Raw genomic sequence first — 57,671 nt, 5'->3', positions numbered from 1 at the left:
TTATCCGGCAGATATTCTACATATTTATTTCGCGTCTGCTTAGTCCTGCTTTCTTAAACTGGAAAGCAACAAATGGGAAGCATAAAATCAACATTCATTTAACCTTATGTACCCACTCTTTTTGGACGAGGAAACCATCATGTCCGCAACTCTGCTGACCCCGGAAGCGGCTCTGCAACTGGTCGGCGAAATCTTTGTTTATCACATGCCGTTTAACCGTGCCCTGGGGCTGGAACTGGAACGTTACGAAAAAGAATATGCTCAGCTCGCCTTTAATAATCAGCCGATTCTGGTGGGCAACTGGGCGCAAAGCATTCTGCACGGCGGGGCGATTGCGTCGGCGCTCGACGTGGCGGCGGGCCTGGTGTGTGTCGGCAGCACGCTGACGCGTCATGACAGTATCAGCGAAGAAGAATTGCGCCAGCGGCTCTCCCGGATGGGCACGATTGATATGCGCGTCGACTATCTGCGGCCCGGCCGCGGCCAGCGCTTTACCGCCTCCAGCACGCTGCTGCGCGCGGGCAATAAAGTGGCGGTGGCGCGCGTCGAATTACATAACGAAGAGCAGGTCTATATCGCCAGCGCCACGGCCACCTACATGGTAGGGTAAGTCGCGCAATACTGATAAACTGCTCACACTTTTCTCATACCACGAGTTTCACATGGATGCTAAGCAGACGCGTCAGGGCGTATTCTTTGCGCTTGCCGCTTATTTTATCTGGGGCATTGCCCCCGCGTATTTCAAACTGATTCAGGCGGTTCCGGCCGATGAAATTCTGACGCACCGCGTTATCTGGTCCTTCTTTTTTATGCTGGCGCTCATCAGCCTGAGCCGCCAGTGGGGATCGGTGAAGCGGCTGTTCGCCACGCCGAAAAAAGTCTTTAGTCTGGCGCTCAGCGCCGTGCTGGTGGGCGGCAACTGGCTGCTGTTTATCTGGGCGGTGAATAATCATCACCTGCTGGAAGCGAGCCTCGGTTATTTCATTAATCCGCTGGTCAACGTGCTTTTGGGAATGATTTTCCTCGGCGAGCGTTTTCGCCGGATGCAGTGGCTGGCGGTGCTGCTGGCAGCCTGCGGCGTACTGGTACAACTCTGGACGTTCGGCTCGCTGCCGGTTATCGCGCTGGGCCTCGCGTTTAGCTTCGCATTCTATGGGCTGGTGCGTAAAAAGATCATGGTCGACGCCCAGACCGGCATGCTGATGGAAACCCTCTGGCTGCTGCCGGTTGCGGCGATTTATCTGTTCGGCATCGCCGACAGCCCGACCAGCCATATGGGCAGCAATCCGTGGTCGCTGAATCTGCTGCTGATGGCAGCGGGTGTGGTGACGACCATTCCGCTGCTCTGCTTTACCGCGGCGGCGACGCGCCTGCGCCTCTCCACGCTCGGCTTTTTCCAGTATATCGGCCCGACGCTGATGTTCCTGCTGGCGGTCGTTTTTTACGGCGAAGTGCCGGGGCCGGATAAAATGGTCACCTTCGGGTTTATCTGGCTGGCGCTGGCGATATTTATTATGGACGCGCTTTATACCCAACGGCGTTTACGCCAGCATTAAGAAAGACTTTTATAACAGGGCGTTACTGACGCCCTCTTTTCTTTCCTTACACCAAATAATCCTGTTTCTCACCTACTGATATTAGCCGGGACGCGCGCCTTGCAACCCGATGCCCCTTACCTATAATCCGGCCTTTATGCATTACGCCATCTGCTGTTTCGTGATAACAGAGGCGCAAAAGGTATTTTCATGTCAGCCCTGTTTGCTTTCTTTTTCCCGCCGCGCACGGCCACACTGCGCCGTCTGCCTTATCTGGGATGGCTGTTCGGTTTGCTGTTCGGTCTGGGCCTGCTACTTGCGATTACGCCTGACGATGTGGCGCTGGCTCTCTTTTTAATGGCTCTCTTGCTCTATTACCGCGCCGGTGCGCTGCGTGCTCGTGACGCCGGTCTGAAAGCGCGGCGTTACCTTCTGCTTTCGCTGGCCATGTTTCTCATTGGGTTTGGGCTGGCCTGGCTGCGTGATTTCGGCGCGGACAGCATGCCGTTCATGAAATTCGGCTGGGGTTTTCAGGTAATAATGACGCTGCTCTTACTGGCCGCCCCGTCGCATCAAACAGTGACAAAGACCGCATAATATCGGGCGGCATCGTCGCCCGAATCAACGACTATTTCAGGCGTAAAGGAGCCTTACTGATGTCCAATATGGAAAACGACAAAAAGAATTACGACTACATGGCCGATCCGAAATTAAGCGACAAGTGGAAATTTCGCTTTAAGTTCATTGAAGATCACGGTTATCCGGCCGTGCTGGTTCCAACGCCCGCGTGGCGTGACGCGCTGAAAAAAATGAGCATTAAGGAACGTCTGACAGTATCCCTTAATTTCATCACCTATTTTTTCAGCTTCATCTATCTGGCCATTCTGGGGCTGTGGAAGAAAAGTATTATTTGCGTGCTGGCCATCTTTGTCGTTGCAATTATCAGCGACCTGCTGAATATGAGGTCGCTGATATATATCGTCCCGTTCTATTTCGCCTGTCGCACCAACGTCTGGTATTACGATCTTAAAGTCAAAGGCAAGCATGACTGGAGCCTGTAAGGTTCCGCGCCTTGCCCTGTAAAAAAAAGCCTCTTTATGGAAGAGGCTTTTTTGTTTTTATAACCAGTTCTTACGCTTGAAGTAGAGATAAGGCGCCAGCCCCGCCAGCAGCATCGCGACAATCGCGCCGGGGTAGCCATAGCTCCAGTGCAGTTCGGGCATAAACTCGAAGTTCATCCCGTAGCTGGAGGCCACCAGCGTCGGCGGCAGGAAGACCACGGACACCACCGAGAAGATTTTGATAATGCGGTTCTGCTCGATGTTGATAAAGCCCATCGCCGCCTGCATCAGGAAGTTCACCTTCTGGAACAGCGATTCGTTATGCGGCAGCAGGGATTCGATATCGCGCAGGATCTCACGCGCCTGCTCCAGCTGACCGCCCGGCAGACGCGCCTTGCGCACCAGGAAATTTAGCGCGCGCTGGGTATCCATCAGGCACAGACGCACTTTCCAGCCGGTATCCTCCAGCTCAGCCAGCGTCGAGAGCGCCTCGTCATATTCATCGCCCTGATGCCCTTCCATAATGACGCGGCTCAGGTTTTCGAGATCGCTGTAGATGTTTTCTATCTCGTCCGCCAGCTGTTCGATTTTCGTTTCAAAGAGATCGAGCAGCAGTTCGTAGGCGTTGCCGTCCATCATCGACTGGCTGCGCGCGCGCATGCGGTACAACCGAAACGCCGGCAGCTCGCGTTCGCGCAGCGTAAACAGCCGCCCGTTACGAATGGTGAACGCCACGGTGGAGTTGCCGCCGTGATCTTCCGCGTCTTCATAAAAGAAAAACGAGTGAATATGCAGCCCGTCTTCATCTTCGAAGAAGCGGGCGGAGGCTTCGATATCCTCCAGTTCCGGGCGTGTCGCCAGGCTTTGGCCAAGTTCCGTTTGCACGCGCTGTCGTTCGCTCTCTTCCGGCTCCACCAGGTCAACCCAGATGGAATCTTTCAGCGAAACGGCCTCGTCAACTTCGAGGCGGGATAGTTTGTTATTTTCCAGTTGAAATGCGCTCAGCATGACCGGGACTCCCAAAAAAACAAATTCTGGACAGTTCGGTTGGGCACACAGAAACAGATTGGGTTTCAGACCATTAAACAGCCTGACTCAGCGCGACGGGAGAGAAAACGGTCGCTGACAACCACTAAGGCCATCAGCGTAAGAGGATAGCCTTAGGAGTTGTTCCTGTTTGACAGGTTTTTGAGCCAGCATCTACTGGGTGTGTCCAAGGCGAATGTCCTCTTAGCGTAATCGTGGGCGCATGTTACGCCACCAAAAATTAGGCGTCAACACGTACACTTAAGATAAAACACCTCAATGATTGAAAAGAATTATAGTGCCTGAGAGCGCCTTTTGCCGGACCGTTTTCGCGCTCCGCTTCCTGCCATTCCCGGGCGATTATCGCCGCGCCAGATGACAGAAAATCCAGCGCGCGGTGAAGAAATAAAAAAGCCGCCGACGCGACGCGCCAGCGGCCTGAGTGCCCTGCACAGAAAGACGTCAGACGGTTTCGAGGCGCGCGTAAGCGGCCACCAGCCATTTGATGCCCTGACCGTTGAACGCCACCTGCAACCGGCTGTGTTCGCCGCTGCCTTCGAGATTTACGATGGTGCCTTCACCGAATTTCGGGTGGCGCACGCGCTGGCCAAGCTTATAACCGGAGTCGTTCTGCGCTATCGGCGCGCCCAGCTGCTTATGGCTGACCGGACGGCTCACGCTCGCGCGCAGGCGCACTTCTTCCACACAGCCTTCCGGCAACTCAGCGATAAACCGCGACGGACGGTGATACGCCTCTTTGCCGTACAGTCGACGGGTTTCCGCATAGGTGAGCGTCAGCTTCTGCATGGCGCGGGTAACGCCCACATAGGCCAGGCGTCGCTCCTCTTCCAGACGCCCGCCTTCATCGAGCGACATCTGGCTTGGGAACATCCCCTCTTCCATCCCGACGATAAACACCTGCGGGAATTCCAGCCCTTTAGCGGAGTGCAGCGTCATCAGCTGCACCGCATCCTGCCAGGCGTCGGCCTGCCCTTCGCCCGCTTCCAGCGCCGCGTGGGACAAAAACGCCTGCAGCGGCATTAGATCTTCGTCTTCTTCGTTGTAGCTGAACTGGCGCGTCGCCGTCACCAGTTCTTCTAAGTTTTCGATACGCGCCTGGCCCTTCTCGCCTTTTTCCTGCTCGTACATCAGCCACAGGCCGGAATCTTTAATTACCCGGTCAGTCTGCACGTGCAGCGGCATATCGATGGTTTCATGCGCCAGCGCTTCGATAAGCTCAAGGAAACGCTGCAAAGCGCTGGCGGCGCGGCCGGCCAGGGCTTTTTCCTGCAACAGCTGGCGGCACGCCTGCCAGAGCGTCAGCTGGCGGTCGCGCGCGGTCTGGCGCACGACATCCAGCGTGCGGTCACCGATGCCGCGCGTCGGCGTGTTCACCACGCGCTCAAAGGCCGCGTCGTCGTTGCGGTTGGCGATAAGACGCAGGTAGGAGAGCGCATCTTTGATTTCCTGGCGTTCGAAGAATCGCATGCCGCCGTAGATGCGATACGGCATGCTCGCCTGTAACAGCGCCTCTTCCAGCACGCGCGACTGGGCGTTGCTGCGATAGAGAATGGCGCAATCCTGCAACGCGCCGCCGTTCTCCTGCCACACCTTGATGCGGTTGACCACAAAGCGCGCTTCATCCAGCTCGTTGAACGCGCAGTAGAGAGAGATAGGTTCGCCGTCGCTGCCGTCGGTCCACAGCTCTTTACCAAGACGCCCGGCGTTATTGGCGATCAGGGCGTTCGCGGCGTTAAGAATATTGTTGGTGGAGCGGTAGTTTTGTTCGAGACGAATGGTCTGTGCGCCCGGAAAGTCATTCAGGAAGCGCTGAATATTCTCCACCTGCGCGCCGCGCCAGCCGTAAATCGACTGGTCATCGTCACCCACGATCATCACTTTGCCGGTGTCGCCCGCCAGCAGGCGGATCCAGGCGTACTGAATGCCGTTGGTGTCCTGGAACTCATCCACCAGAATATTGGTGAAGCGCTCGCGGTAGTGATTGAGGATATGCGGTTTGTTGAGCCACAGCTCATGGGCGCGCAGCAGCAGCTCGGCGAAATCCACCAGCCCCGCGCGGTCGCAGGCTTCCTGATACGCCTGATACACCTTCTGCCAGGTCTGCTCTACCGGGTTGCCGTAGCTCTGAATATGGTGCGGACGCAGGCCGTCATCTTTTTTGCCGTTGATGTACCACATCGCCTGGCGCGGCGGCCACTGCTTCTCGTCGAGGTTCATCGCCTTGATGAGACGCTTGAGCAGGCGCAGCTGATCTTCGCTGTCGAGGATCTGGAAATCCTGCGGCAGGTTGGCGTCCATATGGTGCGCGCGCAGCAGGCGATGGGCGAGACCGTGGAACGTGCCGACCCACATGCCGCCCTGGCTGGTGCCCATCAGTTGGCCGATGCGGTGGCGCATCTCCGCCGCCGCTTTGTTGGTAAAGGTCACCGCCATGATGGAGTACGGCGAACAGTTTTCTACCATCATCAGCCAGGCGATACGATGCACCAGCACGCGCGTCTTTCCGCTGCCCGCGCCCGCCAGCACCAGCATATTGCTGCGCGGCGCGGCTACGGCTTCACGCTGTTTATCGTTAAGGCTGTCGAGCAGGTAAGAAACGTCCATTGATTGGCACCGCCGCGTTAAAAACAGAAAAAACACAAAACGCCCGCAGGCGTCTCGCTAACCAGGCTTACGGGATATCAGGCAACGATACACATGCCGCCTGCCGAAAAACCTGGAATTATATACAGAGTAGTGATGATTATATCAGCGAGGTCAGGGATGCCAACCGCGAAATCTCCAGATGCGGCAACAAGCGGCTGTCATCTATCTGCATCAGGTCGCCATCGAGCAGGTTTATCCAGCACGCCTGCACGCCGGAGCGGATAGCGCCCGCCACGTCGGTGGTCAGGTCGTCGCCCACGTGCAGAATAGCCTCGGGCGCCACGCCAAGCTTCTGCGCGGCCAGATGATACATATCGCTGTACGGCTTGGCGCGGCCGTGCGGCCCGGCGCGCAGCACAAACTGAAACAGATCGCCTAAGCCGAACTGTTCCGGCTCGGCGTTACCGTTGGTGATGGCCACCAGCGGCCACTTTTTCGCGAGCTGCTGCAACGCCTCAAGATTTTCCTCAGGCACCTCGATGCGGCTGCGCCAGCGGGCGAAGTTCAGCATCGCCTCGTTCGCGCCTTCAGACGCCTCATGGGCAGAAAGCCCGGCCTCCAGCATCACGTGTTCAATGGCGCACCGCCGCCATTCGGTCACATCGTGATAAATCTCCGGCTCCTGCTGGCGCAGCGCCGTTCGGGCGCGGTGCAAATCCGCGGCGGTGAACGCGCTGAGCCGCGGGTGATAGCGCTGCATAAACGCCAGCGTCTCTTGCTCAGTGCGGGCGATAACCGGACGGTTATCGTAGAGCGTATCGTCAAGATCGAACGTCAGGGCGGCAATCGCGCCCAGCGGACGGTAGAAGTACATTACGGTTTTCCTCGTCTGGCGCGTGGGTGCGCCGCGTCGTAGACCGAAGCCAGATGCTGGAAATCGAGATGCGTATAGATCTGGGTGGTCGAGAGATTGGCGTGGCCCAGCAGCTCCTGAACCGCGCGCAGATCGCCGCTGGATTCCAGCATATGTGTCGCAAAAGAGTGGCGCAGCTTATGCGGATGAACATGACTGTTCAGCCCCTGTTTGATGCCCCACTCCGCAAAGCGTTTTTGCACATTACGCGCCGAGATGCGTTTACCTTGCTTTGATAAAAATAGCGCGTCGTCGTCGGGGCCGAACAGCTCACGCAGGTTCAGCCAGCGTTCAATCCAGGCAACCGCGCTGCGCCCTATCGGCAGGCGGCGCTCTTTGCTGCCTTTTCCCATCACCCAGACTTCACCACTGGCGAGATCGAGATGATTGCAGTCGATATTGACCAGCTCGGACAGACGCAGCCCGGCACCGTACATGATTTCGAGCATCGCGCGATCGCGTACCGCCAGCGGATCGTTAAGATCGATATCCAGCAGCCGGTTGACGTCATCCACGTCGATGTTTTTCGGCAGATGGCGCGGGGTTTTCGGTGTGCTGACGCCTTTGGCCGGGTTCGCTTTTAGCTCGCCCTGGCTTACCTGCCAGTCGAAAAAACTACGCAGCGCCGAGAGACGCAGCGCCAGGCTCGACGGCCCCAGCCCGGCGCGACGGCTGCGTACCGCGAGCGATCGAACCATCGCGGCGTCGCACTGCGCCCAGCTTTTAAGCCCCGCCTCGCCCGCCAGCCCGACAATCGCCGTCAGTTGCCGCTCGTAATTAAGCAGCGTCACGGGGCTTAACTGGCGCTCCACTTTCAGATAACGCAGAAAGCGCGCAATGGGCGGGTGCAGCGGCGAGTCGGTCATACGCGTTCAATCCAGCGGGCAAGAAGATCGGGCAGCATCAGCGACAGCTCATGCAGCAGTTGTGTGCCCTGCCCTTGTTGATAGTGCTGCGGGTCGCGGCTGCTGAAAATCAGTACGCCGAGCTCGCCATGTTCGCCAAGCAGCGACATCGCCACCGATCCGATGGCTTTCGCCTCCGGCAATACCACCAGCAGTTCCGGGCCGTTCAGCGTTCCCAGATAGTGCGTCTGCTGGCCGAGACGCTGAATACGCACCGGCTCAAACGCCTGACGCGACAGCGCCAGATGGGTAAAGCCGGAGGGCGCGCCAAGCCGCCAGCGCTCCGGGAACAGGCGAATGCTCGCACCCGCAAGCCCCATATCGCGCGCCCAGCGGTTAAGGCGCTCCAGCATCTCCTGAAGACTGCCGGCGCAGGCGAGCCGCCCCTGCAATTTCAACAGGCGATAAAATAACCCTTCGTTGGCGCTCGCCTGTTCCATCAACAACGTCATGTTTTCTTCCAGTTCGTTGATGTGGTTACGCGCGCGCGCCATGTGCCACTCCACCAGCGAAACCGTTCCGCGCACCGGGTGCGGCACGCGGATCTGCTCCACCATCGCGGCGTTGCGGATAAAAAAATCGGGATGGCGCAGCAGATAGTCGAGCACCGCGTCGTCATCAAGCGTTGCCAGCGTCTCCTGCTGTTCTCCAGCCTTACTCATAAGTGAATAAATCCATCATAAACGTGGGTGGCGGGGCCGGTCATAAAGAGCGGATTACCAGGCCCCTTCCAGGCGATGTCGAGACGACCACCAGGCAAGTCGACACGCACCTGGGCGGACAGCAGCCCCTGCTGAATGCCGACCGCGACCGCGCCGCACGCGCCGCTGCCACAGGCCTGCGTTTCGCCCGCGCCGCGCTCAAACACGCGCAGCCGGATGTGTTCCGTATTCATCACCTGCATAAAACCGATGTTGGCGCGCTCCGGGAAGCGCTCATGGCTTTCCATTAGCGGCCCGAGCGTCTCCACCGGCGCGGTGGCGACGTCATCGACCTGAATCACGCAGTGCGGGTTGCCCATCGACACCACACCGCACAGCACCGTTTGTTCGGCAGCGCGCATAATGTAGGTCTTCTCAGCTTTGTTGGCGCGAAACGGCACCAGCGAGGGTTCGAAAACCGGCTCGCCCATGTTCACGCGCACCAGTTCATCTTCATTGACCGTTAACACCATGCGGCCATTCGCGGTGCTGACGCGGATTTCCCGCTTGTTGGTCAACCCTTTGAGGCGCACGAAACGGGCGAAACAGCGCGCGCCGTTGCCGCACTGCGCCACTTCGCTGCCGTCGGCGTTAAAAATGCGGTAGTGAAAATCGAGATCGGGATCGTAGGGCGGTTCGACCACCAGCAGTTGATCGAACCCCACGCCCTGATGTCTGTCCGCCAGGCGGCGGATCATGTCAGGCGAAAAGAAGACATTTTGCGTCACCGCGTCCACGACCATAAAGTCGTTACCCAGGCCATGCATTTTAGAGAACTGCATTGTTGTACTCCGTTTGCGCGGTTACGAGTCGGTTACTGCCTGCTGACCTGCGTCGGGCCATCGGTATCGCCACGGTTGTTGGTATCCGGGATGGTCGTCTCGGTTTGCTGTTCCGGCGCTTTCTGCGGCTGGGCTTTGCTGTCTGCTGGCGGGAAGTAAAGCGGGCCTTTCAGACCGCAACCGGTGAGGCTAAACAGGGTCAGCATCACTGCCAGAGAGCGAAAAATCGTTTTCATTTATCGGTGCCTGTTGTTCATTCATCTGTTTTCTATCATCGCAGGTGAAGATGCAAAAGCAAGAGTTTGCGTCACGCCGGATGACACAAAAGCCGTTCCGCCCGCCGGTTTCTATTCCCGGCTATTGCTTTTATACTGCCGCCATCGCCTACAACAGGAAACCAACATGAACGACAGTGAATTTCACCGCCTGGCCGACGGCCTGTGGATGACCATTGAAGAGCGTCTCGACGCGTGGGATGGCGACAGCGATATCGACTGCGAAATCAACGGCGGCGTGCTGACGCTCTCGTTTGAAAACGGCAGCAAAATCATTATCAACCGTCAGGAGCCGCTGCATCAGGTGTGGCTGGCGACCAAACAGGGCGGTTATCACTTCGATTATAAAAACGACGAATGGATTTGCGATCGCAGCGGTGAACGCTTCTGGGATCTGCTGGAAACCGCCGCCACGCAGCAGGCGGGCGAGGCGGTCAGCTTTCGTTAATCAGGACTGATATTGCTGTAACAGCGGCGTGGCGCTGTCGTCATCGTTGAGCGGCGTCACGGCTTTGATGGTCTGCGTGCGGAAGGGAATCACCTGCTGGCGGCCATCGACCTTCACAATCTGGTAGAACTGCGGCAGGTTGAAGTTGACGAAGCTTGAACCGTAGGTAAAGCGGTCATGCGATGACGAGTAGAACCGGCTGACGTCGCGCACCAGCTCCTCTTTGCTGCCTTCGCAGTGGTGATACACCTCGGCGCGGTTGCTTTCATCGAGAATATAGATGTTAAAGCCGTCGTCATTAGTCTCTTCAAAGAAGAACTGAATAATCCCTTCGCTTGCAAAGCCATCGACCACCGACGGCAGTTCAACGTGATCGGTTTCCACCTGAACAGACAGGCCGTGCAGTTTGTTATGCGAAATCGCGCCATAAAACTCAATGGCGTTTTCCAGCTTCTGTACCGAGACGTTAAGCCGCTCGAAGAACAGGCCCCAGGTCTGGCCCGCCACGCGCAGCGCTTTGAAACGGCCTGGCTCCAGACGGGTGCTGGAGAGACGAAACTCAATACACTCGGACACCAGCTGCTGCACGCGGGTGCGGATAAGCCCGCGCAGATGCTGGCTGTAGCAGAACACTTCGACGCTGTCCGGCGGCGCAGCGTCCTGATGCATTTTGCCAAGAATCGTTTTCAGCGCCTCGATCATCGCCTGTTCGCCATTGAAATGCAGCGTGCGCACTTCGTTCCACGAGTTGCGATAGAGCAGGTCGATACTGCCGACCAGGCACTGCTGCTGCTCGCCGAAGCTGAACACATCAAGCTTACGGAAATCGAAATGCACCACCTGATTGCGGAACGCCGTCGTCGGGTCATATTCCAGGTTGACGATGATCGCCAGATGGCGGATTTCGCACGGGCTGTAGAGCGCTTTTGGCGTCGGTGCCGGTAACCGCAGCGGGAAATGGTGCGACACATCCGCCACCAGCTCCTGCAATTTCGGCAGATCGCAGATGCCGTTGCCCTTAATAAACAGGCGGGTGCGCGACGTCAGCAGGCCGTTAAACCACGCCCATGCCACCAGCTTATTAAGATAACGGTTATATTCCAGCGGCTGATGGCTGATGATGGAATCCATGCTCGGCGCGCGGTTGTAGAGATACCACCCGGTGCGGTTGGCGCGGCCCGGCGGCACATGGATGAAGGTGAGCGTCGGCTCGGAGAGATCCGGCGAAATCTGCGGGTTCACCAGCGTCACTTTCCCCGGCAGCGCTTCAAACGCGGCATAGAGTTTGCGCGTCAGCACGCCGATATCCTGCGGGCTTGCGGAGACGCTCAGGTTATTGCGGCGCGCGAAGCGGATCAGATTACGATAGCTCTGCATCATCGCGTCGAGCAGCTCGTTATGCGCCTCGCGCACCTGGTCGATTTTCCAGTTGGCGCGGTTATCAAGCATCGTCAGGCGCGCTTCATCCCAGCCCCACTCTTTCACCAGCTGGCTTACCACCTCGCGACGCCAGCCGACACAAGCGCGCTCGCGGGAGAGTTTTTCGCACACTTTCAGGTAGAAGCAGCGGCGCACGAGATCGAGGCGCGCGCTGTCGTCGATAGCCGTCAGATAGTGCGTGACGCGCTCCAGCATCATGCAGTAAGGATCGAGCCCGAACGAGACGATTTCGCCGTCATGCAGGCGCTGTTTGATATCTTTCGCGAGCAGGCGAGTGTTCGGATATTCCCAGGAATAGGCTTCCAGCAGCAGCGTTTTCAGCACGGCTTTATATGGGGAATCGATGCTTTTATAGAGCTGCCAGAGGCTCGCGCCGAAATATTCTTCGGCAGAAAGAGAACTTAAGCCGCCCAGATCCAGCCACTCGTTTGGCGTCAGCACGCCCTGCGCGTAGAGCGTCATCACGTAATCGTCGTAATGCTCTTCTTCGTCACACGGCACCATGTTCCAGAGAATACGTTTGCCGGCCATGCGTACGGCGGTGCGGTAGAACTCGTCCAGCAGCAAAATATGCTGCGTCGAGCCGCAGTCTTCGCCGCCGAGGCTGCCGCTTTCATTATGGCGGAAGCGGTTTTCATCAATCAGGAAGAAACTGACCTCGACGCCCAGCGACGCCGCCCAGCTTTCCAGCAGGCTGCATTTACGCTGCAGCAACTGGCGCTCGTCGTTATCAAGCCAGGCCTGATGGCAGACCCAGATGTCGAGATCGGACGAACAGCTCTGCCCCACAGAGGAGGTGCTGCCCATCGAATAGATGCCGGTAATCGGCAGTTCGCCCTGTACCGTTTGCTGTGCAGGCATGCCGCGCTGGGTTTCCAGCTCGTTCAGGTAGTGGCGTTGGGTTTCATCAGGCGTGTAGAGGCAAATGCCGTAGGGAACGTTACCTTCAAGGTAACCCGGCATCAGCGGATGGTGATAATGCAGTAATGTTGGCAGCAGACTGTAGACCTGTTGGAAAGCAGGCCCCATGGCAGCAAGCGCGCGATCCACACGCAATTGATTGATGGCATCCAGTCTCTGCTTCAGTGTCTCAATATAGAGGTACAAGACGTATCGCCTGATGGTTACAGAATGTAAACAGTGTTCACCGTTGTGTCGCCCTTGTGATTATGGTGTGACGGGCAAACAAATGGCTCAAAACGTGATCAATCTAACACCTTGTAGATTGACCGTAAAGAAAGATGCGCTACAGATAATTATAGCACCGTTCCCCTGCCCTTAGCGCCTTTCTGTGTGGCGTCTGCACGCCGCGCCTCGCCGCCGTTTGACCTGACAGCCTTCCGCTAACAGTGGTAGGATGATCGGCAGACGACATTTACGGTATGAAGCATGTTAGACAATGTATTAAGAATTGCCACCCGCCAAAGTCCGCTGGCGCTCTGGCAGGCACAATATGTGAAGCAGCGGCTGGAGGCCTGTCATCCGGGGCTGACCGTCGAGCTGGTGCCGATGGTGACGCGCGGCGATGTGATCCTCGATACGCCGCTGGCGAAAGTGGGCGGCAAGGGGCTGTTCGTGAAAGAACTGGAGCTCGCCATGCTGGATGGCCGCGCCGATATCGCCGTGCACTCTATGAAAGATGTGCCGGTCGAATTCCCGGAAGGGCTTGGGCTGGTCACCATCTGCGAGCGCGAAGATCCGCGCGACGCCTTTGTGTCCAGGCAGTATAAAAGCCTTGATGAAATGCCTGCGGGCAGCATCGTCGGGACATCGAGCCTGCGTCGTCAGTGCCAGATTGCCGCGCGCCGCCCGGATCTCATCATCCGTTCGCTGCGCGGGAATGTCGGGACGCGCCTGAGCAAACTCGATAACGGCGACTACGACGCCATTATTCTGGCGGTGGCAGGCCTCAAACGTCTGCAACTCGACGCGCGCATCACAAGCCCGCTAGCACCGGAAATTTCGCTGCCCGCCGTAGGCCAGGGCGCGGTCGGCATTGAGTGTCGCCTTGACGATACCCGTACCCGCGAACTGCTCGCGCCGCTCAATCACGAAGAGACCGCCGTGCGCGTGCGCGCCGAGCGCGCCATGAACACGCGTCTGGAAGGTGGCTGTCAGGTGCCTATCGGCAGCTATGCGGAGCTGAAAGACGGTGAGCTGTGGCTGCGCGCGCTGGTCGGCGCGCCGGATGGCTCGCGTATCGTACGCGGCGAACGCCGCGGCGCGCCAGAGGACGCACGCCAGCTTGGCATCTCACTGGCGGAAGAGCTGTTAAACCATGGCGCGCGGGAGATCCTCGCCGACGTTTATCAGGGGGATGGCCCCGCATGACGATTCTGGTCACCCGCCCCTCTCCCGCCGGGGAGGAATTAGTGAGCCGCCTGCGCGCACTGGGGCAGGAGGCCTGGAGTTTTCCGCTGATCGAGTTCTGCCCTGGCCGGGAACTGCCGCAACTGCCCGCGCTGCTCGACGCGCTCGCGCCGCACGATCTCCTCTTTACGCTATCGCAACACGCGGTGAGTTTTGCGAACGCGCACTTACAGCGTCTGGGGCAGCGCTGGCCTCGCGCCGTCGAGGCGTTCGCCATCGGGCGCACCACCGCGCTGGCGCTGCATCAGGTCAGCGGTTTGCACGTCCATTACCCGCGCGATCGGGAAATCAGCGAAGTCTTGCTACAATTACCTGAATTACAAAACGTTGCCGGTAAGCGTGCGCTTATCCTGCGCGGCAACGGCGGTCGCGAGCTGTTAGGGGAAACCTTAGCGGAGCGCGGCGCGACCGTGACGTTTTGCGAATGCTATCAACGTAGCGCGAAAATTTACGACGGCACCGAGGAAGCGCACCGCTGGCATACGCGCGGCATTACCACGCTGGTGGTGACCAGCGGCGAGATGCTGCGCCAGCTGCATGACCTGATGCCGCCGTGGTATCGCGAAAACTGGTTGCTGCGCTGTCGGCTGGTGGTCGTCAGCGAGCGTCTGGCGACGATTGCCAGGGAGCTTGGCTGGCAGAACATTCTGGTCGCTGATAACGCCGATAACGACGCGCTGCTGCGCGCGTTGCAATAACTTTTAAACGGGAAGCCACAATGACGGAACAACAACACACCCCTGCTACGGTTGAAGAAACCCCGCAGGTTGTGGAGACTACGCCACAGCCGGAACCGACCGCGAAAAAAGACCGCTCCGGCAAAACCGCGCTGGTGCTGAGCGCTGTGGCCATCGCCATTGCGCTGGCGACAGGCGCGGGCCTGTGGACCTGGAGTACAAAGCAGGCCGATACGCAAAACGCCAACAGCGATACGCTCGCCACCCAGTTAACCTCGTTGCAAAATCAGCAGCAGGCGCAGAAAGCTGAGTTTGAGAAAACCCTTAAGGCGCAGGCTGACGCGCTCGCGGCCGCCACCCGCCAGCAGGAAGCGATGGCGCGTGAACTGGATGAAGTCCAGAAGAAAGTCGCGACCATCTCCGGCAGCGACGCCAAAACCTGGCAGCTCGCCCAGGCGGATTTCCTGGTCAAACTCGCCGGGCGTAAGCTCTGGAGCGATCAGGACGCCACCACCGCCGCCGCGCTGTTAAAAAGCGCCGATGCGAGCCTCGCCGACATGAACGACCCAAGCCTTATTACCGCCCGCCGCGCGCTGACGGATGACATCGCCGCGCTGGCGAGCGTTACGCAGGTCGATTACGACGGCATCATTCTTAAGCTCAACCAGCTCTCCAACCAGGTCGATAACCTGCGCCTTGCGGACAACGACAGCGACGACGCCCCGATGGACAGCGACGGCAGCGAGCTTTCCAGCTCGCTGAGTGAATGGCGTCAGAATCTGGTGAAAAGCTGGCACAACTTTATGGACAGCTTTATTACCATCCGCCGCCGCGACGAGACCGCCGTGCCGCTGCTGGCCCCGAATCAGGATATCTACCTGCGCGAGAATATCCGCTCGCGCTTGCTGGTTGCCGCCCAGGCCGTGCCGCGCCATCAGGATGAGATCTACAAGCAGTCGCTTGATAACGTCTCGACGTGGGTACGCGCGTATTACGACACCAGTGACGCGGGCACCAAAGCGTTTCTGGAATCTATCGACAACCTGGCCCAGCAGAACATCAGCATGGATCTCCCGGAAACCCTGCAAAGCCAGGCGATTCTGGAAAAACTCATGCAGACGCGCGTGCGTAACCTGATGGCGCAGCCGTCAGTACCGGGCGATGCTGCCGTCCCGCAGGTTGACGACCCGCGCACCCAGGCTCCGGCAGATGCGGCACCGACGCAGGGAGAACAGTAATGCTGAAAGTCTTATTGCTGTTTCTGCTGTTGATCGCCGGGATCGTGGTCGGCCCGATGGTGGCAGGCCACCAGGGTTATGTGCTGATCCAGACCGATACCTGGAATATTGAAACCAGCGTCACCGGCCTTGCGATCATTCTGATCCTCTCGCTGGTGGTGCTGTTTGCGATCGAGTGGCTGCTGCGCCGCCTGTTTCGCACCGGCGCACGTACCCGCGGCTGGTTCGCGGGCCGCAAACGCAGCCGTGCACGTAAGCAAACCAAACTGGCGCTGCTGAAGCTTGCCGAGGGCGACTATCAGCAGGTTGAAAAGCTGATGTCGAAAAACGCCGATCACGCGGAACAGCCGGTGGTTAACTATCTGCTGGCCGCGGAAGCCGCCCAGCAGCGCGGTGACGAAGCCCGCGCCAATCAGCATCTTGAGCGCGCGGCGGAGCTGGCGGATAACGATCAGATCCCGGTTGAGATCACCCGCGTGCGTCTGCAACTGGCGCGCAATGAAAACCACGCGGCGCGTCACGGCGTTGACCGTCTGCTGGAAATCACGCCACGCCACCCGGAAGTGCTGCGTCTGGCAGAACAGGCGTATATCCGCACCGGCGCGTGGAGCTCACTGCTGGATATTATTCCTTCGATGCAGAAGGCGGGCGTGGGCGACGACGAGCACCGCGATGCGCTGACGCGTCAGGCCTGGATCGGGCTGATGGATCAGGCGCGTGCCGATCAGGGCAGCGACGGCCTGAAAGCCTGGTGGCGTAACCAGAGCCGTAAAACGCGCCATCAACCGGCGTTGCAGGTGGCGATGGCGGAACATCTGATCGAGTGTGACGATCATCAGACCGCGCAGGAAATTATTCTCGACGGCCTGAAGCGCCAGTATGACGATCGGCTGGTACTGCTGATGCCGCGCCTGAAAGCCGGTAACCCGGAGCAGCTCGAAAAAGCGCTGCGCCAGCAGATCAAAACCTACGGCGATCGCCCGCTGCTCTGGAGCACTTTAGGCCAGCTGCTGATGTCCCACGGCGAATGGAAAGAGGCGAGCCTCGCGTTTCGTGCCGCCCTCAAACAGCGCCCGGACGCCTTCGATTACGCCTGGCTTGCAGACGTACTTGACCGGCTGCATCAGCCCGAAGAGGCCGCCACGATGCGCCGCGACGGCCTGCTGCTGACGCTACAGCAAAACGGCCCGCAATAATTCCCACCCCTCTTCGGAGGGGTTTTTTATTCCTGCGGTTTGAGAGCCTCGTCAAGGTTAGTGACCGGGGTGAGCGCGCGCAGCCAAGGCCGCCACGGCGCGAAAGATGATCTACAGGCAAAAAAATACCTGCCCGAAGGCAGGTATCAAAACAGGTCTGTTTGACAACAAATGTGGTGCTTCACTCAACGTTATGTCCATGGTGTTTGATGAGGCCGAAGCGACATCTGTCTGTGGACGATAAGCACCGTAAACGGCTCTGCGTCATTCCTGGGTTTATGAAGCCGGAGCAAACATAAGAAGTGGAATGAGCATCTACATTTCTATTGTAGCATTTATCGTGCCAGGTATGCAGCGTTTGTCTGCAACGGCTAACCCCTTGTTTCATCGCTACTGTGACCGGGGCCGTAGGCGCATTTCCCTGGCAGGCGCAGCCATCAGGTGTCATCAAATAGCGACACGGTTTCCAGCCCTGCATCTTTCCTTATAGATATTAAAAACTTATATGTCTCCTGTGGACGACACGTATAACGCAGAGTGTCGCTAAAACCCATCACTTTTCTCTTACATCAGTTTTACGTGGACATTTTCCTGAATCAGCAAATCGCCCAGCGTGTTGGTCGCCCCAGCGCGCTGTTGTGATAAACGTCGAACACGTGATCGCCGATAGTCTCGACGCCGCTCACCGACCAGATGCCTTCCGGCGTATTAAGCAGCGTCACTTCACCGCCGTTGTCCCCCGTAATACGCAACGGCTCGTGAGGATCGTCTTTCAGGTTCAGCGCGTTATCGAGATTCAGGGTCAGGCTGCCCTTGCCGCTGGTACCGAGATCGAGCACATCAATGTGCGCCACTTTGAAACCGAGCTGCGCGAGGTTGAGCGTCTGCAGCTTGTCGCCGAGGGTTAAGGTATCGACACCCGCGCCGCCATCAATCCGGCTGAAATCCAGACTGTTGAGAATAAAATGGTCGTTACCGTCAGTGCCTGTCAGCGCCACGTCGCTGATGAGCAGCGGCTCAGCGAACAGTCCCATCAGCGCGGGTGGCGCCACGCCGTTCTGCAACTGCACTGTATGCTGTGTGGAAACCTGATTACCGGCGTCATCGCGCGACGTAATATCGAGCGTATAGCTCCCTTCGGGCTGGGCCAGGGCATCGGGTGAGATAGCCACGCTCCAGCTACCATCGCCAAGCACCGTCGTTGTCAGTGTGACGCTGCCAAAGAGAACAGTCACCTCCGCGCCGGGTTCGGAATCACCGCTGATAACCAGCCCGCCGCCTGCGATCTCCGTCTGATCGATAATGTCATCGCCGGTCACGGGTAACACATCGACCGTGGGGATAACGGTATCGACGGTAGAGAAGGTCTGCCGGCTGCCCGCGTTACCCGCCACATCGGTTACGTCCACGCGAATCGGTACTGCGCCCTGCGGCAGCGCCTGAAGCTGTGTCGGCGTTAGCGTCACGCTCCAGGTGCCGTTGCTGTTAATGGTGGGCGTATAGGCGATGCCGCCAATAGTGACCGTCGCTGACTCCACCAGCGCACTGGAATTCAGCCCCGTGGTGCCGGTAATCGTCTGATCCGTTTGTGATTCCGCCTGGCTCAGGAAGCCATCACCATACGCAAGCGTAATGGTCGGGGCGGGCAGCGTCCTCAGCACGCTGACTGGCGCGGTGTCGCTGCCGCTGTTGCCTGCGGCATCCGTCTGGGTTGCGCTGAGCGTATAATCGCCATTCGGCACAGAGCCCAGCGCGCTGGCGGGCAACTGCACGCTCCAGGTGCCGTTCGCCAGCACCGTGGTGTTATAGGTAACGCCGTTAAGCGTCAGCGTTAATGGCAGGTCGGCTTCGCCGGTGCCGGTGATCGTCACGCCGCTTTGCGCCTCCGCCTGATTGATGTAGCCGTCAGCAGCCAGCGGCTCGTTAATCGTGATAACCGGCGCGGTGAAATCAATCGTCAGCGGCACCGTCTCCGTGACGGTATTTCCCGCGTCATCTTCAGCGGTGACGACCATGTCATAAACATCATCCGCAAGCGATGCCAGCTGCCCTGCGGGAATATTGATATTCCAGTTGCCGTTACCGGCGGTCGTCACCGGGCCGTAAGTCTCACCGTTTAAGGTAAACGTCACGACGCTGCCCGGATCGGACATGCCGGAGACCGCGATGACGCCAGCCGCCTCGGTCGGGTTAATCAGGTTGTCGCCGGTCACGTCATTGACCGTCAGCGACGGCGGTACGAAATCGGCGCTGAAGCTGTTATTCCCGTTGCCGCTATTGCCTGCGGTGTCGGTCACCGTCACGGTGATGGGTATTTGCGAGCCATCGGCGGGCATCGCCTGTAAATCCGTCGCAGGCACGGTGATCTGCCAGGTGCCGCTGGCATCAAACGTGGCGGTATAAGTGATGCCGTTAATCACGACTTCCACGTTTGCCGCGTGGGCGGTGCCTGTTGTGCCCGTCACGATTTGATCGGACTGTGATTCCACCAGCGACAGAAACGCATTGCCGAAGGGCAGCGCTTCGACCGTTGGCGCAGGCGGCGTCACCAGCATTTCAAACGGGCGACTGGTATCGCCGCTGTTGCCCGCCGCGTCGGTTGCCACCACACTGGCGGTGTAGTCACCATCCGCGAGTGCGGCGAGTGAGACATCCGTCGTCCAGACGCCGCTGGCGTTGGTCGTGGCGTTAAAGGTCAGCGTGCCAATGGTGATCACCACCGTACTGTTGGCCTCTGCCGTACCGCTTAGCGTTACCAGCCCTCCCGCCTCCGCCGCGCTGACAATATCATCGGTCGCGATGGGATTGATGGTCACCACGGGCGCGGTGGTATCAAGCGTCACGAGATGATCGACAGACACCGCGTTGCCTGCGGCGTCGGTGAGCGAGGCGGTGACGGTCAGCTCACCGTCACTCTGTGCCTGAACGTCTGCTGCCGGCACATCCACGCTCCACGTCCCGTCCGGCTGTACCGTCGCGTTGTAAGTATTGCCACCCAGTGTCACCGTGACGGTGCGCCCGGCGTCCGCGGTGGACGCTGTGCCGGAAATCGTCACGTCGCTTTGCGACTCCGCATCGCTGATGATGTCATCCACCGCAATAGTGTCTATCGTCAGCGTGACAGAGCTATCGACTGTCACCGTCTGTCCCGCGGATACCTGATTCCCGGCGATATCCTGCGAGCCCACCACCACACTGAGTGGCCCGTCGTTCAGGCCGCTCAGCGCCGTGGCAGGGACGGTGACGCTCCAGCTACCATCGCTCCCCACCTGCGCGTTATACGTCACGCCATTAAAGAGCACCGTCACTGGTTGGCCGGCTTCAATAGCCGTGCTGTCGCCGGTAATGGTCAGGTCGATGCCTTTTTCCGTTGCGTTAATGATGTTGTCTGTCGCAATCGGATCGACAGAAATCGTCGGGTTCGTCTGGGCGACGACCGTGAGATCGCCGCTGGCGGAGGCCGGGTTACCGCTGGTATCCGTGACGCTGGCGTTGACAGTCCACTGTTGATCGGTGAGCAACAGCACATCCGTCGCGGGCACCTCCACGCTCCAGCTGCCATCGCTCTGCGTGGTGGCGGTATACGTTTTACCATTGAGCGTCAGCGTGACGGTCTGCCCCGCTTCAACGTTTGTGCTGGTGCCGCTCAGCAGAAGCGGTCGGGTATGCTCGAAGGCGTTCAGGTAACCATCGCCGGACAGCGGGTTGATGGTCAGTACCGGCAGCGTGGCGGCACTGGCGTCGATCGTCACCGGATGGTTAATGGTGACGCTGTTACCCACGGCGTCGCTTAATGACACCGTTAGCGGCTGCTGGCCGTCAGCGAGCGCCTGAAGGTCTGCCGCAGGCAGATTCACGGTCCAGCTACCGTCCGGCTGAACGGTGGTGGTGTAATCCTGACCGTTAAGCGTCACGGTCACCGTCCGCCCGGCGTCTTCTACCGATGCCGTACCGCTCACCGGCACATCTCCCGCAATCTCCAGTGAGTTGATGATATCGTCGCCCGCGACAGGGTTTACGGTAAGAGCTACCTCGGTATCAACCGTGACCGTGCTCCCCGCCACGCCGCGGTTACCCGCCGCGTCACTGGCGCTGACGGAAATGGGCACATCGCCCTGAGGCAGCGCCTGCACATTCGCCGCCGGTATCGTCACGCTCCAGCTACCGTCGGCCCCGGCGGCCGTCACATAGGTCACACCGTTGATAAGCACACTGACGCTCTGCCCGCTCTCCAGCCCGCTACTGGTGCCGCTCACTACCACATCCGCGCCGCTCTCCAGCGCCGTGATGATGTCATCGCCGGTGACCGGCGTAACGGCAAGCGTCGGCGGCGTGGTATCCACATCGAATGATTGCTGCGGCGCAGCGCCGAAGTTCCCCGCGCCATCGACAGCAACCACGGTTATCGTTATTTCGCCATCCGCAAACTGCTGGAGCACATCGGGCGGCAACGCCAGCTGCCAGTTGCCGTTCTCATCGACGGTCGCCAGATAGTTATTACCGCCCGCCACGGGATCGACATTCAGCGACCACTTGCCATCGCTGCCCCGCACCGGCGTGGCGTGGCTGAGCACATCCAGACCACCGATGTTGACGATCACCCCCTGAGAGCCGCCGAACGCGCCGGTTTTCCCGGTGAGCAGTTGCGTGACTTTGGTGTCGTTATTGTTCAGCAGATCGTCGCCAAACGGCGTGTTGAGTGTCGGCGCGGGCGGCGTCAGCGCCATGGTTACGGTTTCGCTGGTGGTGCCTGTATTGCCGGCAGCGTCTTTGGCGGTGACGGTGAGCGGATAGTTGCCATTTGCCATGCCATCGAGCGCATTAGCAGGGATTTGCACGCTCCATTTGCCGTCAGCACCCGTCGTGGCGGTGTATTGCTGATTGTTATAGCTCACGGTGATTTGCGCGCCGGGCTCAGAGGTACCGTTGATCGCAATGGGCAGTTTGCTTTCAACGGCGTTCACCAGATTATCGCCCGTGAGCGGTAACACGGTAACCGGCGGCGGAATGGTATCGACCGTGGCGATAATCGTATTACTGCCGGTATTGCCCGCCGCGTCGGTGACGATAACGCTTATCGGCAGTTCACCCTGCGGCAGCGTACTGAGCTGTGCAGGCGTCAGCGTCAGGCTCCAGTTGCCCTGGTTGTCGACCTCGACCGGGTACGAGACGCCGTTTATCACGACTACCGCGCTTTGGCCCGCGCCGGTAATGCCGGTCGTGCCGCTGATGGTCTGGTTGCCCTGGCTTTCGGTCAGTACCAGCATATCGTCGCCAAATACCGGGGCGATTTGCGGGTCGGGCAGGAATTGCGCCGCGACGTCCAATGACGATTCGGCGCTGATGGTATGGCCGGCGGTATCGGTCGTGGTCACGCGCACCGGCAGCGGGCCGTCCGGGAATGCCTGCACGTCGGCTGCCGGTACCGTCAGCGACCAGGTATTATCCGCCGCAACGGTAGTGGTGTAGGTTTTGCCGTTAATCGTCACCGTGACCGTCGTGCCAGGGGCCACATTCACGGTCTGGCCGCTGACCACCAGCGCGCTTTGCGCTTCCTGGGCATTCAGCATGCCGTCGCCGGAAAGCGTGTTGAGTTTGATGGCGCCGTTGCTGCCGCTGTTCCCGCCATTGTCGCCGCCCCGGTTGCTATCGCCACCGCCACCGCCGGAACCTGCCGCGGCAATCACGCCGCCGAGCGCCACCGCGCCAAGAATTGGCCCCAGAATAGCCATCGTATGACTGTCGCTGATAAGCAGCGGCTCAATGCTGTCTACCGTCTGATATTCCGGCGTCAATCCAGGCGCGCTGGCGGCCATCGTTTCATTCGAGGGAAAGACGGCATGAACCGGCGGATGTTTCCCGTCATCAAATAATAATTCGCTGTGATAGCCGTCCTGCTCGGCAAAATAGTTTTTACAGACGACGGTACTGCCGTTTTGCATATGCAGAATTAGGTCATCGCCCTGCCGTTCGTAATGCAGCACCGCATCTGGCGTTGCCTGAATACGCACCACGGAAGGCTCCGACAGTATTAATGTCCGGGTGCCCTGCGCCTGTACGGTGATAATTAATTCGCCGCCATGGCGCGCCAGCGTTTGAATGGTTAATGCCTGCGCGGTTGCACTGCCATCGAGAATTGTTGCCATAACCCCTCACTTATTTTTGTCACGTATGTCAAAACAGAACGTTCCGCAAACAACGGGAAGAGAAAAACGGGCTGTGCTCAGAAAAGGCGCACAGAGCAGGGAAGACGGCAACGCGAGGAAAATTCCAGGCATTCAGTCCCGACGGCTTAATTTCAGATATGTAATAGGTGTAATGGGTGTTGGGAAAATTTCAAATGGTCTAATTAAAAATTAGCAGTCAATTAATTCATGAGGATTTGCGCAGGGTTCTTTTAAAATCAATACATTATATTTTTTCGCTCATCACCGAATATTATATAAAAGCAATCTGGCTAATATTAATTGGCAACCACCAATCTTAAAGGCGGCTAAAATTAACAATGCATCACCAAAAATAAATCATTAATCATAAAAAACCCTCATTTCAAAATAAAAAGTGGTCAATAAAGCGCAGCGGCAGATTTAATCATTAGCACAGAAACTGATTAAAAACGCTAAACGAATTTTGTGAGCGCGATTACAGTACGGCAGGCAGATAACAACACGAGAAGTGTTTAAGAAACGAGAAAAATTTCTGGAAAAATAAAGTACGGAAGTAAAGCGGCAGGAGGCGGAAAACAAAAAACCTCGCCGAAGCGAGGTTCAAAAGTGGTCGGCGAGAGAGGATTCGAACCTCCGACCCACTGGTCCCAAACCAGTTGCGCTACCAAGCTGCGCTACTCGCCGTATACTGCTTTTTGACTTTTTTGTTCAATCAAGTAGTGGTGCGAGGGGGGGGACTTGAACCCCCACGTCCGAAGGACACTAACACCTGAAGCTAGCGCGTCTACCAATTCCGCCACCTTCGCATCGCCACAAACTCTTAAATAATGGGGTGGCTAATGGGACTCGAACCCACGACAACTGGAATCACAATCCAGGGCTCTACCAACTGAGCTATAGCCACCACTGTATTCTTTCACGCGGTATTAAAACCACCGCAGCTCAAGCGCCGGTTAAATGGCGCGCCCGACAGGATTCGAACCTGAGACCTCTGCCTCCGGAGGGCAGCGCTCTATCCAGCTGAGCTACGGGCGCGTAGCGCCGTTGCGGGTGGGGATACTACGGACTTCGCGCCCTGCTGTCTAGTGCTTTTTTGAAGAAAATGCGCGTTTGGTTATGCTTTGCGCATTCTGGCGGTTATCCGTCCACTTTGGGGGTCGAACCGTAGCGATCGAACCCGAAAAGCTTATAAATAACGCTCACCAGTACCAGGAAAATCGCGCCGACAATCAGCGACATCCGCGTATCGTCGTTGAATCCCATGCCCACCAGCACGCAGACCAGGAACGCCATCGTCAGGTAATTCGCCCACGGGAATAGCACGGAGCGGAACGGATGCGAGGCAATCGCCGCCTGGTGCGTCTGGCGAAAGCGCAGCTGGCTAATCAGGATAACAAACCACGGCACCATACCCGGCAGCACGCTGGCGCTGTAGACATAAACAAACACGCGCTGCGGATTCGGGATAATGTAGTTCAGGCACGAGCCCACCAGCAGGATAACAATGGAGAGCGCGACACCCGCCACCGGTACGCCGTTGCGGGAGACTTTGCCCATCGCCGCCGGTAACTGGCGGTTTTTCGCGAGCGCATAGAGCATACGCCCGCAGCTGTACATGCCGCTGTTGCAGCCGGAGAGCGCGGCGGTCAGCACCACGAAGTTGATAATGCCTGCCGCGGCGGTGATGCCGATTTTTGCGAAGGTCAGGACAAACGGGCTGCCGTTGCTGCCAATCTCATCCCACGGGAAGATAGTGACGATAACGAAAATCGCGCCTACATAGAAAATCAGGATGCGCCACAGCACTTTGCCGACCGCGCTGCGCAGCGTCACCTGTGGGTTTTTCGCTTCGCCCGCGGTAATGCCAATCAGCTCAACGCCCTGGTATGACGCCACGACGATACAGAGTGCTGTCAGAAAGCCTTTCCAGCCGCCGGCAAAGAAACCGCCGTGCGAGGTGAGATTGCCGAAGCCAATGGCATGTCCGCCGTTGCCGAAGCCAAAGAAAATCACGCCAAGCCCAACCACTATCATGACGATAATGGTGGTGACTTTAATCATCGCGAACCAGAACTCGATTTCGCCATACAACCGCACCGCTGCAAGATTCGCCAGCGCGACCAGCCCCACGGCAATCAGCGCGGGTATCCACTGCGCCATCTCCGGGAACCAGAACTGGACGTAAACCCCGATGGCGGTGATTTCCGAAATACCCACCGCCATCCACATAAACCAGTAGGACCACGCGGTGAGATAGCCGAAAAACGGGCTCATATAGCGGTGCGCGTAAACGGCGAACGAACCGGTTACCGGCTCAAGGAACAGCATTTCGCCCATAGAGCGCATAATGAAAAAGACGAACAGCCCGGCGATGATGTAGGCCAGCAGCACCGACGGCCCCGCCCATTTCAGCGTGCTGGCGGCGCCCATAAACAGCCCCACCCCGATAGTGCCGCCGAGCGCAATCAGCTCGATATGTCGGGCCTCCAGCCCTCGCTGTAGTTCCGGTTTATTCTCTGCCATAGATCCTCTGTGTTGTGTTTCACGTGCGTCCAGGTGAACCTGGTTATTGTGATGGTGAATAACGACGCGCCTGCGGGCAGCGTAACCCTGCCGCGTCCCGGCAAGGGGCGGGCGAATGGTTCCGCAATTTGAGAGAAATGGCAAATAATGCGTGGTAAAAATGCGCTTACTGCGCAATAAATCATCAGAAGAGAAACGGCGGCATCGGCAGACGCCGCCTCAGGATTAGAGCCTGCCGGTATAGTGCCAGCCCAGATAGCGCAGCAGGCGCAGCTGGCGTTTGAGACGGCTCGGCTGGGAGAGCAAACGGTAGAGCCATTCCAGCCCCAGGTTTTGCCACGCTTTCGGCGCGCGTTTCACATGGCCCGTGAATACATCATAGGTGCCGCCGACGCCCATATACAGGGCGTCAGGGTGAACGAGACGGCAGTCGCGCATAAAAATCTCCTGGCGCGGCGAGCCCATCGCCACCGTGACAATCTGTGCGCCGCTGTCGCGGATGCGCGCAAACAGCGCCGCTCGCTCCTCTGGCTTAAAATAGCCGTCCTGCGCGTCGACAATATTCACATTCCACTGCCGTTTGAGCTTTTCGATAGTTTGCGCCAGCACCTGCGGCTTGCCGCCCACCAGAAACACCGGCGTGCCTTCGCGTCCGGCGCGCGCCATCAGCGCCTCCCAAAGATCGGCCCCCGCCACACGCGACACTTTCGCCTGCGGATACTTTTTACGGACCGAACGCACGACGCTAATACCGTCGGCATATTTAAACTCCGCCGCTTCAATCAGACTGCGGACTTCGGCATCCGCCTCCAGCGCCAGCATCTTCTCGGCGTTAATCGCCACCAGCGTGCCGTGGCGCAGCGAGCCATCGGCATAGAGATAATCGAGCGCGTGTTGCATATCGCGCCACCCCAGCAGCGGCAGGCCGCGAAGCGTATAGACCGGGGCGGTGACCTGTTCAGACATCATATTCCCTTAACCTTAAAGCGTTTCCGTTGGCGACAGCGGCGCGGCACGACGACGGCGCGGCTGGATAAGCCCTGCGCTATCCAGCAGCCAGTAAATCAGTTTCGCGACAACCAGACAGGCACCGAAGACCACCATAAAAAAGATCACGCGCGACACAAAGGCATCCAGCCCTTCACGGGCCAGCACAATCATGTTGAAGATAGCGCCAAAACAGAAGCTGTGCAGAATCGCGGCCTTATAGCGGTTCGGTTCATGGTTGCCGCGCTCATACAGCCAGTCGAACCATTTAATAATCAGCCCGACCACCACCGCGCCTGGCGGGATAAACCACACGCCGCCCATCACCACCAGCGAGCCAAGCAGCGTCGGGGAGATAGCCAGCCCCGAGTGGTTATTCAGCACTTCCCAGGTGAAATAGTTAGCGGTGTTGAGCACGATATGCGGCCTGTCAGGCCAGACCCATGACGGAATAAACACATAGAAATCGCGCGCAATCGGTGCCAGCCCCTGAAACTCAATGTCACCGTAGTGTTGCAACAGCAGCGCCAGGTTTTCCCACGGCGAGAAGGTGTCACGCGTGAGGTAAAGAAAGGTGTAAAACGCTTCGTCGCCGCTGACGTTAAGCCCATAGCGCTTCAGCGCCAGCCAGAACATCCCGACAATCCCCATCACGCCTGCCGCAGCCAGCATGCCGGGCGAGATCCAGCCGCGAATAATGCCGATAAACAGGAAGATTGCGAACGCAATAATGATATTGGCGCGCGTGCCGCCAACAATCATATACGTCAGCAGGCCAAACCCGACGGTACTGACGAGGAAAAAGAGCCACGCGCGGCTGCTCTGACGCAGGAAATAGACCACCAGCATCGCCGGTATAAAGAAGTAGAAAAAGCGCTTCAGCGCCACGCCGGAGACTTCGCTTGAGAAAATCTGGCTGTACGAATGCAGCCGGAACAGCAGAAAGCCGTTATGCATAAAGAAAATGCCGACGCTCACCAGCGCGACCGCCATCATCACTATCCACGCCAGATGGGTTTCAACGCGGTTCATGGTAAACAGCCCGCCGCCGGAGGATGATGTCTGCGTCCTCGCCCGCAACCGTGTTTTATAGGTGACGTAATAGACCGCATAGAAACAGCCCGCCGAAAGCAGCGCCTGTAACAATACTTCTGCGGGCACCACCGCCACGTTAAAGCGAAACACCAGAATGCTGGTCAGCGGAAAACCGAAGAAAAACGTCAGCAGGAACAGCAACGAGAAAAAGACGTTAAAGTTAAACCGCACCCGGCGGAACTCAAACCAGGTCAGCGTGCCGATAAACAGCGTCGCCAGCAGCCAGACGATAAACAGGCCGCTGAATTGCAGTAAGCTCATGCCACTTCTCCTGAAGCGATACGCAGCGCGCGGTGCCAGCCGGCCAGGTAGTTAGGCTTAAAGAACGCGATTTGCGATTTATCGACCATCTGCAACTGACGCTGCGCCTCGCGCACCGTCACCTCGTTAAGCTTATCGCCGGTAAACAACACCGGCAGATTTTGTTCCACCATATCCTGCCAGAAGGGGTTTTCGCGGCTCAGTACGCACGGCACGCCTGCCTGAATCAGGAGGCACAGTGTGCCAATCCCCTGCTGGCGCGCAAAAATGAAATACCCGAGATCGCACTGGCGCAGCAGCGTCAGATACGCGTCGAAATCGAGCTTTTCACGCAGGATGTTAAGGTTTTCCGGGCTGAACAGCGCCTGCCCGGCTCGCGTCACTTCGTCTATCCACGCGTCGTTATTCGAAGGATATCCCATCGGCACAATCACGTTGACGTTATCACCAAACTGCTGATGCACCGCCTGCAACGCCGCAATATGGTCGTTACTCCGATCGCCGGAGTTGCCCACCAGAATCATTAACTTGCCGTCACGCTCAGGCGGCGGCAGCTGGTTTAACCCTTCATCCATGCGCGTCGGGAAATAGAGCAGCTCACCCGGCACGCCGGGATGACGCTTCGCGAAGTGACTGAGATCGCCACGCGTGGCGAACACATGGCCGACGCGCCCCTGCGCCAGACGGCGCAGCCGGTAAAAGAGCTGAAACTTCAGGCTACGCGAAGCTTCGTAGAGATCCGCGCCCCAGATATGCCAGCTCACCTGCGCGGGCTTCAGCCCGCCACCAAGCAGCGCCAGCCACAGCGGCGCATTAAACTGGCCATGCAGAAAAAAGCGCTGCTGGCGGTTTTCACGCGCCAGCGCCACCACGGCGCGGGCGAGCGATTTTTTATCGGGATAAATGCTCAGCGAAAGCGACGGATACTGCTGACCGAGTTGTTCATCGGCGCTCACCACCATAAAGCGTCGCGCCTGTTCATTGGTTTCGGCCAGTTCATCGTTAAAGAAACGCAGTACCGTCTGGTTATGATGGGGAATATCGGACCCCAGAACGTGAATCAATGCTGTCATGTCTGTCTGCGCCAGAGTAAAAATACGCCACAACAGAGGGCGAAATAGACAATATAGGTCGCCATATAGGCCTGGGCCGCGCCCGCCGCGCCGTGCGCCGGGATCAGCCAGTATGAAAAGCCGGTTAATAAAGCAAACTGGCTCACTTCCGTCAAAATATAAAAGCGCAGCGAGGCTTTCGCGATAATCAGATAGCCGAAGACGTAAGCGCCCACTTTCAGTACGTCGCCCACCAGTTGCCAGGCGAAGAGGTCACGCATCGCGGTAAACTGCGGCGAGAACAGCAGCCAGATGGCGAAATCACGCAGCAGCCAGACCGCGAAGCTCGCCGTCGCCACCGCAGGCAGCACGAACTTTAGCGCGCGTCCGATTTCGCGGGTGATGTCGCGCTTCGCCTCAAGGCGGGAGAGCGTAGGCAGCAGCCAGACGCTGAATGACGCGGTAATAAACTGTAAATAGGCGTCGGAGATACTGCTCACGCCCTGCCAGATGCCGACGGCATCCCACCCGTAACGGGCGGCAAGCAGGTTTCGCATCATCACATACGCGACCGGCAGCGTTACCGCGGTCATCAGGGCCATCAGCGTGAATTTACCGAGATGGCGCGCCAGCGGGTCGTCCCAGGACGGTTTCAGATAGCGCAGCGGCACATGCTCGCGCCGCATCAGCATCCAGACCGCCGGGATGGCGACCAGCGCAGGCACCAGCGCCAGGCCCAGCAGCGCGCCTTCATACCCGCCGAGACGAAAACAGGCGTAATACGCCACCACGCCGATAAGACTGCCGATAATCAGCGCCAGCGCGTTGCCCGCCGCGTCGCGAAAGCCTTTGATAATGGCGAGCGTGAGGTTAGCCCAGGCGATCCCCATCTGGATAAAGGCCACCATGCGCACCACGTTTTCATAGCGATCGTGACCAAACAGGCCAACGCTAATCGGCCCGGCTGCCAGCAGAAAAATCACCGCCAGTAACGTCGAGAAGCCCAGCACCATCGCCGATGCCGTGCCCGTGACGCGCTGCAGCCCGGCGGCGTCATGCTGATGCTGCGCGACCAGTTTCGTCACGCCGTTGAAAATACCCGCCCCGGCCAGCACGCCGAGCACCGTAATCAGCTGGCGGAAATTCCCCGCCTGCCCGACGCCCGCCGGGCCAAACGCGACCGCCAGCAGTTTGACGACCACGAGCCCCGCGCCGATTTTGATAAGCGTGGACCCGGCGGTCCACACGGAAGCTTTAGCGAGCGACATATCAGCCGAAATAGCTCAGCAGCGTATTGATCACCGTGCGCTGGTTAACCAGCGCGAGGTTAAAGAAAAGCGGCAGGCGCAGCAGGCGTTCGCTCTCGGCGGTAGTGAAACGGTCTTCGCCGTGGAACTCGCCGAATTTTTCGCCCGCCGGACAGCCGTGCAGCGGAATGTAGTGGAACACCGCCAGGATTTCGGCCTCTTTGAGGTAGGCAATAAGCTTGCTGCGGTCGTCGATATCGCGAAGCTTAATGTAAAACATATGCGCGTTATGGCGGCAGGTCTCGGGGATCGACGGCAGCGTGATGCGCCCGGCGCGCGCCAGCGGGGCGAGCGCGTCGTAATAGGTTTGCCACAGCGTCAGCCGCTGCTGGTTAATGCGGTCTGCCGCTTCCAGCTGCGCCCAGAGATAGGCGGCCTGCAAATCGGACATCAGGTAGCTGGAGCCGATATCGCGCCAGGTATATTTGTCCACCTGACCGCGGAAGAACTGGCTGCGGTTGGTGCCTTTTTCGCGAATGATCTCCGCGCGCTCTATCAGCGCCGGATCGTTAATCAGCGTCGCGCCGCCTTCGCCACCGGCGGTATAGTTTTTGGTTTCATGGAAGCTAAAGCAGCCGATGTGGCCGATAGTGCCGAGCGCACGGCCTTTATAGGTCGACATCACGCCCTGCGCGGCGTCTTCCACCACATAGAGTTGGTGCTTTTCGGCAATCGCCATAATGGTGTCCATCTCGCAGGCCACGCCCGCGTAATGCACCGGCACGATGGCGCGGGTTTTATCGGTGATGGCCGCTTCAATCCGCGTTTCATCGATATTCATGGTGTCCGGGCGTACATCCACAAAGACGATTTTTGCGCCGCGCAGCACAAAGGCGTTAGCGGTGGAGACGAACGTAAAGCTCGGCATGATCACTTCATCGCCCGGCTGGATGTTCAGCAACAGCGCCGCCATCTCCAGCGACGCGGTGCAGGACGGCGTCAGCAACACTTTCGGGCTGCCGAAACGCTGTTCCATCCACTGCTGGCAGCGGCGGGTAAAACCGCCGTCGCCGCACAGCTTGCCGCTGCTCATCGCAGACTGCATATAGTCGATTTCCGTGCCAACCACGGGCGGTGCGTTAAATGGGATCATGATAGTTACCTGTATAACCAATAAGCGGTGTTTTCGATGTTGCCGCCGCTGGCAATATAGCGGCGCAGCGCGGCGCGGTTGCCCGCCTGCGTCGCAACCCGCAAGGTATAAAGCCCGCGCGTGACGCACCAGTGGCGCGCCGCCTGCATCAGGGCTTCTCCGGCGCCGCGACCGGCCAGCAGGCCGATACGGGCTTCTTGTTCGTTAAGCGCGCGCAGCGTCACGAAACCACGCAGCGCTCCCTGCGGCGTGCGCAGGATAAGACATTCGTGATCGAACGCGCCTTTAACCGCGTTTTCGACCCACTGCGCGTAAAACCGTCCGCTGGCATCAGGCGCATACCAGGGCGCGCGAAACCGGCTCATGGCAAACGCCTCCGCCGCCGCGTCGCGCAGCAGCGGAATATCATCGGACGTGGCGGTGATTATCTGCGCGTCGCGCGCGGGCGCATCAGGCGTGAGTGTCAGCGCGAAATCCACTTCGCCCTCCACCAGCTGAAAGCCGAGCTGCGCCAGGCCGTCCAGCAGATCGCAGCGGGCTGCGGGCACTTTCGCCTGCACGCGCGACCAGGCGTCTAATTGCGCCACGTCTAACTGTGGCGCGGTATCAGAGAAACGGACAATCGCGCTGTCGATGCCGAAAAAGTGGCTCTCCCACTCAAGAGGATCAAGGGTGGCGTGGACATGCATCGGGCAGCTCCAGCAAAGGGTTCACCGCCAGACGCCTTTGGTGTCGACGACCCAGGTGTGATTAAGCGTCGAACCGTCGATGGCCTTGAACTGCTGATGGTCAACCAGCATCACCAGCACGTCGGCCTGCGCCAGCGCGTCGTCAAGCGCGCTCAGTTTGCACTTGCCTTCAAGGCGTGTCGGCAGCGTATGGATGTTGGGCTCGACGACCAGCGTTTCACCGCTGTGCCAGTCGGCGATAAGCTCAGCGATTTCCATCGCCGGGCTTTCGCGTAAATCATCGATATTTGGTTTAAACGCCAGGCCAAAGCAGGCGATTTTCACTTCGCTGGCACGGCGGTTGGTCGCAGCGAGGCAATCAGCCAGCGTGCTTTTAACCTGCTGAATCACCCAGTGCGGTTTGTGGTCGTTCACTTCACGCGCGGTACGGATGAGACGCGCCTGCTGTGGGTTCTGCGCCACGATAAACCACGGGTCGACGGCGATGCAGTGGCCGCCCACGCCCGGCCCTGGTTGCAGGATATTTACGCGCGGATGGCGGTTGGCGAGGCGAATCAGCTCCCAGACGTTAATGCCCTGATCGGCACAAATCAGCGACAACTCGTTGGCGAACGCAATATTCACATCGCGGAAGCTGTTCTCGGTGAGCTTGCACATCTCGGCGGTGCGGGAGTTAGTGACTACACACTCACCTTCCAGGAAGATTTTGTAGAGTTCGCTGGCGCGCGCCGAGCAGACCGGCGTCATCCCGCCAATCACGCGGTCGTTTTTAATCAGCTCAACCATTACCTGGCCCGGCAGCACGCGCTCCGGACAGTAGGCGATATTGATATCCGCCGCCTCGCCCGCCTGCTGCGGGAAGCTGAGATCCGGACGCAGCGCCGCAAGCCATTGCGCCATCTGTTCGGTCGCGCCGACGGGCGACGTGGATTCCAGAATCACCAGCGCGCCTTTACGCAGCACCGGCGCGACAGATTCCGCCGCCGCCTGCACGTAGGCCATATCCGGCTCGTGATCGCCTTTGAACGGCGTGGGAACGGCGATGAGATACGCATCCGCTTCAACGGGCGTTGTGCTGGCGCGCAGGAAACCGCCTTCCACGGCGGTTTTGACAACCTTATCGAGCTCTGGCTCGACAATATGAATTTCACCCCGGTTAATGGTATCGACCGCGTGCTGGTTGATGTCGATGCCGATGACCTGTTTTTCACGCGACGCGAATGCCGCCGCGGTGGGTAAACCGATATAACCCAGACCAATCACCGAAATGGTATTAAAACTCATAGTGATACCCGATTATTTTTAAGTGCATGTAATATCCGTTCGCATGCCTGGCCGTCGCCATAAGGGTTATGGGCGTGGCTCATGGCCTGGTACGCCGCCTCGTCGTGCAGCAGTCGCGTCACTTCGGCAACGATACGCTGCGTGTCCGTGCCCACAAGACGCACCGTACCCGCCTCGACCGCTTCCGGGCGCTCGGTGGTTTCACGCATTACCAGCACCGGTTTGCCAAGCGACGGTGCCTCTTCCTGAATGCCGCCGGAGTCGGTCAGGATCAGCCAGGCGTGGTTCATCAGCCAGACAAACGGCAGGTACTCCTGCGGCTCAATCAGCACTATGTTGTCGATGTGGCCCAGGATACGGTTGACCGGCTCGGTAACGTTGGGATTGAGATGTACGGGATAGACAATCTGGACATCGCGGTTTTGCGCGGCGATATCCGCCAGCGCGCGGCAAATCTGCTCGAATCCTTCGCCGAAACTTTCGCGGCGATGGCCCGTTACCAGGATCATTTTCTTGTCGCCATCGAGGAACGGGTACTGCGTTTCGAGGCGCAGGCGCAGCGGTTCATCCGCCATCACGCGGTCGCGCACGGCGATTAGCGCATCGATAACGGTATTGCCGGTGACAAAAATCCGCGCGTCCGGAATGTTCTCGCGCAGCAGATTCTGGCGCGACAGTTCGGTCGGGGCGAAGTGGTACATCGCCAGATGACCGGTGAGCGTGCGGTTGGCCTCTTCCGGCCACGGCGAATAGAGATCGCCCGTACGCAGCCCCGCTTCAACGTGACCGACGGGAATACGCTGATAAAACGCGGCCAGGCTGGTCGCGATGGTGGTTGTCGTATCGCCATGCACCAGAACGACATCCGGACGAAATTCGGTCAGAATCGGTTTCAGCCCTTCCAGAATGCGACAGGTGATCTCGGTAAGCCCCTGTCCGGGCTTCATGATGTTCAGATCGTAATCCGGCACAATGGAAAAAAGATGCAGCACCTGATCCAGCATCTGCCTGTGCTGAGCGGTGACGCAAACCCGGGTGTCGAACGCGGGATCCTGTGCCAGCGCATGAACCAGCGGTGCCATTTTGATGGCTTCTGGTCGCGTGCCAAAAACGGTTAGTACTCTCACAACGATTCTCTTCAGTTGGCGATGAAGGCGACGCGCGCCTTCATTCAGGACGCGTGCTTATGCGGTGCGACGGCGGCGGACCAGAGCCACGCCAGCGCCAGTCAACGCCCCAACAGCTCCCCACATGATCATCAGAAACGCGCGACGCGGGCTGTCGCGTTTAACCGGCTCTTCCGGTGTTCGCAGATAGCGATAGGTCTGAAAGCGCGGATCCAGCGTCGGCCCGACGTTCAGCGTCGCCAGCATCGCCCGGTTCTGGTCGTAGTCGATGTCATAGGTCGGTCCTACCGCCTGGAGGTTTTCCAGACGCGCCTGCAACAGCGGGCGACCCAGCATAAACAGTTCAGAATCCGGCAGCTCATCTGCGGGAACATCCGTTTCGCTGCGAGAAATATTGTGTTGTTCCGCCACCTGTAACGCCTGCTGAACGTTATGCACGCGGCGATCGAAAATCGATTTCGCGACGGCCTCCTGACGTTTCACCTGCGCTTTCATCTGCACGGTACGCGCCGCCCAGGCACCTTTCAGCTCATCATTAAGATGGCTGGCGGCACGCTGGCTGGCGAACGCGATGTACTGACGCAACAGGTTGTTGGCATCCGGCGCGGTTTCGGCAATCAGTCGAATGTTATCGTTTTGATTACGGGTGACGTCGCCTGCGGTGAACTGGATGTTGTCGATAAACTCATCCAGCAGCGCGGCGTCGGCTTTGCTGTTGCCGACCCGGCGCTGCTTGTAATAGTCCGTCTGCGACCAGAAATCGCGGCGGGTATCCCAGGCGGAGAGTTGCATGATGAATTCTTTATAGGCGTCGTCCATCACCGAAGGCTGGTCCACCGGCGTCAGGTTGGCTTTCGCATCCAGATTACGCAGGAACTGCTGCTGCGAATAGTAGCCGCCCAGCATATTGACGGTGGGTCTGTCGGTGATGGCCATCGCGCTCCACTCCTGGCGCGCGAAGAATGTGTAAGTGAGCGCGACCAGCGCAAACAGCACGGCCATGCCGACTATCCAGAATTTCCCTGCCCACAGCGTTCGGAACAGACCACGAATATCCAGTTCATTATCTGCCACTCCTGGCGGAGTGCCCGGCACTTTTTGATTCATCACGTCCCCGTTTTTCTTTAATTAGCGGTGGGCTTGTTGCTTCCGCGCTTGATACGACGCTTAACGCGTTTGATGAAGCGCGCCACTTTCCATGCCCGTTTGATACAGTAGCCGTAGAAGAAAAATGCTAGCAAGAATAATGCCAACATTACCCACTCAGGGATAATATGGGCCGCATATTCTGACGCCACGCCAATACCGGCCAGCAGCGCGGCGGCGAGCGTAATAAGGACAAACGCCTGGCGAGAAGTAAAACCGGCGCGCATGATCAGATGATGAATGTGCTGGCGGTCTGGTGAGAACGGGCTCATGCCTTTACGCAGACGACGGTACATGATGGCTATCATGTCCATCAGCGGAATCGCGATGATCCAGAGCGCAGTCACCGGGCTAATCGGATGCGTTTTCCCCTGGGTGGTTTCCAGCAGGATCCAGATAACCGTAAACCCGATAAGCGTACTGCCCGCATCGCCCATAAAGACTTTATAACGCCGCCCAAACGCGCCGAGGTTTAGCAGAATGTAAGGGAGAATGGCGGCTATCATGGCAAAGCACCACATCGACAGGCTGGTCTGCCCGTCAAACCACAGGATCATCCCGATGGCCGCGAAAGAGACGCACGACAGGCCGCCCAGCAGGCCGTCGATACCGTCGACCATGTTGAAGGCGTTAATCGCCGCCCAGACGGCGAACAGCGTGAGGAAATACCCAAACGGCCCCAGCACCATCTCCCACGAGCCGAAAATGTACCCGAGACTTCGCAGATAGAGCCCGCCCACTGTCATCATGACCACACCGATAACGGCCTGGATCACGGCGCGAATTTTTACGCTAATGTCATAACGGTCATCCAGCGCGCCGACAAACACCAGCACCCCGGCGCTCGCGAGATATAACGCTGCATGAGGGATGTAGTAGTCCGCGATGAAAAAGGTAAAGCAGATGCCTGCGTAGACGGAGATGCCGCCCACGAGCGGGATAAGCCCCTGATGGCGCTTACGGAAGTTGGGTTTATCAACCAGACCCACTCTTTTGCCGATCTTTCGTGCGAAAAAAAGAAAAACAAATGTGAATAAAAAAATACTGAGTAGCTCAGTACCAACGGTAACTAAATTCACAGTGTGCGCTCTCTGCAAACGTTAAGTCCGGAGGAAGTATAACTGCGGCAGTCGGGCTTTCTAAGCACTCCTCCGCCCCTCATCCCTGAACAGACTAATTATTATTCAGTAAGATAAACATAGCTCAGGCCAGATAAAAACTGACGCGCCTCTACTGAAAATCGCGTAAAGATCACGCCCGTTGCCTATCGTATAGAGCAACAAAGAAAAACGCCACGTCGTGACGTGGCGTTCCCCGAGTTTCCGCTAACTACGAACGTTTCATCATATCGAAGAATTCGTCGTTAGTTTTGGTCATCGCCAGTTTATTGATGAGGAATTCCATCGCATCAATCTCACCCATTGGGTGAATAATTTTACGCAGGATCCACATTTTCTGCAGTTCTTCCTGCGTCGTCAGCAGCTCTTCTTTACGGGTACCGGAACGGTTGTAATCGATAGCCGGGAAGACGCGTTTTTCCGCAATCTTACGGGAGAGATGCAGTTCCATGTTACCGGTGCCTTTAAACTCTTCATAGATAACTTCATCCATTTTAGAGCCGGTATCAATCAGAGCAGTCGCAATAATGGTCAGGCTGCCGCCCTCTTCCACGTTACGCGCCGCGCCGAAGAAACGTTTCGGACGATGCAGGGCGTTGGCGTCTACACCACCGGTCAGCACTTTACCGGAGGCCGGCACAACGGTGTTGTAAGCGCGCGCCAGACGGGTGATGGAGTCGAGCAGAATGATAACGTCTTTTTTATGCTCAACCAGGCGCTTGGCCTTCTCGATAACCATCTCGGCAACCTGAACGTGGCGGGAAGCCGGTTCGTCGAACGTGGACGCAACCACTTCGCCTTTTACCAGACGCTGCATCTCGGTCACTTCTTCCGGACGTTCGTCGATAAGCAGTACCATCAGCACGCAGTCCGGGTGATTATAGGCGATGCTCTGCGCGATGTTCTGCAGCAGCATGGTTTTACCGGCTTTCGGCGGTGCCACGATGAGACCACGCTGGCCGCGGCCAATAGGCGATGCCAGATCCAGGACACGTGCGGTCAAATCTTCAGTCGACCCGTTGCCGCGCTCCATACGCAGACGCGAGTTCGCGTGCAGCGGCGTTAAGTTTTCGAACAGGATCTTATTACGTGCGTTTTCCGGTTTATCGAAGTTAACTTCGTTCACTTTCAACAGCGCGAAGTAGCGCTCGCCTTCTTTCGGCGGACGAATCTTACCGGAGATGGTATCCCCTGTGCGGAGGTTGAAACGGCGGATTTGGCTGGGAGAAACGTAGATGTCGTCGGGACCGGCGAGGTAGGAGCTGTCTGCAGAACGGAGGAAGCCAAAGCCATCCTGCAATATCTCCAGCACACCGTCGCCAAAGATATCTTCGCCACTCTTCGCGTGCTGCTTCAGGATGGCGAAAATAATATCCTGTTTGCGCATGCGGGCCAGGTTTTCCAGTCCCATATTTTCGCCGAGAGTAATCAGCTCAGAAACCGGCGTATTCTTTAATTCGGTAAGATTCATAGTGGTGGGTTCTTAAACTCGGGGTAAATCTCGAACGTAATGTTGTGAATGGTATGGCAGGGTCATCCATGCCTGTTAACGGGCTTCATCTCATGTCTGTTCGTTGCCTGGTTGCAGGTAAGGAACGCAGAACTGAAACGACAAGACGGAATGAGCGATAAGTCCCGGAATTAATGCTCTTCTCGCCTACCGGTCTCGGTATTGACATTGTCACGGGCGGGAAGCGTCGGGTATTACAAGATTCAAACTAAAAGGTAAGTTTAAATTGAAGTCAAAAATTAAGTTAGCATGACTGAAGCCGGGCGTCCAGCGGTCCTGAATATTTAGGAACCGTGATCGCCCCGGCGGGGAACCATTACGCCAGGTTGGCGTCGAGGAACTCTTTCAGTTGGCCTTTAGACAGCGCACCGACTTTGGTCGCCGCTACTTCACCGTTCTTGAACAGCAGCAGAGTCGGGATACCACGGATGCCGTATTTCGGCGCGGTGCCCGGGTTCTGGTCGATGTTCAGCTTGGCAACCGTCAGTTTGCCCTGATATTCATCAGCGATTTCATCAAGGATAGGGGCGATCATCTTGCACGGACCACACCATTCTGCCCAGAAATCAACCAGCGTCAACCCGTCCGCTTTAAGTACATCCGTGTCGAAACTGTCGTCAGTCAGGTGAATAATTTTATCGCTCATGTTTTACTCCAAAGATTAGGCCTGTCATGTTGGTGTAGCATTAACCAACATAAGGTTGACTTTATTTCACCGGATACGCTTTCGTAAAGCAATAGTTAGCTGATATTCTACCACACTATGAGCAAAACACACTTGACTGAACAGAAGTTTTCCGACTTCGCCCTGCACCCTGTTGTAGTTCAAGCCCTTGAGAAGAAAGGGTTTTATAACTGCACCCCTATCCAGGCTCTGGCACTCCCGTTAACGCTCGCGGGCCGTGACGTTGCAGGGCAGGCGCAAACCGGTACCGGCAAAACGATGGCGTTTTTAACGTCAACGTTTCACTATTTACTCTCTCACCCTGCGGCGGAAAATCGCCAGGTGAATCAACCGCGCGCCCTGATTATGGCGCCGACCCGCGAACTGGCGGTGCAGATTCACTCCGACGCAGAGCCGCTGGCTGAAGCCACCGGCATTAAGCTTGGTCTCGCCTACGGCGGCGACGGCTACGACAAACAACTGAAAGTGCTGGAAAGCGGCGTCGATATTCTGATCGGCACCACCGGCCGTCTTATCGATTACACCAAACAAAACCACGTGAACCTGGGCGCTATTCAGGTCGTGGTGCTCGACGAAGCCGATCGCATGTACGATCTGGGCTTTATCAAAGACATCCGCTGGCTGTTCCGCCGTATGCCGGCTGCCACAGAGCGTCTCAATATGCTCTTCTCCGCCACGCTTTCTTACCGCGTGCGCGAACTGGCGTTTGAGCAGATGAACAACGCGGAATATGTTGAAGTCGAGCCGGAGCAGAAAACGGGCCACCGTATTAAAGAAGAGCTTTTCTATCCGTCTAACGAAGAGAAAATGCGCCTGCTCCAGACGCTTATCGAAGAAGAGTGGCCGGATCGCGCCATTATTTTCGCGAATACCAAACACCGCTGTGAAGACATCTGGGGCCATCTGGCGGCAGACGGTCATCGCGTCGGCCTGTTGACTGGCGACGTGGCGCAGAAAAAACGCCTGCGTATTCTGGATGAATTCACCCGCGGCGATCTCGATATCCTGGTCGCAACGGACGTCGCGGCGCGCGGCCTGCATATTCCTGCCGTCACGCACGTCTTCAACTACGACCTGCCGGACGACTGCGAAGACTATGTGCATCGCATCGGCCGTACCGGTCGTGCGGGTGCCAGCGGCCACTCCATCAGCCTTGCCTGTGAAGAGTACGCGCTGAATCTCCCGGCGATTGAAACCTATATCGGCCACTCCATTCCGGTGAGTAAATACAACCCGGATGCGCTGTTAAGCGAACTGCCGCCGCCGAAGCGCCTGTCGCGTCCGCGTACCGGCAATGGCCCGCGTCGTTCCGGCGCGCCGCGTAACCGTCGTCGTACAGGATAAACGCTATGCCCGGCACCTCCTCACTGTATGCGGCAATCGACCTCGGTTCGAACAGCTTTCATATGCTGGTGGTACGTGAGGTGGCCGGGAGCATTCAGACGCTCACGCGTGTGAAACGCAAGGTCCGCCTCGCGGCGGGCCTCGGTGCCGACAATGCGCTCTCGGCGGACGCCATGGAGCGCGGCTGGCAATGTCTGCGTCTGTTTGCTGAACGGCTTCAGGATATTCCCCCGTCGCAAATCCGCGTGGTCGCCACCGCGACGCTGCGCCTTGCCACTAATGCCGATGTGTTTGTCGCCCGCGCCCAGGAGATCCTCGGCTGCCCCGTCCAGGTGATTGCCGGTGAAGAAGAAGCCCGCCTGATCTATCAGGGCGTGGCGCACACCACCGGCGGCGCTGACAGGCGTCTCGTTGTCGATATCGGCGGTGCCAGTACAGAGCTTGTCACCGGCACCGGCGCGCGCGCGACCTCGCTCTTCAGCCTGCCAATGGGCTGCGTGACCTTCCTTGAGCGCTTCTTTACCGACCGCAGCCTCACCCAGGAGCATTTCGCCAGCGCCGAACAGGCCGCCCGCGACATCCTGCAACCGGTTATCGCGCAGCTGCGCGGCCAGGGCTGGAAAATCTGCGTCGGAGCCTCCGGCACCGTACAGGCGCTGCAGGAAATCATGATGGCGCAGGGAATGGACGAGCGCATTACGCTTGCGAAACTTCAGCAGCTCAAAGCGCGCGCTATCCACTGCGGTCGCCTGGAGGAGCTTGAGATCGAGGGCCTGACGCTTGAGCGCGCACTCGTTTTCCCAAGCGGCCTCGCCATTCTTATCGCAATTTTCAGCGAACTGGAAATCGAATGCATGACGCTTGCCGGCGGCGCGCTGCGTGAAGGGCTGGTGTACGGCATGCTGCATCTTGCGGTGGATCAGGATATTCGCAATCGCACGCTGAAAAACATTCAGCGGCGTTTCATGGTGGATATCGCCCAGGCCGGGCGCGTGGCGCAACTGGCGGAACGTTTTGCCGTCAGCGTTGAACGTGAATGGGCGCTTGACGATCTCAGCCGTGCGCTGCTGCACAGTGCCAGCTTACTGCATGAAGTGGGCCTGGCGGTTGATTTCAAACGCGCGCCCCAGCACGCCGCTTACCTGGTGAATAATCTGGATTTGCCGGGCTTTACGCCCGCGCAGAAAAAGCTGCTGGCGACGCTCTTGCTGAACCAGACCGGTACGGTCGATCTCTCCGCGCTGCAACAGCAAAACGCCGTCCCGCTGCGCGTGGCCGAGCGTCTGTGCCGGTTGCTGCGTCTGGCGATTATTTTCGCCAGCCGTCGGCGCGACGACATGCTGCCTGACGTTACACTCACCGCGCATGACGACACGCTCACCGCATCGCTCCCGCAGGACTGGCTTTCCGTTCACCCGCTGGGCGCGGAGATGTTAGAGCAGGAACAGCTCTGGCAGAGCTACGTACACTGGCAGCTCGACGTTAAGTAACGTTTAGTGCATAAAAAAACCGCCTCCAGGGGCGGTTTTTTTATTGTCGGCTCAACGCGTAACGGTGTTATCCGCCGCGCGCTTTCGCCAGCATCGCTTTAATGTTCGCGACATTCGCCTGGCCTTTTTGCATCCGCTCCTGCGGCGTTACTACTTTGCGCTCGGTCTCCCAGTGTAAGTCGTCCTGTGGGAGTTCGAGCAGAAAGCGGCTCGGCTCGGGACGTACCAGCTCGCCATACTGACGGCGCTCTTTGCACAGCGTAAAGGTCAGCTCTTTCTGGGCGCGCGTGATGCCCACGTAGGCGAGACGTCGCTCTTCGTCGATATTGTCTTCATCAATGCTGCTCTGATGCGGCAGCAACCCCTCTTCCATACCGACCAGAAACACATACGGGAATTCCAGCCCTTTCGAGGCGTGCAGCGTCATGAGCTGTACCTGGTCGAGCTCTTCATCGCTTTCGCCGCGCTCCATCATGTCGCGCAGCGTAAAGCGCGTGACCACCTGCGTCAGCGTCATCGGTTCGTCGAGATCGGTGCCTTCGAGCATCTCCGTCATCCAGCTAAAGAGCTGGTTGACGTTCTTCATGCGCATCTCTGCCGCTTTCGGGCTGGGCGAGGTTTCAAAAAGCCAGGCTTCGTAATCGATACCGCGAATGAGATCGCGTACCGCCGCCACCGGTTCACGCTCAGACAGCACGGCCACTTCCTGCAGCCAGCTTGTGAAGCGCGTCAGCGATTCGTAACCGCGCCCGGTCAGCGTCTGGGCAAGGCCCATATCAAAACTGGCGGTGAACAAACTTTTATTACGCTGATTCGCCCACTCGCCGAGTTTTTGCAGCGTCGCCGGGCCGATTTCGCGTTTCGGCGTGTTCACGATGCGCAGAAAGGCGCTGTCGTCGTCCGGGTTGGTCAGCACGCGCAGATAGGCCAGCAAATCTTTGATTTCCGGGCGCGAGAAGAACGACGTACCGCCGGAAATACGATACGGGATGCGGTTTTGCATCAGCATCTTTTCAAATACGCGCGACTGATGGTTGCCGCGATACAGGATGGCGTAATCCTTGTACTGGGTCTTATTAATAAAGTGATGCGCGATAAGCTCGCCGGTAACGCGCTCCGCCTCATGATCTTCATGATTGGCCGTAAGGACTTTCAGCTCGGTGCCGTAGCCCAGCTCGGAAAAGAGTTTTTTCTCGAAAACGTGCGGGTTATTGGCGATAAGAATGTTGGCGGCTTTCAGAATGCGCCCGGAAGATCGGTAATTCTGTTCAAGCTTAATCACCTGGAGCGCCGGGAAATCCTGGCTTAACAGCACCAGGTTTTGCGGGCGAGCGCCGCGCCAGGAGTAAATCGACTGGTCATCGTCACCCACCACCGTAAAGCGCGCGCGGCTGCCCACCAGCAGTTTTACCAGTTCATACTGGCTGGTGTTGGTGTCCTGATATTCATCCACCAGCAGGTAACGAATGCGATTCTGCCAGCGTTCACGCACTTCTTCATTACGCTGCAACAGCAATGTCGGCAGCAGGATCAGATCGTCAAAATCGAGCACATTGCAGGCTTTCAGATGGGCGTCGTAAAGGCTGTAGCAATGCGCGAAAATGCGCTCACGTTCGCCGATTGCGCGCGCGGCGGCCTGCGGTGGGCTTAGCAGATCGTTTTTCCAGTTCGAGATCGTGGAGATCAGTTGCTGTAACAGCACCTTATCGTTTTCGACCAGCCCTTCGGTCAGCTCTTTGATAAGCGCCATCTGATCGGTATCGTCAAACAGCGAAAAATTGGATTTCATGCCCAGCGCCGCGTACTCACGCTTGATGATTTCCAGGCCCAGCGTGTGGAATGTTGAAATCATCAGGCCACGTGCTTCTTTGCGCCCCAGCGTCTGTGCCACACGCTCTTTCATCTCACGCGCGGCTTTGTTGGTAAAAGTAACCGCCGCGATATGACGCGCCTGATAGCCACAGCCGCGGATGAGGTGCGCGATTTTGTTGGTGATAACGCGGGTTTTACCGGAGCCAGCGCCCGCCAGCACCAGGCAGGGGCCAGTGACGAATTCGACGGCTTGTTGTTGGGCGGGGTTCAGACGCATAAATTACTCAGTGAAAGTCAGAGGAGAAAGCGGCTCCCCACAGCAGGTACGACAGTACGAAGGGAGAAAAACGCGTGGTAGTATAGCCAGCGTTATCAACCCCACTCAAGGCACGATCATGGCAAAAACAGCAGCAGCACTGCATATCCTTGTTAAAGAAGAAAAACTGGCACTGGATCTGCTGGAGCAAATTAAAAACGGCGGCGATTTTGAAAAGCTGGCCAAGAAACACTCCATTTGCCCGTCGGGCAAAAAAGGCGGCCATTTAGGCGAATTCCGCCAGGGCCAGATGGTGCCGGCTTTCGATAAAGTGGTGTTCTCCTGCCCGGTGCTGGAGCCGACCGGCCCGCTGCATACGCAGTTTGGCTACCACATTATCAAGGTGCTGTACCGTAACTGATAAAAAGGCCTTCTCAAAGAGAAGGCCTTTTTTCTGGTGTTGATGGCAGGGAACGTCTCTTTGCGTCACGGCGGGTGCGCGATGCTTACCCGCCCTACAAAACTACGTTAACGCCACTACTTCAAAACGCTGGCGGCGGGTGCGCGGGCTTACCCGCCTGACAAAACCACGTTTACCCGCACGTAGGGTGGGTAAATGAAACGCACCCACCTTTTAATGGCCATGCCTGCGGCGGGTGTGCAGGGCTTACCCGCCTGACAAAACCACGTTTAACCATATGTAGGGTGGGTAAGTGAAACGCACCCACCTTTTAACAGTGCCGATTAGCCAGCGACCGCGATACGCTTCATGTCGGTCATATAACCGCGCAACTTCTGCCCCACTTTTTCAATCTCGTGGCTGCGAATCGCATCGTTAACGTCGCGCAGCTGCGCGTTATCCACCGCGGTACCTTCTACGGCTTTACCCAGATCGCCCGGCTGCAGTTTGGTCATAAATTCTTTCAGCAGCGGAACGGCTGCGTTAGCAAACAGATAGTTGCCATATTCCGCGGTGTCAGAAATAACCACGTTCATTTCATACAAACGCTTACGGGCGATGGTGTTGGCAATCAGCGGCAGCTCATGCAGGGACTCATAGTAGGCTGACTCTTCAATAATGCCCGCGGCGACCATGGTTTCAAACGCCAGCTCAACGCCCGCTTTCACCATCGCGATCATCAGCACGCCTTTATCGAAATACTCTTGCTCGCTGATTTTGCCTTCATACTGCGGCGCATTTTCAAACGCGGTTTTGCCAGTCTCTTCGCGCCAGGTCAGCAGTTTCTTATCATCATTTGCCCAGTCCGCCATCATGCCGGAAGAGAATTCACCGGAAATGATGTCGTCCATGTGTTTCTGGAACAGCGGCGCCATAATGGTTTTCAGCTGTTCGGAGAGCGCATAAGCGCGCAGTTTCGCCGGGTTAGAGAGGCGATCCATCATCAGCGTAATGCCGCCCTGCTTCAGCGCTTCGGTGATGGTTTCCCAGCCGAACTGAATCAGTTTTTCTGCATACGCCGGGTCTGTGCCCTCTTCCACCAGCTTGTCGAAGCACAGCAGAGAACCGGCCTGCAACATACCGCACAGAATGGTCTGCTCGCCCATCAGGTCAGATTTCACTTCCGCCACGAACGAAGACTCCAGCACGCCTGCACGGTGACCGCCGGTTGCCGCGGCCCACGCTTTGGCAATCGCCATGCCCTCGCCCTTCGGATCGTTTTCCGGGTGTACCGCGATAAGCGTCGGCACGCCGAAACCACGTTTGTACTCTTCACGCACCTCGGTGCCCGGACACTTCGGCGCTACCATCACGACGGTGATGTCTTTACGGATCTGCTCGCCTACTTCAACGATGTTAAAGCCGTGGGAGTAACCCAGCGCGGCACCGTCTTTCATCAGCGGCTGCACGGCGCGTACAACATCAGAGTGCTGTTTGTCCGGCGTCAGGTTAACGACCAGATCCGCCTGCGGGATCAGCTCTTCATAAGTGCCAACCTGAAAACCATTTTCCGTCGCCTTGCGCCAGGAGGCACGCTTCTCGGCAATGGCTTCTTTACGCAGTGCATAGGAAACATCCAGACCGGAATCACGCATGTTCAGCCCCTGGTTGAGCCCCTGCGCGCCGCAACCCACGATGACTACTTTTTTACCTTTGAGGTAGCCTGCGCCGTCGGCGAATTCATCGCGCGCCATAAAACGGCATTTGCCCAGTTGCGCCAGCTGCTGACGCAAATTCAAAGTATTGAAGTAGTTAGCCATGGTGATACCTCGTGATGTTGTCGTGTCTTATTGTTTGTTTATCGCGTCGTCAAAAGCGACGGTACAGATTTCAGGTTACAGGAAGGCGACGTTTTCGCGAGCCTTGTGCCGCAGGGTTGCGAGCCCGGTCAGAGAAAGCTCTCATCCCTGTGTCCTGAAACAGCGTAAAACCACTATATGACAGGAAATTCGTTGCGGAAATTGATATATTAACAACGTCACATTGCGTTTTATGCAACATATTTTAGGGAGCCGCTTCTGTGGATTTACGCGATCTGAAAATGTTCCTGCATCTGGCAGAGAGCCGCCATTTTGGCCGTAGTGCGCGGGCTATGCATGTCAGCCCCTCGACCTTGTCGCGCCAGATCCAACGGCTTGAAGAGGATCTCGGCCAGCCGCTGTTTATCCGCGATAATCGCGCCGTCACGCTGACCGAAGCAGGCGACGCGCTGCGCCAGTTCGCGCAGCAGACGCTGCTGCAATACCAGCAGTTGCGCCACGCTATCGATCAGCAGGGGCCGACGCTCTCAGGCGAACTGCACCTGTTTTGCTCGGTCACGGCAGCGTATAGCCATCTGCCGCCGATTCTCGATCGCTTTCGCGCAGAGCATCCTTCGGTGGAAATTAAGCTGACAACGGGCGACGCTGCCGACGCCGTGGAAAAGGTCAATTCTGGCGAGGCTGATATCGCTATCGCCGGTAAACCGGAAGCGCTGCCCGCGGCCGTCGCGTTTTCAATGCTGGAAAATCTCAGCGTGGTGCTGATAGCGCCAGCCCTGCCGTGCCCGGTGCGCGCACAGGTTTCCGCACCAGAGCCGGACTGGACGAAAGTGCCGTTTATCATGCCGGATCAGGGCCCGGTGCGGCGTCGCATTGAGCTGTGGTTTCGCCGCCATAAAATCAGCAATCCGTTTATTTACGCGACCGTTGCCGGGCACGAAGCGATGGTATCGATGGTCGCGCTGGGCTGCGGCGTGGCGTTGATACCCGAAGTCGTGCTGGAAAATAGCCCGGAACCGGTACGCAATCGCGTGCTGATACTTGAGCGCAGCGATGAAAAAACGCCGTTCGAGCTTGGCGTTTGCGCACAAAAAAAGCGGCTGCATGAGCCGCTTGTTGAAGCCTTCTGGAAACTTCTGCCGGGCTATCGTTAACCTGCCAGAAAGAACCGAAACGCCGGGTTGCCGGTTTCATCGTGACATTCGTAACCGAGTTCGTTGAGCCGGGTTTCGAAATCCGGCTCGTGCTCGCCAAGCTCAAAGGCGGCCAGCACACGGCCATAGTCAGTGCCGTGGCTGCGGTAGTGGAACAGCGAAATGTTCCAGTGCGTACCGAGCGTGTGCAGAAAACGCAGCAGCGCGCCTGGCGCCTCCGGGAATTCAAAGCTATACAGCCGCTCGCGTAGCGGCCGTGAGGGGCGCCCGCCGACCATGTAGCGGACATGCAGCTTCGCCATTTCGTCATCCGAGAGATCCACCACGCCATAACCGTCGCGGGTGAGTTGCTCAATGATCTCATGCCGCTCTTCCATACCGCGGCTGATCCGCACGCCGACAAAAATGCAGGCGTCTTTGGCGTCGGCAAAACGATAGTTAAACTCCGTGACCGCACGTCCGCCCAGTAACTGGCAGAATTTCAGGAAGCTGCCTTTCTCTTCCGGGATCGTCACCGCCAGCAGCGCCTCGCGCTGTTCGCCAAGCTCGCAGCGTTCAGAGACATAACGCAGCCCGTGGAAGTTCACGTTAGCACCGGATAGCACATGCGCCAGACGCTCGCCGCGAATATCATGCTGCGCGACGTACTTTTTCATACCCGCCAGCGCCAGCGCGCCGGAAGGCTCCGCCACCGCACGAACATCTTCAAACAGATCTTTCATCGCCGCGCAGATAGCGTCGCTATCGACGGTGATGATGTCGTCGAGATACTCCTGACACACACGGAACGTCTCGTCGCCGATGCGTTTCACCGCCACGCCTTCCGCGAAAAGCCCGACGCGCGGCAAATCAACTGGCTGGCCAGCCTCGAGCGCCGCTTTCAGGCAGGCAGAGTCGTCAGCTTCGACGGCGATCACTTTGATCTGCGGCATGAGTTGTTTGATCAACACCGCGACGCCTGCTGCGAGACCGCCACCGCCAACCGGCACAAAGACGCGATCGATATGCGCATCCTGCTGGAGTAACTCCAGCGCCAGCGTGCCCTGCCCGGCGATCACGGCCGGGTGATCGAACGGCGGCACGTAAGTAAAACCCTGCTGATGCGAAAGGGAAATCGCATGGGCTTTCGCCTCGTCGAAATTAGCCCCATGCAGTAATACTTCGCCGCCGAAACCGCGTACCGCATCCACTTTGATATCCGCCGTGGTGACCGGCATGACGATGAGCGATTTAATACCCAGACGCGATGCCGAAAGCGCTACGCCCTGCGCATGGTTGCCCGCAGAAGCGGTAATCACGCCACGCGCTTTCTGCTCACCGGTGAGATTCGCCATCATGGCGTAAGCGCCGCGCAGCTTAAAGCTGTGCACCGGTTGACGATCTTCGCGCTTCACCAGCACCACGTTATTTAACCGTGCCGACAGCTTCTCCATCTTTTGCAGCGGCGTGACCTGCGCCACTTCATAGACCGGAGAGCGCAGCACAGCGCGCAGATATTCCGCCCCGCAGGGGGCGGCAGAAAGGGGTTGCGACTCGGCCATCATCAGCCTCCCAGCTTCGATTTATCGCGTACCGCGCCTTTATCGGCACTCGTGGCAAGGCTTGCATAAGCGCGCAGCGCGAAGGAAACCTGACGCTCACGGTTACGCGGCGTCCAGGCATCTGCGCCCCGGGCCTCTTGCGCTTCACGACGCGCGGCAAGCTCTTGATCGCTCACTTCAAGCTGAATGCCACGATTCGGGATATCAATTGCAATGACGTCTCCGTCTTCAATCAGCGCGATGTTGCCGCCGCTCGCGGCTTCCGGCGAGACGTGACCGATAGAAAGCCCGGACGTACCGCCAGAGAAGCGGCCATCCGTGATAAGCGCACAGGCTTTACCGAGGCCCATCGATTTCAGGAAGCTGGTCGGGTAGAGCATCTCCTGCATACCCGGCCCGCCTTTCGGCCCTTCGTAGCGGATCACCACGACATCGCCCGCGATGACTTTACCGCCGAGGATGGCTTCTACCGCATCGTCCTGGCTTTCATAGACTTTCGCCGGACCGCGGAATACCAGGCTGCCTTCATCAACACCCGCCGTTTTTACGATGCAGCCATTTTCTGCGAAGTTGCCATACAGAACGGCAAGGCCGCCATCCTGGCTGTAGGCGTGTTCCAGCGAGCGGATGCAACCGTCCTGACGGTCATCGTCCAGCGAATCCCAGCGGCAGGATTGCGAAAACGCCTGCGTGGTGCGAATGCCTGCCGGGCCTGCACGGTACATCTCTTTTATCGCGCTATCCTGTGTGAGCATGACGTCGTACTGCTCAAGCGTCTGCGAAAGCGTCAGGCCCAGCACGTTATTCACGTCACGGTTCAGAAGACCTGCGCGGTCCAGTTCGCCGAGAATGCCGATAACCCCGCCCGCACGGTGAACATCTTCCATATGGTATTTCTGCGTGCTGGGCGCGACTTTGCACAGCTGAGGCACTTTACGGGAGAGACGGTCGATGTCGCTCATCGTGAAGTCGATTTCCGCCTCTTGTGCCGCCGCCAGCAGATGCAGAACGGTATTGGTGGAACCGCCCATCGCGATATCAAGCGTCATGGCGTTTTCAAACGCCGCTTTGCTCGCGATATTACGCGGCAACACGCTGGCGTCGTCCTGCTCGTAATAGCGTTTGGTGAGCGAAACGATACGTTTGCCCGCATTGATGAAGAGATCTTTACGATCGGCATGGGTCGCCAGCAGCGAGCCATTGCCCGGCTGCGACAGACCCAACGCTTCGGTCAGGCAGTTCATGGAGTTAGCGGTGAACATACCGGAGCAGGAGCCGCAGGTTGGGCAGGCGGAACGTTCTACTTGATCGCTCTGCTCATCGCTGACGTTCGGGTTCGCGCCCTGGATCATCGCATCGACCAGATCGAGCTTGATTATCTGATCGGAAAGTTTGGTTTTACCGGCTTCCATCGGACCGCCGGAGACAAAAATCACCGGAATGTTCAGACGCAGGGAGGCCATCAGCATCCCTGGGGTGATTTTGTCGCAGTTGGAGATACACACCATGGCGTCCGCACAGTGGGCGTTCACCATATATTCAACGGAGTCGGCAATCAGCTCGCGAGACGGCAGTGAATAGAGCATGCCGCCATGTCCCATGGCGATACCGTCATCCACCGCGATGGTATTGAACTCCTTCGCCACACCGCCAGCCGCCTCGATTTGCTCCGCAACCAGTTTGCCCAGATCGCGCAGATGCACATGGCCCGGTACAAACTGAGTAAAGGAGTTCACAACCGCGATAATTGGCTTGCCGAAATCGGCATCGGTCATTCCCGTGGCGCGCCATAAGGCGCGGGCACCCGCCATATTGCGGCCGTGCGTGGTGGTGGCAGAACGGTACTTAGGCATGCTTTTCACTCCAGTCTCTACAAAAGCCGGGCGGCTCAGGCCGCCCGTGCAGGTGTTATTGTGTTTACGGGTTAACCTGGTCCAGCCAGCCCCATTTATCTTCTGTCTCGCCGGTGAACAGGCCAAAGAATGCCTGCTGAACGCGTTTGGTGACCGGACCACAGCGGCCTTCGCCTACCTGAATACCGTCTACGCTGCGCACCGGTGTAATTTCCGCCGCCGTGCCGGACATAAACACTTCATCCGCCAGATATAGGGATTCACGGGAAAGCACCTGCTCACGTACTTCGATGCCCATATCTTTGGCAAGCTTGATGATGGCGTCACGGGTAATGCCTGGCAGCGCGGAAGACGTAAACGGAGGGGTGTAAATGACGCCATCTTTCACTTCAAACAGGTTTTCGCCTGCGCCTTCTGAGATATAGCCGTGAACGTCCAGCGCGATACCTTCCTGATAACCGTGACGACGCGCTTCGCTGCCAACCAACAGAGAGGAAAGGTAGTTACCGCCCGCTTTGGCGGCAGTTGGAATGGTATTAGGTGCCGCGCGGTTCCAGGAAGAGACCATCGCGTCGATGCCCTGATCCAGCGCTTCCGCACCCAGATACGCGCCCCACGGGAACGCAGCGATGATGACGTCTGTCTTGTAGCCCTCAGGCGGGTTAACACCCATACCGACATCGCCAACGAACACCAGCGGGCGGATGTACGCGCTGGTGAGTTTGTTTTCGCGAATGACCTGACGGCAGGCTTCCATTAACTCATCAACAGACTGGCTAACCGGGAAGCGATAAATCTTGGCGGAATCACGCAGGCGCTGCATATGTTCACGATGGCGGAATACCACCGGCCCTTTGTGCGAGTCGTAGCAGCGGATCCCTTCAAAGACTGATGTACCGTAGTGCAACGCATGAGACATGACGTGAACTTTCGCCTCGCCCCAGGGAACCATCTCGCCGTTGAACCAAATGTAATCAGCTTTTTTCGTCGTCATTTTTCTTCTTCCTTTTGCGCTCAGGCGCGGATTTGTTGTGATGTGGGTTGCTGGATCTCGACGCATGCGACATCGACCAGTTTGCTTAGCTGACTAAACAGTAATTCGACTGGGCGAGGGCTGGCAACGGTCAGCTCAATATTTATATTTTCCGCATTAGCGCCGGTCGCCATATTCATGGCGCAAATTTGAAAACCACGGTGACGCACCACGCGCAACACACGTTCCAGGGTTTCCGGGCGAAAGCGAGCCTGTACGGCGAGTTGATGTTGCATCATGATATTTTCTCCAGCATTTGTGAGTTGCTGGCGCCAGGAGGCACCAGAGGCCAGACGTTTTCAGCTTCATCGATTGAAACGTGCAGCAAGTAAGGACCTTCGCTGTTGAACATGGTCTCCAGCGCGGCCGCCACCTGGTCTTTACGGGTGATGCGCTGACCGGCAATACCAAAGGCGCTGGCCAGCGTCAGAAAATCAGGGTTATCAGACAGATTTGTTTCGCTGTACCGCTCCGAGAAGAAAAGCTGCTGCCACTGGCGCACCATTCCCAGACGCTGGTTATCCAGCAGAACGATTTTGAGCGGCAGCTGCTTGCGTTTCACGGTGCCCAGCTCCTGAATATTCATCATGAAGGAGCCGTCACCGGTTACACAGATAACGGTATCGCCAGGGCGAGCCACCTGCGCGCCGACAGCGGCTGGCAGGCCAAACCCCATCGTGCCAAGACCGCTTGAGGTGATGAAATTTTCCGGGCGGCTGAAGCGCATGTGCTGCGCTGCCCACATTTGATGCTGGCCTACATCGGTGGTCACCACGCTGTTTACCGGCTTGCGGTCCGAGAGCTGCTTTAACAACAGCGGGGCGAAAATGCCCTCACCCGGATGATCGTAACGCCAGTCATGATCGTGTCGCAGCGCGGCGACGCGATCGCGCCACGCATCGATAGCCATCGGGCGTTGCAGCGCGGGTAATAACGCGTTGAGATCGCCCTGCAACCCTACATGCGCCTGACGCAGCTTATTCAGTTCCGCCGGATCGATATCCATATGGATAACTTTGGCGTGGGGAGCAAAAGTATTGAGCTTGCCGGTGACGCGATCGTCAAAGCGTGCGCCAACCGCTATCAGCAAATCGCACTCCTGCACCGCCAGGTTCGCGGCTTTAGTACCGTGCATACCCAGCATGCCGACATACCACGGATAGCTCGCTTCTACAGCGCCAAGCCCTTTCAGCGTGACCGCGCAAGGGATTTGCGTTTGCGCCATAAATTCGCGCAGCGCAGGCACCGCCTGCGCCATGCCGACGCCACCGCCGACATAGAGCATGGGCTTTTCAGCCTGGCTCAGTAATGCACGAGCCTGCTCAAGCTCCGCCTGCGGTACGGCAAACGTGTCTTCAACACTGGAAAGCCACGGCTCAAGCTCACCGCTTGCCAGCTGAATATCTTTAGGAATATCGATCAGTACCGGGCCTGGCCGCCCCGAATTCGCCAGATGAAAAGCCTGGGACATGATTTCTGGCAGCTCGTCCAGAGACGTTACGAGGAAGCTGTGTTTGGTGCAGGCAAGCGACAGACCGAGTACGTCAACTTCCTGAAAGGCATCGGTACCGATAAGCGGCGCCGCGACCTGGCCGGTGATAGCCACAACGGGAACCGAATCCAGCAGCGCATCCGCAAGGCCTGTTATCAGGTTGGTCGCGCCCGGCCCGGAAGTAGCAATACATACGCCGGTTTTACCGGTGGCCCGCGCATAACCGATGGCCGCCATTGCTGCACCCTGCTCATGCCGACACAGTAGGTGTTCCACGCCGCCGTCGTATAACGCATCATAAACCGGCATTATCGCCCCGCCCGGATAGCCAAATACGGTATCCACTCCCTGAGCTCGCAAAGCATGTACCACCCACTGCGCACCATTCATAGTTAGTTCCCCGCCTTACAATGCGGACAACAGAATTTTATGCTACTACTCATTCTCTGTTCCTCGCTTAAGTTTTAGGTCATAAAAAAACCCCCGGACCTTTCGGTGCGGGGGTTTTCGATGATTCAGGCTTGATTTCTAAGCCTTTCTTCTTCCGAGTGCAGCCCCGCACGGTGGGTTAATAATCACCACCACGCTAATCACGACCAGGCTAATCACTAGTAGAAGGGTTGTCATTTCTGTATGCACTTACGTCATTTTCGAAGGAATACCTAAAGAGTTATCACAGAGAACAAAGCTGTGACAAGAAATATTTATGACGTGACACTGCAATACATTCAGCAAATCTATTAAAACCCAGCGTAATCAACCGGTAACGCGCATTGAAAATTTTTCAGGATTTTTCGCCATCGCAATGATAAGCGCAAAGCCTTTTCGAAGGGTGATTACGCTTTTGCGAGACGTCTCGTGCAAATTGAGAATGTGCAATTTTTTACGCTAAAAGGTTGCTATCTGCACCGAAAAAACACGAAATTTAACTCGATATGGCACCTCATTCTGACGATGATTTTGCTCTCAGGAGGTGTTATGTCGTTATCAGTTATTCATACCCGCGCTGCGCTTGGGGTTAAGGCGCCGCTCGTGACAGTTGAAGTACATATCAGCGCCGGGCTGCCCGGCCTGACTATTGTCGGCTTACCGGAAACCACCGTTAAAGAAGCCAGAGATCGCGTACGCAGCGCGCTTATCAATAGCGGTTATGAATTTCCGGCTAAAAAGGTAACCATCAATCTGGCACCGGCGGATCTACCTAAAGAAGGTGGGCGATATGATTTACCTATCGCCATCGCGCTTCTGGCCGCCTCTGAGCAATTGAGCGCATCCCATCTTGGTGAATATGAATTTGTAGGTGAGCTGGCGCTTACAGGCGCGCTGAGAGGCGTTCCCGGCGCAATTTCAGCCGCCATTGAGGCTCTGGGTTGTAAAAGGAAAATTATCGTCGCGCATGATAATGGCCCTGAAGTAGGACTCATCAATAAAGAGGGTTGCCTTGTGGCTTATCATCTACAGGAGGTCTGCGCCTTCCTGGAAGGAAAAACACAGCTGGAATGCGCTGAGCCATCCGGCTTTGAATTCAGAGAGCCGGCGGGAGATCTGGGCGAGGTTATCGGTCAACCACAGGGAAAGCGCGCGCTTGAGTTAACCGCAGCGGGTGGACATAACCTGCTTTTTATTGGGCCTCCTGGTACAGGTAAAACCATGCTTGCCAGTAGGCTCAATGGTTTACTGCCGCCTCTGAGCGACCAGGAGGCGCTGGAGAGCGCTGCTATACTCAGCCTGGTCAACCCCGTCTCTTTACACCATCAATGGCGTCAGCGTCCATTCAGGGCCCCTCACCATAGCGCATCGCTTAACGCCATGGTGGGCGGAGGAGCAATTCCTGCGCCAGGAGAGATCTCACTTGCCCATAATGGCGTGCTTTTTCTGGATGAGTTACCTGAGTTTGAACGTCGCGTACTGGATGCTTTACGCGAGCCGATTGAATCAGGGCAAATCCATCTTTCACGAACCAGGGCGAAATTAACCTATCCCGCGCGTTTTCAGCTTATTGCTGCCATGAATCCAAGTCCGACAGGGCACTACAAAGGCAATCACAATCGCTGCTCACCGGAGCAAACGCTGCGCTATCTTGGGCGGCTTTCCGGGCCATTTCTTGACAGGTTTGATCTCTCCCTTGAAATCCCGCTTCCCCCGCCAGGTATGCTTAGCCAGGCAGGACAGACCGGTGAAAGCAGCGCGCAAGTAAGGGAACGAGTCATTGTTAGCAGAGAACGTCAGCTTGCACGTCAGGGAAAACTCAATGCCATGCTGGATAACCGGGAAATACGTCAGTTTTGTGTGATTAGTCCGGAGGACGCGCAGTGGCTGGAGGCAGCATTAATCAAACTGGGGTTGTCGGTTCGCGCCTGGCAGCGTTTACTTAAAGTGGCACGCACGATTGCAGATTGTGAACAGAAACAATGGATTGGTCGTGAGCATCTTCAGGAGGCACTGAGCTATCGTGCAATAGACAGGATGCTGGCGCATTTACAAAACATGATGGCGTAGCGCGCATGAAAACTTTCAGCCCCCCTACGCAGACAGCAAGCGATACATAAAACGATGGGGCTTACGCCCCATGAGTAATTAGTCATCCGTCTCTACGAAATCGTCCATCCCTTCCATTTGCGGCTTACCGCCGGACAGGGTATGGAAACGCTTGGGACGTTTGATGCGGGTCATGTATTTAGACCACACGCGTTCTGCTTCAGTAGCAGGTTCGCGAATACCGCGACAGACTTCAACAAACTGTTTTTCTTCAGCAGTCACAGGCTCACGCTTGCCGAGATCCAGTTCATTAAAGGCATAGCCGTGACGCTCAAGCAGCTGTGCTTCTTTAATGGTGAAATCGCCATGGCGAGAGAACCCGCGCGGATAATATTTGTTGTCGAAAAATCGATTAGTCGTCGTAAAGCTTTCCGCCATCCTACACGCTCCTAATTCTCTTGGCCGAGCTATTTATGGCGCGGAGTATTAGTTACGCTTGACAGAGTGTAAAACAAAACATTTAAATCATTACGACAAATTTTTTTGTGGAGAAGGATGTGGATACCGACTTGCTGAAAACCTTTCTTGAAGTCAGCCGAACGCGCCATTTTGGCAGAGCGGCCGAAGCGCTGTACCTGACGCAGTCAGCGGTGAGCTTTCGCATCCGTCAGCTGGAAAACCAACTGGGTGTTAATCTTTTTACTCGTCATCGCAATAACATACGCCTGACGGCTGCGGGCGAAAGGCTTTTACCGTATGCCGAAAACCTGATGAATATCTGGCAGACTGCACGCAAAGATGTTGCGCAGACATCACGGCATAATCTCTTCTCTATTGGTGCCAGCGCATCGCTCTGGGAATGTATGCTCTCAGGGTGGCTGACAAGGCTTTATCTGGAAAAGAGTGGAATGCAGTTTGAAGCACGTATCGCCCAGCGTCAGTCTCTGGTGAAACAGTTGCATGAGCGTCAGTTAGACCTGCTTATTACTACTGAAGCACCCAAAATGGATGAATTCTCCAGCCAGCTACTGGGACATTTTGCGTTAGGCCTTTACTGCGCGCTGCCAGATCAGAGTAAAAGTAGTCTTCATTATTTACGACTTGAATGGGGGCCTGACTTTCAGCAGCACGAAGCAGGGTTAGTTACGCCAGAAGATATTCCCGTACTGACAACCAGCTCCGCTGATATCGCCAGAAAAATGCTGCCGGAGCTACACGGCTGTACCTGGTTACCGGTGAATTGGGTCAAAGAGAAAAGTGATTTACATCCGGTGGTGGATAGCGCAACGCTATCTCGTCCACTTTATGCTATCTGGCTGCAGAACAGTGATAAAAACAATAGCATAAAAGATCTCTTAAAGATCCCAGTTATTGCTTAGCGTTCTGCGATTAATTGCAAAGGAAAGATCGGGCAGAAGGGGGATATTGTGCGGAAAAAAGATAAAAAAAATCCTTAGCCGAAGCTAAGGATAATTTCTGGCAGGGGCGGAGGGACTCGAACCCCCAACACCCGGTTTTGGAGACCGGTGCTCTACCAATTGAACTACGCCCCTAAATAGGGTGGCGGAACGGACGGGACTCGAACCCGCGACCCCCTGCGTGACAGGCAGGTATTCTAACCGACTGAACTACCGCTCCACCGAATTTCTTCACACCACCGGATTATCGTTCCGGCTTACTGCTTAATTTGATGCCTGGCAGTTCCCTACTCTCGCATGGGGAGGCCCCACACTACCATCGGCGCTACGGCGTTTCACTTCTGAGTTCGGCATGGGGTCAG

47 protein-coding genes, 6 tRNA genes and 1 rRNA gene are annotated in these 57,671 nt (G+C 57.3%); 15 read left to right on the top strand and 39 right to left on the bottom strand.

What is annotated here, in order from left to right; all coding sequences use genetic code 11:
- Nucleotides 1–139 precede the first annotated feature (139 nt).
- The 4 genes from yigI to ACUW6V_RS19850 all read left to right on the top strand — a co-directional run bounded on the left by yigI (nucleotide 140) and on the right by ACUW6V_RS19850 (nucleotide 2,596).
- Entirely contained in the window at nucleotides 140–610 is a 471-nt protein-coding gene (gene yigI, locus ACUW6V_RS19865) for an acyl-CoA thioesterase YigI (protein WP_454038808.1), read from the top strand.
- Between the two features lie 52 nt (nucleotides 611–662).
- Nucleotides 663–1,556, top strand: coding sequence for an EamA family transporter RarD (gene rarD / locus ACUW6V_RS19860; RefSeq protein WP_007853847.1), 894 nt, complete (start codon nucleotides 663–665; stop codon nucleotides 1,554–1,556).
- Between the two features lie 189 nt (nucleotides 1,557–1,745).
- Nucleotides 1,746–2,132 (top strand): hypothetical protein, encoded by a 387-nt coding sequence (locus tag ACUW6V_RS19855; protein WP_007891388.1) that lies wholly within the window; start codon nucleotides 1,746–1,748, stop codon nucleotides 2,130–2,132.
- A 59-nt stretch (nucleotides 2,133–2,191) separates the two neighbouring features.
- Nucleotides 2,192–2,596 carry a DUF2628 domain-containing protein gene (locus ACUW6V_RS19850; protein WP_004388413.1) on the top strand — a complete coding sequence of 135 codons (405 nt, stop codon included), beginning with the start codon at nucleotides 2,192–2,194 and terminating at the stop codon, nucleotides 2,594–2,596.
- A gap of 57 nt (nucleotides 2,597–2,653) precedes the next feature.
- On the opposite strand, the gene corA is transcribed toward ACUW6V_RS19850, so the two are convergent.
- The 8 genes from corA to lptM all read right to left on the bottom strand — a co-directional run bounded on the left by corA (nucleotide 2,654) and on the right by lptM (nucleotide 9,766).
- Nucleotides 2,654–3,604, bottom strand: a complete 951-nt coding sequence (gene corA / locus ACUW6V_RS19845; protein ID WP_004388415.1) for a magnesium/cobalt transporter CorA — start codon at nucleotides 3,602–3,604, stop codon at nucleotides 2,654–2,656.
- Between the two features lie 152 nt (nucleotides 3,605–3,756).
- Nucleotides 3,757–3,813: a YsgD/CorL family protein gene (gene ysgD, locus ACUW6V_RS19840; protein WP_350338730.1), complete on the bottom strand. Its 57-nt coding sequence runs from the start codon at nucleotides 3,811–3,813 to the stop codon at nucleotides 3,757–3,759.
- A 271-nt stretch (nucleotides 3,814–4,084) separates the two neighbouring features.
- Entirely contained in the window at nucleotides 4,085–6,247 is a 2,163-nt protein-coding gene (uvrD, locus tag ACUW6V_RS19835; RefSeq protein ID WP_004388416.1) for a DNA helicase II, read from the bottom strand.
- Between the two features lie 139 nt (nucleotides 6,248–6,386).
- Nucleotides 6,387–7,103 carry a 5-amino-6-(5-phospho-D-ribitylamino)uracil phosphatase YigB gene (gene yigB, locus ACUW6V_RS19830; protein ID WP_454038807.1) on the bottom strand — a complete coding sequence of 239 codons (717 nt, stop codon included), beginning with the start codon at nucleotides 7,101–7,103 and terminating at the stop codon, nucleotides 6,387–6,389.
- Complete coding sequence (gene xerC / locus ACUW6V_RS19825) at nucleotides 7,103–8,008, bottom strand: tyrosine recombinase XerC (RefSeq protein ID WP_454038806.1); 906 nt, start codon at nucleotides 8,006–8,008, stop codon at nucleotides 7,103–7,105. Before xerC ends, yigB begins: the two co-directional genes overlap by 1 nt.
- Nucleotides 8,005–8,709 (bottom strand): DUF484 domain-containing protein, encoded by a 705-nt coding sequence (locus ACUW6V_RS19820; protein ID WP_004388420.1) that lies wholly within the window; start codon nucleotides 8,707–8,709, stop codon nucleotides 8,005–8,007. Before ACUW6V_RS19820 ends, xerC begins: the two co-directional genes overlap by 4 nt.
- Nucleotides 8,706–9,530, bottom strand: a complete 825-nt coding sequence (dapF, locus tag ACUW6V_RS19815) for a diaminopimelate epimerase (protein WP_014729811.1) — start codon at nucleotides 9,528–9,530, stop codon at nucleotides 8,706–8,708. Before dapF ends, ACUW6V_RS19820 begins: the two co-directional genes overlap by 4 nt.
- Before the next feature lie 32 nt (nucleotides 9,531–9,562).
- Complete coding sequence (gene lptM, locus ACUW6V_RS19810) at nucleotides 9,563–9,766, bottom strand: LPS translocon maturation chaperone LptM (protein WP_004388423.1); 204 nt, start codon at nucleotides 9,764–9,766, stop codon at nucleotides 9,563–9,565.
- Between the two features lie 166 nt (nucleotides 9,767–9,932).
- Here lptM and cyaY point away from each other — a divergent pair, with 166 nt between their 5' ends.
- Complete coding sequence (gene cyaY, locus ACUW6V_RS19805) at nucleotides 9,933–10,253, top strand: iron donor protein CyaY (RefSeq protein WP_007704482.1); 321 nt, start codon at nucleotides 9,933–9,935, stop codon at nucleotides 10,251–10,253.
- On the opposite strand, the gene cyaA is transcribed toward cyaY, so the two are convergent.
- Nucleotides 10,254–12,800, bottom strand: coding sequence for a class I adenylate cyclase (gene cyaA / locus ACUW6V_RS19800; protein WP_004388425.1), 2,547 nt, complete (start codon nucleotides 12,798–12,800; stop codon nucleotides 10,254–10,256).
- A 282-nt stretch (nucleotides 12,801–13,082) separates the two neighbouring features.
- Here cyaA and hemC point away from each other — a divergent pair, with 282 nt between their 5' ends.
- Genes hemC through hemY form a run of 4 tightly spaced genes read left to right on the top strand, consistent with a single transcriptional unit; the run spans nucleotide 13,083 to nucleotide 17,174 of the window.
- Nucleotides 13,083–14,024 carry a hydroxymethylbilane synthase gene (hemC, locus tag ACUW6V_RS19795; RefSeq protein ID WP_007872586.1) on the top strand — a complete coding sequence of 314 codons (942 nt, stop codon included), beginning with the start codon at nucleotides 13,083–13,085 and terminating at the stop codon, nucleotides 14,022–14,024.
- Nucleotides 14,021–14,761, top strand: a complete 741-nt coding sequence (gene hemD, locus ACUW6V_RS19790; protein WP_454038805.1) for a uroporphyrinogen-III synthase — start codon at nucleotides 14,021–14,023, stop codon at nucleotides 14,759–14,761. The genes hemC and hemD overlap by 4 nt, the downstream gene beginning before the upstream one ends.
- Before the next feature lie 20 nt (nucleotides 14,762–14,781).
- Nucleotides 14,782–15,978: a uroporphyrinogen-III C-methyltransferase gene (gene hemX, locus ACUW6V_RS19785; RefSeq protein WP_032988502.1), complete on the top strand. Its 1,197-nt coding sequence runs from the start codon at nucleotides 14,782–14,784 to the stop codon at nucleotides 15,976–15,978.
- On the top strand, nucleotides 15,978–17,174 hold the full coding sequence (gene hemY, locus ACUW6V_RS19780) for a protoheme IX biogenesis protein HemY (protein WP_004387258.1): 1,197 nt from the start codon (nucleotides 15,978–15,980) through the stop codon (nucleotides 17,172–17,174). Before hemX ends, hemY begins: the two co-directional genes overlap by 1 nt.
- Before the next feature lie 596 nt (nucleotides 17,175–17,770).
- On the opposite strand, the gene ACUW6V_RS19775 is transcribed toward hemY, so the two are convergent.
- From ACUW6V_RS19775 to trxA, 18 genes are all read right to left on the bottom strand, one after another.
- Nucleotides 17,771–23,320: an Ig-like domain-containing protein gene (locus tag ACUW6V_RS19775; protein WP_454038804.1), complete on the bottom strand. Its 5,550-nt coding sequence runs from the start codon at nucleotides 23,318–23,320 to the stop codon at nucleotides 17,771–17,773.
- Nucleotides 23,321–23,948: 628 nt separating this feature from the next.
- Nucleotides 23,949–24,025, bottom strand: a tRNA-Pro gene (locus ACUW6V_RS19770).
- Nucleotides 24,026–24,061: 36 nt separating this feature from the next.
- A tRNA-Leu gene (locus tag ACUW6V_RS19765) sits at nucleotides 24,062–24,147 on the bottom strand.
- Nucleotides 24,148–24,169: 22 nt separating this feature from the next.
- Nucleotides 24,170–24,245: transfer RNA gene (locus tag ACUW6V_RS19760), tRNA-His, on the bottom strand.
- 54 nt (nucleotides 24,246–24,299) lie between these two features.
- Nucleotides 24,300–24,376, bottom strand: a tRNA-Arg gene (locus ACUW6V_RS19755).
- A 102-nt stretch (nucleotides 24,377–24,478) separates the two neighbouring features.
- Nucleotides 24,479–25,864 carry a bifunctional threonine/serine APC transporter ThrP gene (gene thrP / locus ACUW6V_RS19750; protein ID WP_004387260.1) on the bottom strand — a complete coding sequence of 462 codons (1,386 nt, stop codon included), beginning with the start codon at nucleotides 25,862–25,864 and terminating at the stop codon, nucleotides 24,479–24,481.
- 225 nt (nucleotides 25,865–26,089) lie between these two features.
- Entirely contained in the window at nucleotides 26,090–26,830 is a 741-nt protein-coding gene (wecG, locus tag ACUW6V_RS19745; RefSeq protein WP_029039575.1) for a lipopolysaccharide N-acetylmannosaminouronosyltransferase, read from the bottom strand.
- Nucleotides 26,831–26,845: 15 nt separating this feature from the next.
- Nucleotides 26,846–28,207, bottom strand: a complete 1,362-nt coding sequence (gene wzyE / locus ACUW6V_RS19740; RefSeq protein WP_454038803.1) for an ECA oligosaccharide polymerase — start codon at nucleotides 28,205–28,207, stop codon at nucleotides 26,846–26,848.
- A complete protein-coding gene (locus ACUW6V_RS19735) occupies nucleotides 28,204–29,280 on the bottom strand; it encodes a TDP-N-acetylfucosamine:lipid II N-acetylfucosaminyltransferase (RefSeq protein ID WP_454038802.1) in 1,077 nt (358 codons plus the stop codon). Before ACUW6V_RS19735 ends, wzyE begins: the two co-directional genes overlap by 4 nt.
- Entirely contained in the window at nucleotides 29,277–30,527 is a 1,251-nt protein-coding gene (gene wzxE / locus ACUW6V_RS19730) for a lipid III flippase WzxE (RefSeq protein ID WP_104672449.1), read from the bottom strand. The genes ACUW6V_RS19735 and wzxE overlap by 4 nt, the downstream gene beginning before the upstream one ends.
- Before the next feature lies 1 nt (nucleotide 30,528).
- Nucleotides 30,529–31,659, bottom strand: a complete 1,131-nt coding sequence (gene rffA, locus ACUW6V_RS19725) for a dTDP-4-amino-4,6-dideoxygalactose transaminase (protein WP_454038801.1) — start codon at nucleotides 31,657–31,659, stop codon at nucleotides 30,529–30,531.
- Nucleotides 31,660–31,664: 5 nt separating this feature from the next.
- Nucleotides 31,665–32,348, bottom strand: coding sequence for a dTDP-4-amino-4,6-dideoxy-D-galactose acyltransferase (rffC, locus tag ACUW6V_RS19720; protein WP_012126054.1), 684 nt, complete (start codon nucleotides 32,346–32,348; stop codon nucleotides 31,665–31,667).
- A 21-nt stretch (nucleotides 32,349–32,369) separates the two neighbouring features.
- On the bottom strand, nucleotides 32,370–33,632 hold the full coding sequence (gene wecC, locus ACUW6V_RS19715; RefSeq protein WP_004386379.1) for a UDP-N-acetyl-D-mannosamine dehydrogenase: 1,263 nt from the start codon (nucleotides 33,630–33,632) through the stop codon (nucleotides 32,370–32,372).
- Complete coding sequence (gene wecB, locus ACUW6V_RS19710) at nucleotides 33,629–34,759, bottom strand: non-hydrolyzing UDP-N-acetylglucosamine 2-epimerase (RefSeq protein WP_004386380.1); 1,131 nt, start codon at nucleotides 34,757–34,759, stop codon at nucleotides 33,629–33,631. The genes wecC and wecB overlap by 4 nt, the downstream gene beginning before the upstream one ends.
- A gap of 57 nt (nucleotides 34,760–34,816) precedes the next feature.
- Nucleotides 34,817–35,866, bottom strand: a complete 1,050-nt coding sequence (gene wzzE, locus ACUW6V_RS19705) for an ECA polysaccharide chain length modulation protein (protein ID WP_004386381.1) — start codon at nucleotides 35,864–35,866, stop codon at nucleotides 34,817–34,819.
- Between the two features lie 17 nt (nucleotides 35,867–35,883).
- Nucleotides 35,884–36,984 carry a UDP-N-acetylglucosamine--undecaprenyl-phosphate N-acetylglucosaminephosphotransferase gene (wecA, locus tag ACUW6V_RS19700; RefSeq protein ID WP_012126056.1) on the bottom strand — a complete coding sequence of 367 codons (1,101 nt, stop codon included), beginning with the start codon at nucleotides 36,982–36,984 and terminating at the stop codon, nucleotides 35,884–35,886.
- Between the two features lie 250 nt (nucleotides 36,985–37,234).
- Nucleotides 37,235–38,494, bottom strand: coding sequence for a transcription termination factor Rho (rho, locus tag ACUW6V_RS19695; protein WP_004386383.1), 1,260 nt, complete (start codon nucleotides 38,492–38,494; stop codon nucleotides 37,235–37,237).
- A 355-nt stretch (nucleotides 38,495–38,849) separates the two neighbouring features.
- Nucleotides 38,850–39,179, bottom strand: a complete 330-nt coding sequence (trxA, locus tag ACUW6V_RS19690) for a thioredoxin TrxA (RefSeq protein WP_004386384.1) — start codon at nucleotides 39,177–39,179, stop codon at nucleotides 38,850–38,852.
- Between the two features lie 117 nt (nucleotides 39,180–39,296).
- Between trxA and rhlB the strand changes: the two genes are divergently transcribed.
- Together rhlB and gppA are read left to right on the top strand one after the other, a co-directional pair.
- Nucleotides 39,297–40,562 carry an ATP-dependent RNA helicase RhlB gene (rhlB, locus tag ACUW6V_RS19685; protein ID WP_007872554.1) on the top strand — a complete coding sequence of 422 codons (1,266 nt, stop codon included), beginning with the start codon at nucleotides 39,297–39,299 and terminating at the stop codon, nucleotides 40,560–40,562.
- Between the two features lie 5 nt (nucleotides 40,563–40,567).
- On the top strand, nucleotides 40,568–42,052 hold the full coding sequence (gene gppA, locus ACUW6V_RS19680; protein WP_007892208.1) for a guanosine-5'-triphosphate,3'-diphosphate diphosphatase: 1,485 nt from the start codon (nucleotides 40,568–40,570) through the stop codon (nucleotides 42,050–42,052).
- A gap of 67 nt (nucleotides 42,053–42,119) precedes the next feature.
- On the opposite strand, the gene rep is transcribed toward gppA, so the two are convergent.
- A complete protein-coding gene (rep, locus tag ACUW6V_RS19675; RefSeq protein WP_007892210.1) occupies nucleotides 42,120–44,141 on the bottom strand; it encodes a DNA helicase Rep in 2,022 nt (673 codons plus the stop codon).
- Nucleotides 44,142–44,259: 118 nt separating this feature from the next.
- On the opposite strand from rep, the gene ppiC reads away from it, so the two are divergent.
- Nucleotides 44,260–44,541, top strand: coding sequence for a peptidylprolyl isomerase PpiC (gene ppiC, locus ACUW6V_RS19670; protein ID WP_001140255.1), 282 nt, complete (start codon nucleotides 44,260–44,262; stop codon nucleotides 44,539–44,541).
- Nucleotides 44,542–44,864: 323 nt separating this feature from the next.
- Here the strand turns inward: ppiC and ilvC are convergent, their stop codons facing one another.
- A complete protein-coding gene (ilvC, locus tag ACUW6V_RS19665) occupies nucleotides 44,865–46,340 on the bottom strand; it encodes a ketol-acid reductoisomerase (RefSeq protein WP_004387272.1) in 1,476 nt (491 codons plus the stop codon).
- A gap of 260 nt (nucleotides 46,341–46,600) precedes the next feature.
- Here ilvC and ilvY point away from each other — a divergent pair, with 260 nt between their 5' ends.
- A complete protein-coding gene (ilvY, locus tag ACUW6V_RS19660; protein WP_004387273.1) occupies nucleotides 46,601–47,494 on the top strand; it encodes an HTH-type transcriptional activator IlvY in 894 nt (297 codons plus the stop codon).
- Here ilvY and ilvA read toward each other — a convergent pair.
- The 6 genes from ilvA to ilvL all read right to left on the bottom strand — a co-directional run bounded on the left by ilvA (nucleotide 47,491) and on the right by ilvL (nucleotide 54,040).
- The gene (ilvA, locus tag ACUW6V_RS19655; RefSeq protein WP_104658979.1) at nucleotides 47,491–49,035 is read right to left on the bottom strand and encodes a threonine ammonia-lyase, biosynthetic; all 1,545 of its coding nucleotides are present in this window, start codon (nucleotides 49,033–49,035) and stop codon (nucleotides 47,491–47,493) included. The two genes, ilvY and ilvA, sit on opposite strands and share 4 nt — an antisense overlap.
- A 2-nt stretch (nucleotides 49,036–49,037) precedes the next feature.
- Nucleotides 49,038–50,888, bottom strand: a complete 1,851-nt coding sequence (gene ilvD / locus ACUW6V_RS19650) for a dihydroxy-acid dehydratase (protein WP_088278166.1) — start codon at nucleotides 50,886–50,888, stop codon at nucleotides 49,038–49,040.
- A 64-nt stretch (nucleotides 50,889–50,952) separates the two neighbouring features.
- Complete coding sequence (locus ACUW6V_RS19645) at nucleotides 50,953–51,882, bottom strand: branched-chain amino acid transaminase (protein WP_004387276.1); 930 nt, start codon at nucleotides 51,880–51,882, stop codon at nucleotides 50,953–50,955.
- A 20-nt stretch (nucleotides 51,883–51,902) separates the two neighbouring features.
- A complete protein-coding gene (ilvM, locus tag ACUW6V_RS19640) occupies nucleotides 51,903–52,160 on the bottom strand; it encodes an acetolactate synthase 2 small subunit (protein ID WP_004387277.1) in 258 nt (85 codons plus the stop codon).
- Nucleotides 52,157–53,803 (bottom strand): acetolactate synthase 2 catalytic subunit, encoded by a 1,647-nt coding sequence (gene ilvG / locus ACUW6V_RS19635; RefSeq protein ID WP_105504539.1) that lies wholly within the window; start codon nucleotides 53,801–53,803, stop codon nucleotides 52,157–52,159. Before ilvG ends, ilvM begins: the two co-directional genes overlap by 4 nt.
- 138 nt (nucleotides 53,804–53,941) lie before the next feature.
- Complete coding sequence (gene ilvL, locus ACUW6V_RS19630) at nucleotides 53,942–54,040, bottom strand: ilv operon leader peptide (RefSeq protein WP_071601137.1); 99 nt, start codon at nucleotides 54,038–54,040, stop codon at nucleotides 53,942–53,944.
- Nucleotides 54,041–54,391: 351 nt separating this feature from the next.
- Between ilvL and ACUW6V_RS19625 the strand changes: the two genes are divergently transcribed.
- On the top strand, nucleotides 54,392–55,912 hold the full coding sequence (locus tag ACUW6V_RS19625) for a YifB family Mg chelatase-like AAA ATPase (RefSeq protein ID WP_104674119.1): 1,521 nt from the start codon (nucleotides 54,392–54,394) through the stop codon (nucleotides 55,910–55,912).
- 78 nt (nucleotides 55,913–55,990) lie between these two features.
- On the opposite strand, the gene ACUW6V_RS19620 is transcribed toward ACUW6V_RS19625, so the two are convergent.
- A complete protein-coding gene (locus ACUW6V_RS19620) occupies nucleotides 55,991–56,329 on the bottom strand; it encodes a DUF413 domain-containing protein (protein ID WP_004387280.1) in 339 nt (112 codons plus the stop codon).
- Between the two features lie 107 nt (nucleotides 56,330–56,436).
- Here ACUW6V_RS19620 and hdfR point away from each other — a divergent pair, with 107 nt between their 5' ends.
- The gene (gene hdfR / locus ACUW6V_RS19615) at nucleotides 56,437–57,270 is read left to right on the top strand and encodes an HTH-type transcriptional regulator HdfR (protein ID WP_012126064.1); all 834 of its coding nucleotides are present in this window, start codon (nucleotides 56,437–56,439) and stop codon (nucleotides 57,268–57,270) included.
- Nucleotides 57,271–57,368: 98 nt separating this feature from the next.
- Here hdfR and ACUW6V_RS19610 read toward each other — a convergent pair.
- The 3 genes from ACUW6V_RS19610 to rrf form a co-directional block, all read right to left on the bottom strand.
- A tRNA-Trp gene (locus tag ACUW6V_RS19610) sits at nucleotides 57,369–57,444 on the bottom strand.
- 8 nt (nucleotides 57,445–57,452) lie between these two features.
- Nucleotides 57,453–57,529, bottom strand: a tRNA-Asp gene (locus ACUW6V_RS19605).
- A gap of 54 nt (nucleotides 57,530–57,583) precedes the next feature.
- Nucleotides 57,584–57,671, bottom strand: a 5S ribosomal RNA gene (gene rrf, locus ACUW6V_RS19600); the annotation flags it as partial.

The organism is Cronobacter sp. 153480017-3, assembly GCF_053627815.1.
Note: the sequence above shows the minus strand (reverse complement) of the source record. Positions and strands in the feature narration are given on the sequence as shown.

Coding starts and splice junctions, on each gene's coding strand:
- yigI (WP_454038808.1), top strand. CDS start 140: ATGTCCGCAACTCTGCTGACCCCGGAAGCGGCTCTGCAACTGGTCGGC.
- rarD (WP_007853847.1), top strand. CDS start 663: ATGGATGCTAAGCAGACGCGTCAGGGCGTATTCTTTGCGCTTGCCGCT.
- ACUW6V_RS19855 (WP_007891388.1), top strand. CDS start 1,746: ATGTCAGCCCTGTTTGCTTTCTTTTTCCCGCCGCGCACGGCCACACTG.
- ACUW6V_RS19850 (WP_004388413.1), top strand. CDS start 2,192: ATGTCCAATATGGAAAACGACAAAAAGAATTACGACTACATGGCCGAT.
- corA (WP_004388415.1), bottom strand. CDS start 3,604: ATGCTGAGCGCATTTCAACTGGAAAATAACAAACTATCCCGCCTCGAA.
- uvrD (WP_004388416.1), bottom strand. CDS start 6,247: ATGGACGTTTCTTACCTGCTCGACAGCCTTAACGATAAACAGCGTGAA.
- yigB (WP_454038807.1), bottom strand. CDS start 7,103: ATGTACTTCTACCGTCCGCTGGGCGCGATTGCCGCCCTGACGTTCGAT.
- xerC (WP_454038806.1), bottom strand. CDS start 8,008: ATGACCGACTCGCCGCTGCACCCGCCCATTGCGCGCTTTCTGCGTTAT.
- ACUW6V_RS19820 (WP_004388420.1), bottom strand. CDS start 8,709: ATGAGTAAGGCTGGAGAACAGCAGGAGACGCTGGCAACGCTTGATGAC.
- dapF (WP_014729811.1), bottom strand. CDS start 9,530: ATGCAGTTCTCTAAAATGCATGGCCTGGGTAACGACTTTATGGTCGTG.
- lptM (WP_004388423.1), bottom strand. CDS start 9,766: ATGAAAACGATTTTTCGCTCTCTGGCAGTGATGCTGACCCTGTTTAGC.
- cyaY (WP_007704482.1), top strand. CDS start 9,933: ATGAACGACAGTGAATTTCACCGCCTGGCCGACGGCCTGTGGATGACC.
- hemC (WP_007872586.1), top strand. CDS start 13,083: ATGTTAGACAATGTATTAAGAATTGCCACCCGCCAAAGTCCGCTGGCG.
- hemD (WP_454038805.1), top strand. CDS start 14,021: ATGACGATTCTGGTCACCCGCCCCTCTCCCGCCGGGGAGGAATTAGTG.
- hemX (WP_032988502.1), top strand. CDS start 14,782: ATGACGGAACAACAACACACCCCTGCTACGGTTGAAGAAACCCCGCAG.
- hemY (WP_004387258.1), top strand. CDS start 15,978: ATGCTGAAAGTCTTATTGCTGTTTCTGCTGTTGATCGCCGGGATCGTG.
- ACUW6V_RS19775 (WP_454038804.1), bottom strand. CDS start 23,320: ATGGCAACAATTCTCGATGGCAGTGCAACCGCGCAGGCATTAACCATT.
- thrP (WP_004387260.1), bottom strand. CDS start 25,864: ATGGCAGAGAATAAACCGGAACTACAGCGAGGGCTGGAGGCCCGACAT.
- wecG (WP_029039575.1), bottom strand. CDS start 26,830: ATGTCTGAACAGGTCACCGCCCCGGTCTATACGCTTCGCGGCCTGCCG.
- wzyE (WP_454038803.1), bottom strand. CDS start 28,207: ATGAGCTTACTGCAATTCAGCGGCCTGTTTATCGTCTGGCTGCTGGCG.
- ACUW6V_RS19735 (WP_454038802.1), bottom strand. CDS start 29,280: ATGACAGCATTGATTCACGTTCTGGGGTCCGATATTCCCCATCATAAC.
- wzxE (WP_104672449.1), bottom strand. CDS start 30,527: ATGTCGCTCGCTAAAGCTTCCGTGTGGACCGCCGGGTCCACGCTTATC.
- rffA (WP_454038801.1), bottom strand. CDS start 31,659: ATGATCCCATTTAACGCACCGCCCGTGGTTGGCACGGAAATCGACTAT.
- rffC (WP_012126054.1), bottom strand. CDS start 32,348: ATGCATGTCCACGCCACCCTTGATCCTCTTGAGTGGGAGAGCCACTTT.
- wecC (WP_004386379.1), bottom strand. CDS start 33,632: ATGAGTTTTAATACCATTTCGGTGATTGGTCTGGGTTATATCGGTTTA.
- wzzE (WP_004386381.1), bottom strand. CDS start 35,866: ATGAATCAAAAAGTGCCGGGCACTCCGCCAGGAGTGGCAGATAATGAA.
- rho (WP_004386383.1), bottom strand. CDS start 38,494: ATGAATCTTACCGAATTAAAGAATACGCCGGTTTCTGAGCTGATTACT.
- trxA (WP_004386384.1), bottom strand. CDS start 39,179: ATGAGCGATAAAATTATTCACCTGACTGACGACAGTTTCGACACGGAT.
- rhlB (WP_007872554.1), top strand. CDS start 39,297: ATGAGCAAAACACACTTGACTGAACAGAAGTTTTCCGACTTCGCCCTG.
- gppA (WP_007892208.1), top strand. CDS start 40,568: ATGCCCGGCACCTCCTCACTGTATGCGGCAATCGACCTCGGTTCGAAC.
- rep (WP_007892210.1), bottom strand. CDS start 44,141: ATGCGTCTGAACCCCGCCCAACAACAAGCCGTCGAATTCGTCACTGGC.
- ppiC (WP_001140255.1), top strand. CDS start 44,260: ATGGCAAAAACAGCAGCAGCACTGCATATCCTTGTTAAAGAAGAAAAA.
- ilvC (WP_004387272.1), bottom strand. CDS start 46,340: ATGGCTAACTACTTCAATACTTTGAATTTGCGTCAGCAGCTGGCGCAA.
- ilvA (WP_104658979.1), bottom strand. CDS start 49,035: ATGGCCGAGTCGCAACCCCTTTCTGCCGCCCCCTGCGGGGCGGAATAT.
- ilvD (WP_088278166.1), bottom strand. CDS start 50,888: ATGCCTAAGTACCGTTCTGCCACCACCACGCACGGCCGCAATATGGCG.
- ACUW6V_RS19645 (WP_004387276.1), bottom strand. CDS start 51,882: ATGACGACGAAAAAAGCTGATTACATTTGGTTCAACGGCGAGATGGTT.
- ilvM (WP_004387277.1), bottom strand. CDS start 52,160: ATGATGCAACATCAACTCGCCGTACAGGCTCGCTTTCGCCCGGAAACC.
- ilvG (WP_105504539.1), bottom strand. CDS start 53,803: ATGAATGGTGCGCAGTGGGTGGTACATGCTTTGCGAGCTCAGGGAGTG.
- ilvL (WP_071601137.1), bottom strand. CDS start 54,040: ATGACAACCCTTCTACTAGTGATTAGCCTGGTCGTGATTAGCGTGGTG.
- ACUW6V_RS19625 (WP_104674119.1), top strand. CDS start 54,392: ATGTCGTTATCAGTTATTCATACCCGCGCTGCGCTTGGGGTTAAGGCG.
- ACUW6V_RS19620 (WP_004387280.1), bottom strand. CDS start 56,329: ATGGCGGAAAGCTTTACGACGACTAATCGATTTTTCGACAACAAATAT.